The organism is Trichocoleus sp. FACHB-90 (genome assembly GCF_014695505.1).
GTDB lineage: Bacteria > Cyanobacteriota > Cyanobacteriia > Cyanobacteriales > FACHB-T130 > Funiculus > Funiculus sociatus.
In genome coordinates, this window is the sequence record NZ_JACJOK010000078.1 from 173,015 (window position 1) to 219,807 (window position 46,793).

The following is a 46,793-nucleotide window of genomic DNA, read 5'->3' on the forward strand; positions in this document are numbered from 1 at the left end:
GAGGGATTGCAGCAACTTTTTAAGTAACTTTACAAAATATAATATATGCTCCTGTAGGTTTGAGCCAAAAACGACCAAGGTATATGAAGAGAAATCCTATCAAACTAATGCCAGTTCTCCCGGCATTAAAATCGAGAAATTATCGTTTATTTTTTGGAGGTCAGGGGCTTTCTCTAATTGGAACTTGGATGACTCAAGTTGCTACGATTTGGCTAGTTTATAGCCTGACTAATTCCGCCTTATTACTCGGTGTTGTGGGATTCGCAGGTCAATTTCCTAGCTTTATTCTCACCCCTATTGGGGGTGTTTTAGTAGATAAATTCCCCCGCCACCGGATATGAGTCATTACTCAAATACTTTCTATGATTCAATCCTTAGCGCTTGCATTTATAGCGTTTACAGGAATAGTAAATATTTGGCATTTGATATTTTTGAGTATATTTCAAGGAGTTGTGAGCGCCTTTGATGCGCCAGCCCGTCAAGCTTTCGTGCCAGAAATCGTAGAAAGAAAAGACGATTTAGCGAATGCGATCGCTCTCAATTCTTCTATGTTTAATGGAGCCAGATTGATTGGCCCTGCTATTGGAGGACTGCTTGTTGCTTCAGTTGGATCTGCTTACTGTTTTCTAATTGATGGACTCAGCTACATTGCGGTGATTGCTGCTTTATTAGCAATGAAGCTAAAGCCCAAAAAACTTAACGTTACAAATACTCATCCTTTGCAGAGATTGAAAGAAGGATTTGTATATACCTTCGGGTTTCCACCCATTCGCGCCATTATCCTCTTGCTGGCTTTAGTCAGCTTTATGGGAATGCAATATACCGTTCTTGTGCCAATTTTTGCCACTAAAATCCTTGGCGGCGGCGCTGAAACTCTGGGTTTTCTAATGGCTGCTTCCGGAGTTGGCGCGTTAGTAGGTGCGGTTTATCTAACTACGCGACAAAGTGTTTTAGGACTAGGAAAATTCATTGCTTATTCACCAGCCTTAATGGGAATTGGGCTAATTGGTTTTTCTTTATCCCGCATACTGGCGCTTTCTCTAGTGATGATGTTAATCGTGGGATTGGGTTTCATTATGCAATTTACATCTAGTAACACAGTTGTTCAAACAATTGTCGAAGATGATAAACGCGGACGGGTAATGAGCATCTACACAATGGCATTTTTTGGTGTCGTTCCCTTGGGCAATTTATTTGCTGGTAGTTTAGCCAATCAAATCGGCGCGCCCAACACCTTAATTATTGCTGGCAGTTTTTGTATTTTAGGCTCATTACTTTTTGCCAAAGAATTGCCAACTTTAAGGCGATTAATCCACCCAATATATACAAAGATTGGTGTAATCAAACCTCAGCCTAATTCATAATTACATTCAGGCTGCATAGCAATCAATAGATTCGGGCAAAAGTAGGTTAGGTTGAGCGTGAGCGAAACCTAACAAAATATAATCATTCTTTTGCTAATACTAATTCCAACGCAACCTACAATTTAGCTTGTTTATAGCGTTTCTCAGTTGGGTGGAATATATTGTGATTATAACGTTGCTAGGGGCATAGCCTTACAGAAATATCGCACCCAATCAAGAATTGCTATAGCGGTTCTCGGTTGTGTGAGGTACAGTCTCAAAACTGAAAAGCCTGATAATACTGGATTTGGGTGTACCTCACTCGTATAAGAACCGCTATATCCCTCTTCTGTCACTCTCCGAAAACATTTGCCATTTTTGAACTCTAGAGCCTTTGTATACGAAGCGATCGCCAGATTTTTTTCTAACAACAAATACAGCCACCAACTTTTTCTAATAGGATAGCTTGTATTGATTGACTGATAAGGCTTCTGGAGATTGCCTGCCCGGAGAGTGACAGAAGAGGGATATATTAACTAAAACAATATGGCTTTTCAGTAGTTACTATGCTAAATTAACAATTCTGCCAAGTAAGCAAACATCTAACTCGGAAGTTTTCAAAGTTTCTAAACCCGTAAGCAGAACGTTTAATCAACTTGAGCTTATTGTTGACGCCTTCAACAACACCACTCGTAGTCTTATAATCAAAGTAAGCAATAATCTCATCTAGCCAACGAATAATCGTGTTCTGACTATCAGGAAAATATTTTTTGGCTCCTGACAGCCATCTTCCCAGTTTAAATAAACCGGTCAACCAATTATTAGTTTGCTCGAAAATCTTTCTGATTTTTTCTTTTAATTCGTGCATTATCTTGAGAGTAGGAGATACATCTTTAACTTGCACGAGTTTAGCTTTTTGCTCTTCATTTAGGTCTGATTCGTTCTTAAGCAACACATGTTTGCTTTTCTTCAACCCTTTGTCTGGAACAGGCACTCCAAGTGATTGAGTGGTATTGCTGGCGCTGGCGGATTGAGCAACTGGAAAGCCACCCTCAAGCAGGCAGAACTGAATCTCGAAGTCAGTCAACTCGAATCGATAGAAGCTATTAAGCGCTTGAGTGTCTTGGCGTTGTCGATTGCTGTGCTAACCCTGCAACTGGTAAAAGGGCGAGATAACCCAGCCTTACCTGCCTCGGTTGCTTTCACTTCCGACCAGCAGCAATGCCTGACTCAACAGGCACCTTCGTTGCAAAAACGCACTCAAAAACAGCAAAATCCTTATCTCCCCAATTCTTTAGCTTGGGCAACCTGCTTAATTGCTCGAGTGGGAGGATGGTCGGGTTATTGTTCCCAGCGTCCCCCTAGAATGCCCACTCTAGTTCATGGTCTGCGGCAGTTGGAGTTGATCTTCCTCGGATGGAAACTTACTCAGACTCCACTTGTGTGTACACGGTAGTCTTTTTAAGGGGGCTAGGGGGCATCGAGTCTTATCCGAGAAGATTGTCAAGTAAATCATATTGCCACCCTGATGCCAAGGCATTTCCCGTAGTGCCTCTGGATGTCTTTGCCATCAAAAAGGAATCTGTTACAGATGTTTTAAATCATCATGTCTTAAATGTTCCAATTTTCTTGCTTAGTCTAGTTAGGCATAAAAACATAAAATTGTCTTATAACTTCTGTTAAAGGTCTTCATATTTTTTATCATGAAGTTAAAATAAGAATTTCATGAAGTTGTAGTAAAGATTTGATAAATCGTTAGAGGCTATATTGACAGCACCTACGTAAATTCACTAATACATAATCAAAGGGGAAATGCCGTTACCCTTTTGTTAGTGTTTTTAACAAAAACCTAAAACGAACAAAGTTAAACTTTGAAAGCTAAGAGGCTAATAAATGAATCCGATGTTAGGATTGCCAGAGCATCCTCCGCCTCGGAACCTTGAGAACGCTTCCCATAGTCTTGCAAATATCCTCAACCTACTGAGGCTATCTCAATCAGATCCCAATCAGGCATCGGAATTCAACCAAGTGTTTGAAATGTGTGAGTTTCAACTTGGCGATCGCTTGGTTAACTATAATGTATCTCCTCTCCCAGGAAATTCCGTTCATGGTGAACCAGATCGAGAAAACACTGATTGGTTTTATATAATTTGCCAAGGTCGGGTACGGCTGCTTAGTTTTGATGCTACGCAGGGAAGAGAAGTTTCCGCTCTAGTACTGGAAGCAGGCGAAACTTTTGGCGCAGAAGCTTTATTCGGCAATATGGAGCTACAAAGCGCCCTAAGCGTAGAGATGCCAAAAGCGATCGCTGCCAGTGCAGGTGTAGCGGCAAGGATTCCAATTGCACAGTTGGAAACTTGGTTAGAGCGACTTCCCAATTTGAGAGACTACTTGCTGAAACTCTCTCAGGAGCGGCAATGTCTAATTTTCTTAAAAACCGCTACAGAATTGCGATCGCTTCCCAGCCTAAGTCTGCGGCAACTCTTACCCTACCTAGTAGAAATACGGATCTCTGCTGGCGAGTCGCTGGAGTATATTCCCGCAGAAACGGGTCGCTTCTGGCATAGCAATGGGCAAATTCAAGGATCGCAGCCACCAGCAGTAGGAGAAAGCTGGGGATATCCAAATCCAACGCCCACAGATTGGGTTGCACAGACAGATTTAGTGGTTTACCATCTGCCCACAGAACATTGGGAAGCAGCGATCGCGATCGCTCCGGTTTTAGCAGTTGTATCCAGCGATAGTGCTAGCAACGGACATCAAAAGCTAGCGAGTCATCAGGCGATAATGCCGATTCATCGCGTCTCTGTCAATCGTCAGCCGTCACTGAATAACGGACAAACTCCCCTTTCATCACCTTCATCAACAGGAGGGAAAGAAGAGGGAACAGACAACCAACAACCAATTGCTTTTCCTAAACCGCTAAACCCTCGGCGATTGTTAGGACAACGCTATCCATTCATTCAACAGCAGAGTACCGCCGACTGCGGTGCCACTTGCTTAGCAATGATCGGACAGTATTGGGGCAAACGGTTTAGCCTCAATTCCCTCCGCAATCTAGCTGGCGTAGGGCGTTCCGGTGCCTCCCTGACTAAAGGCTTAGCTACTGCCGCCGAAAGCGTGGGGTTTCATGCGCGTCCCGTGCGGGCTTCTTTAAGCCGCTTGGTAGATCGGACTAACCCTTGGATTGCCCACTGGCAAGGCGATCATTATGTCGTTGTCTACCAAGTCAAAGGGAGGCGCATCCTGATTGCCGATCCCGCAGTGGGCAAGCGATCGCTTTCTCACCAGGAATTTCAAGCTAATTGGACGGGATACGCCTTACTCCTCGATCCCACAGAACGACTGCAAACAGTCCAAAGTGAGAAACGCTCTCTTGGTAGCTTCTGGGGCGTATTGTTGCCTTACCGCTCCCTAATCGGGCAAATTATCTTAGCATCTTTGCTAATCCAGGTTTTTGGACTAATTACCCCCCTATTTACCCAAATCATTCTCGACCGGGTTGTTGTCAACAAAAGCTTTATCACCCTACACGTCTTCGCCATCGGATTGCTACTTTTTGGCATTTGGCGCATCGGCTTAAGTGCCATTCGCCAATACCTGCTGGATTATTTTGCCAACCGATTAGACCTCACCCTGATCGGTGGGTTTATCAGCCATACCCTGACCTTACCCCTGAAGTTTTTTGAATCCCGCCATGTGGGAGACATTATTACGCGGGTGCAGGAAAACCAGAAAATCCAGATGTTTCTAACGCGCCAAGCTGTCACCGCTTGGTTAGATGCCTCAATGGCAATTGTCTATGTGGGGTTGATGGCGTATTATAACTGGCGTTTAACGCTCTTGGTTCTGGCACTGATTCCCCCCATCGCCATTTTGACAGTTGTGGCGAGTCCATTCCTCAGAAAGGTGTCGCGGGAAGTCTTTGCTGAGGAAGCAGCGCAAAACTCCTCCCTTGTGGAAATGATGAACGGCGTTGCTACGGTAAAAGCAGCAGCAGCAGAGCGAGAGTTGCGCTGGCGTTGGGAAGATCGGTTAACTGGTACGTTAAATGCGCGATTTCGGGGGCAAAAACTGGCGAATGGCTTGCAAGCAACTGGCGGCTTAATTAATACTTTGGGTAGTACTGCATTGCTTTGGTATGGGGCGACACTCGTAATGCAGAATCAGCTCACTATCGGTCAGTTTGTCGCATTCAATATGCTGATTGGTAATGTCATCAACCCCGTGCTGGCGTTGGTGAACTTGTGGGATGAATTGCAAGAAGTGATGGTTTCTGTGGAACGGCTGAATGATGTATTTTCAGCCCAACCTGAAGAAAATCCCCAACAACCTCTACTTGTTCTGCCTCATCTGAGGGGTGAGGTGAAGTTAGAGAACGTTACGTTTCGTTACTCTCAGGAGCAGGAGCGCAACACGCTCCAGAATATTTCATTTGAGGTGGCGGCTGGGCAAACCGTGGCGATTGTGGGGCGCAGCGGTTCCGGCAAAAGTACCTTAGTTAGTCTGCTACAAGGTTTATACCACCCTACCAGCGGTCGAATCTGTATAGATGGACACGATATTCGACACGCTTCTCCCCAATCGTTGCGAAGGCAGTTGGGTGTAGTGCCGCAGGAATGTTTTCTGTTTTCGGGAACTATTATAGAAAACATCACGCTTTACGCTGACGAGTATACGCTGGAGCAAGTGGTGGAAGTTGCTAAACTGGCAGAAGCCCATGCGTTTATTCAAGATATGCCCCTGGGATACAACACGAAAGTTGGGGAACGGGGTACGAATCTCTCTGGAGGACAGCGACAACGGATTGCGATCGCTCGTGCTTTACTCGGCGACCCCCGAATTCTGATTTTAGATGAAGCAACTAGCTCTCTAGATACGGATTCTGAGCGACGATTTCAGCAGAATCTCGCTCGTATTAGCCGCGATCGCACGAGTTTTATCATTGCTCACCGACTTTCTACTGTTCGCGGAGCCGATTGCATCCTAGTGCTAGATCGAGGCATTTTGGTTGAACGCGGCACCCACGAGGAACTAATTGCGCTGCAAGGTCTTTATTACCACCTAGCGCAACAGCAGCTCGATCTTTAATCCAACATTGCATACCTCGGATAACTCTGGATGTTCTTGGGTTCTGAATCAATACATCTCGGTTAGCGATATTTAGTCCAAGGAGATCCCCCTAACCCCCTTTTTTCAGGGGGAAGTTAGCCTCCTTAAAAAGGAGGGTTAGGGGGGATCAAGCCTTAACCGAAAAGTATTGGGTTCTGAATTGGCAACCAGAAGAGGTGAGCCAAAGATTGAGCCATCAACCCGACAGAACTCAGGCAATCTATAAGGCAATCCTGGATAAATCGAGGTAATACAAGCCTATTGACGCTGAATTTCTTAATTCTGGCTGACTAATATGGAAAAACGAATCGTACCGATTCCCAACTCAGAGTCCTCCAAACCTCCAGCCACATTATCGCCTACTGTTGAGAATAGCTGGGAAGACCTACCCGTAGATTTATCCGAGAATAGAAGTAGTGAGGCTGCATCTATCTATGGAGGTACAGCTGTCTCCGTACAAAGTCCCCAATCAGAACCCGAATCTTCTGGCTTTTCACTCCGCACTAGAGCCGGAAACCAAGAGCCGAAACACTCAGCACCTGCGTCGGGCAACTGGTCTACTTCCCTACAAAATGTGCTAGAAGAGCCGCCTTCAACACTCCCCCGAAAACTGGTGTTGGGAGGGTTAGTTTTTTGTGTGGCATTTGCTGTGTGGGCTTGCTTTGGGCAAATTGACGAAGTGGGACACGCCCAAGGGCGATTAGTGCCTAAAGGGGAGGTTTATAAAATTGACCCGGTGGAAATGGGCAAGGTTGTCAATATTGCCGTCAAAGAAGGGCAAGCGGTGAAAGCAGGGCAGATGTTGGTGGAACTGGATACTCAAATTGCGACTGGTGAAGTGGAACGGTTAGAGCAAATGCTGGGAACCAACCAAATCGAGTTAAGCCAGAAGCAAACGCTTATTGAAAAAATGCGTCAAGAAAGCGGAACTCGTGCGGAAATTGGCAAGGCGGACGTTGAGGCGGCGGCTGCTGCGATCGCCCAAGCTAATGCCAAGACAGCTGCTTCCCAAAAGCTGCTGACTGAATATCTGGCGGATACAGCGGCAAATCAGGCAAGACTAGAACGGCTAAAACCGCTCTCTGGTACGGCACAAGAACTGCTGGCGCAACGGCAAGCGGATGCGGCGGCGGCGGCTGAGGAAGTGGAACGGCTTAAGCCTCTGGTGGAAGAAGGTGCGATCGCCAAAAAATATCTGTTTGATTCCCAGCAAGTTTTGCGCGATCGCCAAAGTGCTATTACCAAAAACAAGCTGGAAGAAGATACGGGTGTCAAGGAACAACTGTTTCAAGCCGAGCAAGCATTACGCGATCGCCAAAGCGCCATTACCGAAACCCAAGGCGAACTCCAGCAAACTCAAGCACAAGCCGAGCAACTGCAAGCACAGCTGCACCAGAAGCAAGCCGAAGCACGCCGAACGCAGTTAGAGGCACAGCAGCAAATTCAGCAACTGGAAGTAGAAATCACCCAGCTCAAAGCTAAAATTGCTGAAAATAAAAATCTGCTTACCAGTGCTAAGAGCAAGCTAAAACAGCGGTTTCTCTACGCTCCCGTGGATGGTGTCGTTTCATCCCTCAACATCAACAACACAGGCGTTGTTGTGCAACCCGGACAGACCGTTGCCGAACTGGCTGCTGACAAAGCACCTCTAATTTTATCGGCTAGCTTGCCCAATCAAGAAGCAGGCTTTGTCAAGACAGGAATGTCGGTGCAAATCAAATTTGACGCTTTTGCTTATCAAGACTACGGTACCGTTTCCGGGAAGGTACTATCCGTATCCCCCGATGCTAAACCCGATGAACGACTCGGCGCAGTTTATCGGGTGGAAGTGGCGCTAGACCGTAACTCTGTCACCGCCAATAATCAAACCATCCACTTTAAGGCGGGTCAGACAGCGACCGCTGATATTATCATCCGGCATCGTCGCATCGCCGACATCTTGCTAGATCCGATCCGGCAGCTGCAAAAAGGCGGCATCAATTTATAAAACGCAAAAAACAGTTTAGTAAAAAGGGCGATCGCTATGACTTATCGAATTCCCTGTTCTAATCCCAATCTTGACAAAACCATAAATCCCGAACAGTTTAATCAAGTCGTCGAAGCTATCATGGCTGGAAAATATTCCTGGGCTTGTGTTTTGCTTCTGAGGTTTTCTGGTTACAATCCTTTACACTACATCCCTTACCGTACATACAACCGATTGCTCAAAGAAAACTGCCAAATTGGCAGACCAAGCCAACGGGGAGCAGATAGTATAAATACGGTTAACCAAAGCGCTCCCATTCGCTCTGAGGATTTATCTCCGCACAATTGCTTAAGCAAAATTACGGATTTGGGTTATCTAGAGGCAGTTAGCGAACCACATCCCCACCTAACGGGTGGCAATCTAGAGCAGGGGTTGGTCTTCTCCCATCCAGAAGACAGTCCAGTTGAAGTGGTGCCTGTGAAGAAGCATTGGTTCTCTATTTTTTAAAAAGAAAGCTTCTTCAAGAGTTACAAAATCTAGATTCAATTTAATTAAATATACGCAACAGTTTTATTCTGTTGCTTAACTAATGCCTAGTTCATTCTTCTCCAGAACCAGGCGTTTTTTATTGGCTACTTCAACTGTTTTTTTTGCAAAAATAAACCTGCCAAAATGGCAACACTCTTCTACTTTCTTTGGTTACATTATTCATAACAACCAAACAGGTTAATCAAGCCAAGGACAAAATAATGAATATTTCCGATCTAGATATTCTGGAAGTCGTTTCTGAAGAAACCAGCCTTGAAGGCGGATACGCCTATGCGGATGCTTATTCTAATGCCTCTGCATATGGTACATACTTTGCCTCTACCTATACCAGCACTTATACAAGTGCTTCTAGTGGCTATAGCTATTATTCCGGTCCTTACTCTTTTGCCAACTCAGGCTCTGGATCTAGCTCATCTGCATCTTAGGCAGAAAGTTGCCAAAAATCGATAGTTAATTTGTTCAAACAACCACACAGGTTCGTCACAATCCAAACAATTTTAAACCAGGAGAAAGCGATGAATATTTCCGATCTAGATATTCTGGAAGTCGTTTCTGAAGAAACCAGCCTTGAAGGCGGATACGCCTATGCGGATGCCTATTCTAATGCATCTGCATCTGGTACATACTTTGCCTCCACCTATACCAACACTTACACAAGTGCTTCTAGTGGCTTTGACTACTACTTCTACCAACCTTACTCTTCTGCCTACTCAAGCTCTGGCTCAAGCTCAGCTGCATCCTAAGCAGACTGGCGAAAATGGGTAGTTAACTATAGAAATCGCTGAAGGCTGAAGAATTGAAGATAAAAAAAGCTTTCAGCGATTTTTATCACTAAAAGGAGGGACGTATGAGTCAATTGAAAATTGACGATCTAAGTTTCTGTGAGAATCAACTTCCTAGTAATAGCGAAGTACAAGGGGGACGAGGAATTACTGTTTCCTCCCCTAGTGGTAGAAGTAGCTGGTCAGCCAGCGCTGATTCTGATCGTAGTGCAGGCTATTTTACGGACTTTTTCTTTGACAGAAGCACCGGGAACTTTGGCTATGTAATCGGAGCTGGATACTCTGCCTCTGTCAGCGGCGCAGCAGCTGGCGCTCTGGCTGATGGTAGTACCTATGCCTCATCATTTGCCGGAGCTAGTACTTTCTAAAGCTTCTGTAATTTTGGTTTAAATCAATAAGCTGTTGATTAGAGATGCTACAAAAATGCTTGTTCTAATCAATGGCTTATAGTCGGTTTTTAAACTTTTTTATAGCCAGAAATTTCTAATTGCTTTTATTTAATCAAATTAATACACCACCGCCTCTATATCATTTAATAAGGAGATAGCGATGATTAGCTCATCACATAAAGGCGCTTTGTATCTTTGCATAGTCGGAAGCATGGTAATTACTTTTGCTTCTCCTTCCCAAGCTCGCCCTCGCCCTAGTTTTACTCCCCCTAATTTTATTCCTCCTGGTTTTACACCTCCTGGTGGCACTGGTGGCGCTGCCCCTAGTGTCAGCAGTAGCTCAAGCACCTCTAGTTCATCCTCATCTTCAGGCGGTTCTGGTAGCAGTAGTAGTGCGACAGCAACCTCGCCTACAGGAACCAGTAGTAGTAGTCAGACAACGTTCACTCCCGGAGCAACCTCCAGCAGCGCTAGCGCTACAGCAACTGCGACAACAACCGCTCCTCCTACTACTAGCGCCACAGCAACAGCACCCGCTCCCGGATCTTCGAATCCTGGCACAACTGTAACTGTACCTGCACCTGCACCTGCACCCGCACCCGCACCTGCACCCGCCGCCGTATTTACCAATCCCGGTGGCGCACCCGCACCCGCACCCGCCGCCGTATTTACCAATCGCGGTGGCGCACCCACACCCGCACCCGTCGCCGTATTTACCAATCGCGGTGGCGCACCCGCACCCGCACCCGTCGCCGTATTTAGTAATTCTGCTGCCGCCGCAAGTGTAAACGCACCCGCTGCCGTATTTAGTAATTCTGCTAGTTCTGTAAGTTTGGGAACAACACCATCCGTAAGAACATTTTCATCCGCAACAACATCCATTAGCACCTTTTCCTTACCATCGTCTCTCCCAGCTAGCAGCGGTATTAGTGCTGGCAACAAAGAAAATCGCGTTGAGGATAATCAGGATAGTAGCGTCAGCCGACAGATTCCCTACAGAGTGATAGGAGTACCCAGCCGCGTTTTTCCAGGTTTAGGTATGAGGGCAGTTCCCATTAATCCCAACTAACACTAATGTGCAGTTGCATGGAATTGCTCAGTGGTCATTGCACATTAATACTATGCACGAATGCCGCGAAATAGTATAATACAGTTTCACGATGTTTCTGCGATACCCTAACTCTAGGAAAATTGGAATGCGTAGTAATGAGTTTTGACCACTTTATGTGTATCAAATAAAACCTAAAATGAAAGATTTTTCAGGGTCATCCGTTGAAGTTAATGAAATTGTTGATTTCCTGAAAAAAGACATACAGTTAAAAGAAGTATGTCAGAAGATATTATATCAAAGAGTTATTAACCAAGCTGCTCAGGAAAGAAGTTTAACGGTAACACCAGAGGAAATCCAGGCTGAAGCGAACAAGCTGCGTTACACAAAGCGTTTGGAGAAGGCTGCTGACACCCTAGCATGGTTAGCAGATCAGATGATAACGGCGGAGGACTGGGAGGCAGGAATTTGCGATCGCCTGATTGTTAAAAAATTAGCAGAGAGTCTTTTTGCCAAAGAAGCAGAGAAGTTTTTTGCCCAAAATAAGCTGAATTTTGACCAAATCTTACTGTATCAAATTATTCTTCCTGATGAAAGACTCGCCCAAGAACTCTTCTATCAAATTGAAGAACGGGAAATTAGCTTTTATGAGGCAGCTCACCTTTATGATATTGATGAGCGGCGTAGATATCAGTGCGGTTATGAAGGCAAGCTTTACCGTTGGAGCTTTAAGCCAGATTTATCAGCGATTATCTTTAGTGCCAAACGAAAAGAGGTGTTTGGCCCAATTTCCACCGACCAAGGTTATCATCTGTTTATAGTTGAAGAGTTTATCCCAGCGCAATTAACGCCTCAAACACATCAAGAGATCGTGGATAGGATGTTTAAAGAGTGGCTAGCTAGCGAGCTAAACTATATGCTACATAGCACAACAGCTTAAAAAAGCTACCTCCCTAAATATTTCGGGTTGGGGTAAGTTAAAAGATTATTAGCCTATAAATAAACATTGATTATGATCCACTCTAGAATCTTAATCCAACGAGTAGTTTCACCAGATGGAAAGAGTGTTGCGTCAGCCAAGAGCATAGCGATCGCATCTGCCGCTGAGAGTACAATCAGTCAAACCGTCACCGTTCAAGTTTCTTCTAGCAAAGGTTGTAGCAGTAGCTCAACATCTAGTATATCTAAATATACACAAAAAAACTAAACATCAAGAAACCCGTTTTCCTAGAGAAAACGAGTTTTTAAGTCGAGGTGTAAACTTCTTGCTCCAAGTCAGGAGAAAGGTTAGAGGAGAAGAAGAAAGATTACTTGGCTCTTCCGTTTTTGCTATACTTTCCTAGCAGGGAAAGCATGAGAAGCTTTTCCCTTTTCCTTCCTATTCCAAAAGGGACTTTTGTAATAGGTTTATTGCTACGTTTATTTCTGCTTACCCTTTATCTACTTAGTGCCAAGTAATACCTCAGCAGGCAAGCCGCTGTGCCTTACCAACTATGAAATTGGGATGCAATTACTAAAATATCGATAGGCTGGAATCTCTATCGTTGCTGTACTTTACCTCAACTTCGATGCCAAGACTTTAGTTCTAGCTCTATACCCAACACCTATTAAGCAGAAGATAAGTAAAGCAAAGGTTCCGGAAGACTCAGGAGTTTTAACGACTGCTTGATTCGTTTTAACTTCTACTAAAGTTAGATAAGTTAAGCTATCGAAAGTACGCGAATACTTACCTGTAACCGAGGCTCTAGCAGATTCTTCGCTCCCTCCATAAGACTTCTTAAGAAAATCCTTCAAGGGTTTAGAGGTGGTAATGCTGTTACTCTTATTAGCTATAAAGGAATCACCGCCACCTGGAGTCTTTAATTTTCCGGATATACTGAAGAAATCTAAGAGAATCCAGTTGTCCTGATCGTTAGTGTTATACAACTGAAAAGATATCTCTCCAGCAGCACTAGCGCGTTCAAATTGGAAATTTTCAATGGAAGTTTTTAGGTTTAAATCAGCTAAGAAATCAAAAGAAAACCTTTCCTGATCTCCCACGATAAAATCGTAACCGATAATGGCAGCAATGCTTTGGGCTAAACCGAAGTAATTTTTACCTGCGCCGTTCGCTGTACTTACAGAAGAGTTTTCGGCGAATGTCGGCGGGTTTAAGGGATCGGCTGTAAAAGAGGCGTTAGCGTTAGCGTTAGTAGTAACTTGACCGTTCGTTGCAATTGTATCAGTCAAAGTATCGGTGAAAGTCTCAACCCCTAAAGGATTGTGACTAAAGTTATTAACTTTGAATGTTGCTTCAGACTTGGCTAGAGTAGCAGCCAAACTGGGTGAAGCAACAACCAGAGAGCCAGTTACTAACGGTGTAACGAATAGAAATAAGCCTACGCCCAACTTGTATTTTAGTGCCATTAAATCTTTTCCTTCGTATTTCAATAGATTTCAGAAAGTAAATTTTTCTGATTTGCCGAAATTTACTGCCCAGCCGTGTATTAAAAACAGCACTATAAATATAGGGCTGTTTGTTTCCAAGAGAAATAGTCTTAGCGTCAAATGGATGGGATTCCCAAACCACCGATGTTAGGCTAAAAATTTCGGCGATAAAAATTCCTACTGCAATAAAGCCAGAAAAAGTAGGTGTGAACTATTTCCGTAATTATACTAATGCCATATTGATAAACTTGATATAAAGCTAACGTAATTAGAGATGTTTTTTTTTAAAGATTGTGTGAACTAGGAACCGTCACTGGATGCTGGACAAGATGAGAAGATTGCCATTCTATGTATTTTTCTATATGGAATGTTATTAGGAACAAAATCACAAATAGTCGCGCAGGTGCTGCCTTCGCCCGCAAAAGGCGAGGCAAATATTGTCAATAGTGGTAGTAGTGCATAGTAATGGTCAAGAGCTTAGGGAGGCATTGTAATGATGTACAAAGTACCAAACCGCACCCATGTGATTGCCTAATTTTTTGGAGAAGGGCAAGGTTTTACGAACCCTGCGCCCAACTCGCTGGCGCAGGGTGTTGTTGAACCACAGCAGCACTCTTTGGCTGCACAAAAGCACGCCTTGGCTGCACAAAAGCGTGATGCTAATTCAACAGAGGAATTCGTGAAGTCCGCAGGGGAACACGCGAAAGCTGTAGAGTATCACTCGGAAGCAATCAAGGAGTACCTAAAGGTAGTAGAGGAACACCTGGAAAAAAACAAAAAAACCTTGGACAAATCAACTGACATCTAACAATTAATTGTCAGATGTCAGTTGAAAAATTTTTCGGTGCGCCTCAATTATTCCAAGTGAAGCGAAACGTTGCTCCTGCGCCCGGTTCAGACTCTACCCACACTCGTCCCCCCCGACTCTCAACGATTTTCTTAACCACTGAAAGACCGATACCAGTTCCTTCAACTTTGTCCCTGGACTCCAGCCTCTGGAAAATGCCCCAGATTCTCTGATGGTATTCTGGTGCAATTCCTTGACCGTTGTCAGTTACTGAGAACTCGTAAGATTTTCCCATCCGAAAACCTACATCGATACGCACATCAGGACGCTGGGAATACTTGATAGCATTGTTGATCAAGTTCATAAAAATCTGTTGCAACGGCACCCGCTGAGTTTTTAGCGTCGGCATATCCGACTGTAAAATAATTGAAACTTCGGCGGGAGGGTCGAGCAGTTCGATTACTTCATCTAGTAAGGTGGAGACATTCACTGTCTCGATTGTTGTTGGCACGCGACCTGCGCGAGAATATTGCAGAATGCCGTCAATCAGGGCTTCCATGCGGTGTACCCGTCCGCGCAGCAAGTTCATATGCTGGCGGGATTCATCGCTGAGTTGATCTGCAACGTCTTCCTCGATCCATTCCGAAAGATTAGCGATCGCCCGCAGAGGTGCTTTCAAGTCGTGGGATGCAATGTAGGCAAATTGGTCTAACTCGCGATTGCTGCGCTCTAACGCTTCGGTAAGTTGTGTGAGTGCTTCGGCTTTTTTCTCCTGTTCCTGACGCGATCGCACCTGTTCAGTCACCTCTACCGCGTGGGTCATTATCCCATAAACCTTGCCATCCACATCTAATAACGGTTGGTAAACAAAATTCCAGAAACTTTCCTCTAAAATGCCATCGTTGTTGCGGTCGAACATCGCCTGCATCTCTTTGCCGACGAAGGGTTCGCCACTGGCATAAACCCGATCTAACAACTCGAAAAAACCTTGCCCTTGCAAGTCCCAGAACGCCTCCCGTGCGGGTTTACCAAGGATATCCCGCTTTTCAACAATCTGCATATACAGTTGGTTAGCTGTTTCGGTGACATGGTTCGAGCCACGGGTGATGGCAATTGCCGCGGGTGCCTGCATAAAGACTCGGTGTAGTTCGGCACGCGCCGCTTGGGCCTCAGCTAAAGCGCGATCGCGTGCCTCCTCTACTTGTTTGCGCTTGGTAATATCGGTGTGTACTCCCACCCATTCCCGAATGCTGCCATCTGCTTCCAGCACTGGCACCCCCCGAACACTCATATATCTATATTCCCCATCCTTTTGCCGCAGACGATGCTCAACTTGGTAAAGAGTTCGGTTAGCAAGGGCAGTTTCCCACGCCTGCGCTGTGTGAGGTTGGTCGTCTGGATGGATAGCATTGAGCCACCCCCAGCCTTTATATTCCTCGTAGGTTTGTCCTGTGAACGCACTCCATCCAGGCTGAGGAGTGACAAGTTCCCCCTGCGCCTTGGTGTCCCAAATAATCTGAGCAGTAGCTTCAATCAGGGAACGGTAGCGCTGTTCGCTTTTGCGGAGTGCTGACTGCACCGTTTCCACCTCCATACCTGCTGCTCGTTCGCAGGAAAGTTGCCAAGATTTTTCCGTAGAGACGCCATATATCGAGTCTTTACAATTGGTGATGTCCACCATTAAGCCGCGCAACAGCTTAGGGCGATCGCATTCATCTTTAACGACGCGCACTACATCTTTGATCAATACGATGCGACCATCAGAGGCGATCGCCCGATACTGAAATTCGCCTTCTCGCCCCTCGTTGATCGCGATCGCGCAGAAGTTTACGCACCAGTTGCGATCCTCTGGATGGAGAATTCGATCCTGCCAGAAGTTCGGCTCATTTAACCACTGACTGACAGGATAGCCGAGAATATCAAAAGCGCGATCGCTGACAAAAGTAAACCTCCACGTCACCGCGTCCATTTCCCAGACAATGGCATCAATTCCCTGCACCAGCTCAACAAAGCGAGTCAATTGCGTTTCTGCTGTACTTGGTGCCGTTTGTAACTGGGTTTCACTCATTGCTTAAGTCTTGTTTTCAATATGACTGGGTGATAGTAATGCTTCTCAAAACGAGGATTCATCACAAAAAAAAATTCGGTGACAAAACCCTTTTATTAGTTATGTGAATACTAAATAAACCTCAGAAAAAATCTACTTCCTGCCTCCTTCCCGCTTCGGGAAGGGGGAGGTGAGCCACTATTTCTTTTAAGTAAATTCGGCGGCAATTCCGTCCGTTTTTGCCGCCATAATAAAATCGTTGCGGTGCAGCCCACAAATGGCGTGAGTCCACCAACTCACCGTCACCTTGCCCCACTCTGTAAGCAATGCGGGGTGATGTCCTTCTTCTTCGGCTGCTTCGCCCACTTTATTTGTCAACGCTAGTGCTGTCTGAAAATCTGGAAACTCATAAGTGCGTTCCAGCCTTGGTATTCCATCCACTTCTACAATGTTCCAGTCTGGAATCTGCGGCTTGAGTTCTGCGATTTCCTCATCGGTAACGCGAGGTGCATCCTTATTGCAAGCGCTGCACTTTTGTTGTGTCAGATTTGCCATACTTCCCTGCTTGTGACAGTAAATTGCTCAAATTTACTAAAGTGAGCTTTTTAGCACATCGTCCCTAAAGCGGATTTTGCCAGGATGGGAAAGGTGAGCGCTGCGGCGATACCCGTATGTCCAATAAGTGGAACACGGGTTGCTCTCCTACTAAAACTCATGACCAAAAATTGAATTGATTTAGGTTTGCCTTGCCAAGCTAAGCTAATGCCTATCCTTGGATTGCTATAGTTCTATTGCGTTAAAAGTTAATCTTCTACTTTTAAGTTCATACCTTGGTATAGACTCGAACTCAAAAACGTGTTAATAGAAATGCCCCAATTATTGCCTAAATTCGGACTCAGAGGTGGACAAGAACCGAAGTCATAGCTATTCTCCTTGTCTTGTCCTGGCTTACCATGAATAGCTATAACTCGACTCTTGTCGTCAAACACAGGAGCGCCGCTCATCCCTCTAATAGTTGGATTCGTGTACTTAACGTTATAACCTTCTTGATAATCCTTTTGTTTATAATCTTCTCCATCATTTTTGTCTTTGTTTGCCTTATTTCTATTAAGATTTTTAATGTATTCAACTGCCTCCTCTTTTGATTCAACTATATTTAATGTTTTTCCCTTGTTAAATTCATAAATTTTTTCTGAACAATCTCTCCATCCAGAAATATGAACAGATTGATTCTCCAATAAACTTTTGGTTAATTTAGCAACCGGATACTTTTTACCCTGATTATCAAACTCTATAATTGCTAAATCTAGCTTCGGATCTTTTCGTATATTTTTGATTAGATGATTTACCTTATCATGTGTTATAGCCTGGTATAGATCATCTATTTTTCCGGGTTGGATACCTACAACATGCTTAGCAGTCAGGACAGAATAGGTATCATTATCTTTGTGAATGATTACACCAGAGCCAGTTCCGCTTCTTCCACTAATAAGAACAGTTGTCTTCCTAGCGGTATCCTGTTCACAACTCACTAAAACTAAATTAATAAAAATAAAAAATAAAAAATAAAATTTATTTATCTTACTTAGCATATTTTAATTATTCCTAGCTTAATACCTACCTAATTATCAAACTTTATCACAACTAAATCCTCTTTAGATGCCTTCTTTTTATATAAAATCCAACTATTAATATTTCGGTTATCTGCTTCTATAAGTTTAAAACTTTCCTTAAAAGATGTTAGTCTAGGCTCTAGTTTATTCTTTTCCCAAGACATTTCCTTACTATCAATTAATATTTTTGTTTCTCCAATATCATATTCTCTTAATCTATTCAATGTATTATCTTCTTGTTTATTACTAATTAATACAGTTTTATTATTGTTATTTACTATGAATTCAATTTTTTTATTCCAATTATCAATAATTATTGAGCCAATAAATTTAAATTTATTGTTTTTATACTTTTTCCACTTTTTCCACACAAATATTAATACAATTACTAATATTAAAATACCTACTATTATAGCAACTATTCTAAAAATAGAATTATTATGTTTCTGTTCTGGAAGATATAGTATTTGTGTAGTTCCTATAGCTTCAGGTTTTATTTTAGCAAATGGCTGCTTTGGAACTATTTTTAAATAGGTTTCTATGGGAATTCCTAAAGCTAAGTGTCTCATTAGCTTCTGAACTTCTGGGGAGGAGCCAGAACCATCCTCAAAGGTGTATTGGCGGTTTCCTAGTGGATATTTACCTCTGCCATTGATACCCACTAGCCGTCCAGCAACGTCCATGACGGAGCCGCCACTCATCCCTTCTTTGGTTTCATTAGTGTAGCCGAGCTGATAACCGTTAACTAAAGGCTTGTTGATTAAAAATACTGCACCAGATGTAAAGGTGAACTCCGCTGGACACGTTATAGTAGGCGATGTTAATTCACAAGGGAACCCAGCGACAAAGACCTTACCGTCATTTGTTAAGTCTGATGATTTACCTATTAAAGCCTTTTCATAACGATAACCGCTGGAGAACCATAATAATCCGATATCGTTGTCACCAAACTTTTGTTTTGCTTCTGGATGTGGCAATGCTTTGTGAAGCCAACCGTCAGGAGTTTGGACATAATACTCATTGGCGGATGACGTTACATGGGCATTGCTCAGCACTAAGTATAAGTATGATTGTTGGTCGGGTTTTGGATCTTGTCGGTCGATCAAAATTCCTGAACCACTAATGTTTACCCCATTCTGAGGATCTCCTGAAAAGACTCTAACTGTAATCATTCGGGATCTATCCCGTATTTGATCCTCTGTTAGTTTGATTAGTGTAGCTGACTGGCTAGGCTGAGCATTTGTTTGAGATTTTTGGGCAGGACTAGCCAAAGTAAGAGCCTGCATAGACGGTTCCAAGAAGAACAACCCCACACAGGCTATATTCAGAAATAGGGGAAAAGTCCGGTTCATAAAAGTATGTGCTATGGAGCGCTGCAAACCTGTCTGGCATATGCACCACGCCCCTGCGTTTGAACCCAAGCTTTGATATTAATGTATGAAGTGCAGGAGCTTTCCCTCAAAACTGTACCTGCGAAGTTCCTGTCGGTCAATGCGAATATATCTTCTAAGACAATCGCGGGATCTTGGTTAGGCTTAAGCGTGTAAATTAGGTTGTTGCAGCCATTGCCGAAGCGATTCGTAGTGCAGATCACGGGCTGTTTATTCATTACCCCATGAGTAATGAATTGATCTTTTTGACTAAAATAGCGGTTTAGTCTCGCAGTAACCTCTTTGGCACGTCTTTCGGGTGTATATCCATCCTTGCTGAAGTAAGGATCAACCCAGCGAATAAACTGCCTCTCCCACTGAGGTGTAATGAGTACGGTAGTTGGTGCGTCTTGGATCATTCGACTCTCAAATCTCACGCTTGGTGTGTCAGCGCTAGCAGGAATACCAAATGTAGCTGTTGATACTGCTGCCGCAGCAGATGCGAAAAAAATACATACACTACGTTTAAGTTTCATGCGTTAGGCTTCCTCTTTTACGACTGGGCTTTAGCGAAATTAATTTCTTTAACCATCAATCATAATACAAAAGTATTTCATGCAGCAACATTTTATACCCGATATTTATTTCTAGGCTAAGGACTGATGTTCTCCTCAGGGAGGCGTAGGATTTTCACTGGGAGACACTGAGTTAGATGTTGCTGGAGATGACTCAGGGCGCAAGAAGATACTTCTTGGCTCTGAATTGCTTGTCGTCGGACTAGATGTTGGGGATGGTCGATTATTAATTGGTGAGGGGGAGGACGTTGGCTGAGGCGACTCAGGACGCAAGAAGATACTTCTTGGCTCTGAATCGCTTGTCGTCGGACTAGGTGTTGGAGACGACTGATTATTATCTGGTGACGGGGAGGAAGTTGGCTGAGGAGGTAAGGGAGGAGCCGGAGATTTGAAAATTATAAATCCCACGCCCAGAGCTGCGATCGCTACTATAGAAGCTAATATTAAAAATGCCAGCCATAGCGGAATTAAGGGTTTTGGATTGGGATTAGGTAGCGGCTGGGTTTTTTGCAACTTTTGCAATTCATTGATAACTTCTTCTGAAGATTTGTATCTATCTATATGGTTAGGCCGCACCATCTTGTCCAAAATTTTTGCAAATCCATTGCTCACCTGTGCCTTGTCTCGCCATATGACTTCAGCAGTACGGGGATCTGTTGGTAAATTATAAGGATGCTCTCCCGTCAGTCCTTGAATTGCAGTCATCCCCAGTGCGTAAATGTCACTACTAAATTCTGGGTTACCCTGAATTTGCTCTCTAGGAGCATAGCCAGGTGTACCAATGATTGTCGGTTTAGTAGGGTTTGCTGAACGCGCCCAAGCTGTTTTTACTGCTACTGCACCAAAATCAATCAGGATTAATTTACTGTCATCTTTTCTCCTAATGAGATTCTCAGGTTTAATATCACGGTGGATCACTTCTCTACCGTGTACAAATTTCATAATTTTTAGTACATCTTCTAAAAAACAGAGAACTTTATTTTCATCAAGCTTTGTTCCTGCTGGTAGTTCCTTAATAAGGGGATCACCTTTTATTAACTCTTGTACAAGGTAAAACTCTTGATTTTCATCAAAGTAATCGAAGAACAGGGCAATCTGGTCATTTCTAGGTGGTTCATTTAATTTCAATAGAGTTTCTGCTTCACGCTCAAATAATTCTTGAGCTTTTGAGAAATATGCTGGATCGTCAGGATTGAGGTGTTTAAGAGCATACTGCCTGCCAAGTCGCCCGGTGTCTTCGGCTAGGTAAGTCGTACCAAAGGCCCCTTTTCCTAGCTCTTTAAGAATTTTGTAACGTTTATTTATGATTGTTCCTGGGATTATAGTCATAGAACGCTACGCTACTATAGAGACTGCTTTCCTAATGATTTATATATTAGCCAATTGTTGTAACTGGGTGAGTTGCAAAGTTAGTTTACAAAACTCCGCAACACCAAAAATGCGATCGCATCTCCTCCAGCCAGGTCTTGTAAAATGAGGAAATCTGATAACCATTACAGGTTAAAGCCGTGACACCAAGTTCACAAGACACGGACGTTGAGATCAGAGAATTTCCGATTCGTCTGCGGGAAGGAGGGGAAATTACCGTTCCTCAGATGGTGCAAGATAATCTCAACTTAAGGGAAGGAGATATGCTGACGCTGCTGCAAGTAGGCGATATAGTCTTGCTTACCCCCAAACAGCCCCAAGTTCCCCAACTAGCCGATAAATTCATAGCCATCATGGAAGATGAAGGCGTAGGCTTGGCTGAATTGCTAGAAGGAATACAAGCAGAACGCGAAGCAATCTGGCAAGAGCAACAGCAAGATGCGTAGAGTCTTTGCTGACTCAAGTATTTTAATTGCTGGAGCAGGATCTCGCACTGGAGCCAGCCGAGCTGTGCTGACAATGGCTGAAATAGGATTATTTAAGCTAGTCATCTCCCAGCAAGTATTAGACGAGTGCTATCGCAACGTCCGCAAAAAATTACCCGCTGCCCAGCCAATTTTTGCACAACTTCTGGCTGCTATCGATCCTGAAATTCGACCAAACCCGCCGTTAGAAGAATCGGCTCGATGGACAGCTATCATCGAAGCTAAAGATGCACCCATTTTGGCTGCTGCTGTACTGGCAAATGTCGATCGTCTGTTGAGTTTAAACACCAAAGATTTTACCCAGGAAGTCGCTGTACACAGTGGGCTGATTATTCAGACTCCCGCCGATTTCATCAGAGAAATTCGCGCAATTGTAGAAAGGGGTTTGCAGTAGACTTTCTATTAACCCGGATGAAAGGACGGGATCGCATCCTTCCCAACACAAGAAACGCGATCGCATCTCTCAGCCTCGCCTCCAATTAACAAAGCTCATCGCTAGCTATAATCGAACCATCAAAGTGTTTTTGAATCCAAATGACAATACCTCTTCCTCCGCAACTTCGTAGCCTACCTAATAGCCTGCCAGTAGAAGGTGCTGTCCGAATCGAACTGGAAGAAGGAGTACCTATTTTTCGGGCTTCGAGTTTTGTGCAAACTCGAATAGAAGAGTTACTGTCCAAACAACAAGATTCCCCTCTTAGTACAGCAGAAGAACAAGAACTTGATAGCTACGAAGAAATTGATGATTATCTGAGTTTTCTTAATCGCACTGTTCGGAATCTTTTCGTAGCTAAAAATCAAGGAAATCTATAAAGTTGCCTCCTCATCGTAAAATAAGCGAAGTTGTTCGGCAGCAGGTACGTCAGCGAGCCAGTAGTTTGTGCGAATATTGTCACGCATCAGAACAATGGCAATACGTGCAATTCACAGTAGATCATGTAATTCCAATTGCTCAAGGCGGAGCCGATACTATCGAAAACTTGGCTTTAGCTTGTTTTCATTGCAATCGAAGAAAAGCCGATAAAATAACAGCGATAGATCCTCAGTTTAATGCACAGGTTCTGCTGTTTAACCCCAGACAAGATATTTGGAAGGATCATTTCATTTGGTCTACTGATGTACTCTCAATCGTCGGTATAACACCCACTGGTAGGGCTACAGTCGTTGCATTAGGATTAAATCGCCAATGGGTTGTAAATATTCGTGCCGCCGATCGAGCAATTGGGCGGCATCCACCAATAGGCGATCCAATTCAGCAAGCCGAGTAAATGATAAACGCGATCGCATTCTTCCCAATACCAAAGCGCGAACTGACAAGTCAGCGCAAGCTATCGCTCACATTCGCCACTGGTTCAGCCAACGTACTTGTCCGATCCACTCAGATGCTTGTGTCTCAGACAGCAGGCGATCCAAAGCAGCAATCAAATCCGATAGTGTCCAACTACTTTGAGCCGCCAGGATAATGCCACTATGTTGGGGGTATTCTGCTAAAACCAAAAAATCGCGGATGTTAAAGGTAAAGATACACCGCCCTTGAGCCGTAGCCCCTAATAACTGAGCCTCATCACTTGCATCTAAGGGCATCCAATCAGTCGGTGTTCGGGTGACATCGTGACCGCGAGAAATTAAGGCTTGATGTAGGGCTTTAATAGATGTATCAGCATCAAGGTGCAACAGCGGTTTAGACATTTGCCGCTTCAAGAGTTTGTTCAGATGCGATCGCCATCTCTATTTCCGCCTTATGCGCTCCAAAGAAAGCTAGAGCCTGCTTCACCTGAGCCTCACTCAAGCTATACTCAGCAGAAATCTCCTTCGGGGATAAACCCCATTGTTTAGCAGCAACTACCACTGTCTGCACGCGCAAGCCAGTCCCGCGCAGAACAGGCATTGGTTGACCGCTAGCGCCGCGACGGTATGTAATTTCAGGAAATGCCGGATCGTCGAGTTGCTGGCTTAGCGCCCCTACCTTCTCCGCCACAGCCCACAAAATGAATTGATTCAGTGAAACACCTTGGGAAGCTGCATATTTTTCGGCATCTTGCTTTAACTGAGTCGGTAAATTCAAGGAGTAACGTGCCATTGATTCTTCCTCAGCGTGCCAATGTTACACACATCATATATTACATCGTATGATACGTCATTCAATCTACAAGCGTCGTTAAGACAACTGTTTGGCAATCCTAATTTGTATCGGTACGCGATCGCATATTCCCAACACAACAAGCGCGATCGCATCATCAAAGGTAATTGGTAAGGTAGCGATCGCCGATGGTCGGTTAACCGGACTAGGTGAATCGCTAATTCTATGAGCAAAGTAATAGTAGGCACGAGTATATGAGGTAATAATGCAATCTACAGTTGAAAAACTAGCTACGCAACTACCCCCATTAATTCCCCGCGAGATTCTTTTTGGCAACCCAGAAAGAACCAGTCCGCGACTCTCACCCGATGGCAAATATCTAGCGTACATTGCTCCGGACACTCAGAATGTCTTACAGGTATGGCTGCGGACGATTGGAGAAGAAGGCGATCGCCAGCTGACAGCTGACAAAAAACGCGGTATCCGGATCTTCTTCTGGACTTACAACGCCGACCAGCTGATTTATATGCAAGACTCGGACGGCGACGAGAACTTCCACCTCTACTTGGTAAATATTCACTCCAATATTGTCCGCGACCTAACGCCATTTCAAGGTGTGAAAGCGCAACCTGTGGATTTTGACCACAACTTCCCGGATCAGATTTTGGTGGGGATGAATCTGAAAGACCCCCAAAAGTTTGACGTTTATCGCGTCAACCTGAACAACGGTGCAGTTGAGTTGGATTCGGAGAACCCTGGTAACATAGTCAGCTGGACAGCTGATGCCGAGTTCCAGATCCGTGCAGCTACAGCCGCAACTCCCGATGGTGGTTCTGACCTGTTATTCCGGGAAACCACACAAGGCAACTGGGACACTCTGCGTCACTGGGGGCCAGATGATGAGGGCGGCGCAGTCAGCTTTTCTGCTGATAACAAAACCCTTTATATTGAAGGCAGTCACGATGCCAATGCTGCGCGTTTGCTTGCTTTGGATTTGGCTACCCGCGAAGAAAAGGTGATTGCGGAAGATTCTGAATACGATGTTGGCGGGATAGTTATACAGCCAACTACACGAGTTATTCAGGCGGTTTCCTTCTATAAAGATAAACAAGAGTGGCGAGTGCTTGACGAAAGCATCGCTGCTGATTTTAAAGCGATCGCGCAAGTGCGTCCAGGTGAGTTCAGCATTTCCTCCCGCGACCTTGCAGACAAAAACTGGCTAGTCGCTTACCTCACCGACGATGGCCCCGTCTACTACTACGTCTACAACCGCGAAACCAAAACCAGCACATTCCTATTCAGCAACAAACCCAAACTCGAAGGATTGCAACTTGCATCAATGCAACCTGTCTCCTTCGAGGCGCGGGACGGCTTGACTATCCACAGCTACCTGACGACGCCTGTGGGGATATCTGCCAAAAACCTACCAACAGTCTTGCTTGTCCACGGTGGCCCTTGGGCGCGGGATACTTGGGGTTACGATCCGCAAGCGCAATGGTTAGCTAACCGGGGTTATGCGGTACTGCAAGTCAACTTTCGCGGTTCGACTGGCTACGGCAAAGCTTTTGTCAATGCTGGTAATCGCGAATGGGCTGGTAAAATGCACGATGACTTGATTGATGCCGTTAACTGGCTGGTGCAACAAGGCATCTCCGACCCCCAAAAGATTGCCATTATGGGGGGTTCCTACGGCGGTTATGCAACTCTGGTAGGATTGACTTTCACGCCGGATGTATTTGCCTGCGGTGTGGATATTGTTGGGCCGAGTAACCTAATTACGCTGATGCAAAGTATCCCGCCTTACTGGGAACCGCTGAAAGCCAATTTCTACCATCGCGTGGGTAACTTGGAAACGGAAGAGGAGTTTCTGAAGACGCGATCGCCTTTATTTTTCGTTGACCGCATCGAGAAGCCTTTACTAATTGGACAAGGTGCTAACGATCCGCGAGTTAAAGAAGCAGAAAGCGAACAAATTGTCAAGGCGATGCAACAAGCTGGTAAACCAGTAGAATACGCCCTCTACCCCGACGAAGGACACGGTTTCGCCCGTCCAGAAAATCGGTTACATTTTTATGCGATCGCTGAGGAATTCTTAGCCAAATACTTAGGCGGTCGTTGCGAACCCTTGGGAGACATTCCCGGTCATTCAGGTGTGCTAAATCCAAGTCAAAATTAAACGCAAAGGTTCGCTAAGGTAAACGCAAAGGAACGCTGAGAATTACTTAGCGTTCCTTTGCGTTTAAAAATAACTACGCTCCTTCTCGGAGTTTGTCTGACACTCCACGCTCCTGTAATGTGGATGTGTCGCCGGATACTTCTTGACCAGAGGAAAGATTTCGCAACAGTCGCCGCAGAATATTACCGGAGGGAGTTCTGGATAAGGCGTTGGTGAAGGAAAGTTCTCGCCTGACGAGCGATCGCGCTTAAATATAAAGTTTTATTTATTACCAAATTTCTTGAGGTTAAAATATTGCATAAACAAACAAACACGCGATCGCGCTTTCCCCTGTGCTGGCATTTTTATAGAGGAATCAGCTATGAACACCCAACGCTACACCCAGAAAAAAGCTTCTGCAAATTCCTCCACCACGCCAGCACCAACAGGACAGTTCGCGCCGCGTCCCTTTCCGGTTCAGACCAAAGCCGTCGAAGTAGCACCCCCAGAGCAAAATACACTAAATTCTCAAACCAAAACTGACCAAGACAAACCCATAGGCTTCGATTTCGCCAAGATATCAATATCTGCTCCAGGCAAATCAACACCGTCAGTCATTCAACCGAAATTTGCCTTTGGCCGCACGAAACCGGATGTGCAACGTCACTCTGAGGAAGACGAACTTCAGATGAAACCGGATGTGCAACGCCACTCTGAGGAAGACGAACTTCAAATGAAACCGGATGTGCAACGCCAGTCTGAGGAAGAAGACGAACTTCAAATGAAACCGGATGTGCAACGCCAGTCTGAGGAAGAAGACGAACTTCAAATGAAACCGGATGTGCAACGCCAGTCTGAGGAAGAAGACGAACTTCAGATGAAACCCCAGGTGCAACGCCACTCTGAGGAAGAAGAGGAACTTCAAATGAAACCCCAGGTGCAACGCCAATCTGAGGAAGAAGACGAACTTCAGATGAAACCGGATGTGCAACGTCACTCTGAGGAAGAAGAGGAACTTCAGATGAAACCCCAGGTGCAACGATCTGGCAAAGGTGCCAGCTTCGATGCCAGCAACGACCTGGAAAGTCGGATAAATAGTAATAAGGGAGGCGGTAGCCCGTTACCCGATGCAGTGCGATCATTCATGGAACCTCGCTTTGGTCATAGTTTTGCCCATGTGCGGGTGCATACAGACAATGCGGCAGTGCAAATGAATCGGGAGTTGCACGCCCAAGCTTTTACTAACGGCAACCATATTTTCTATGGGCCCGACAAATCCCCCAGCCATCTAGAATTGACAGCCCATGAACTAACCCACACAATTCAGCAGACGGGTGGGAGCAAACTGCAACGCCAAAGTGCCGACTGTCAATGTCAGTCTTGCAGTTCAATTAGCCCAACAATCCAGCGTCAAATCGCTTTCAAACAGTCGGGCGGTACGCAGGATTTCTGGGGTTCTAAATTGACCAGTCTAGTGCAGCGTCAGGGAGAAACAACCACTTGTAGCACAGGTTGTCAATGCTCTACGTGTAATAACGTTGCTCCAATTCAGCGTCAGGTAGAGGCGGGTTCTCATAGTTCTGGTTGCCAATGCTCTAGTTGCAATACCGCTATGCAGATTCAAACCAAGCTCACTGTGGGGGCTGTGGGAGATCAATACGAGCAGGAAGCGGATCGGGTAGCGGCTGAAGTGATGAAAATGCCAGAACCCAAGCCTTCTGAGTCTATTCAACGCCACGAAGAAGAGGAATTGACTCAAACTAAACCAGCCATCCAACGTCAAGTTGCCGTCCAACAATCTGCCCCTAACGTAATTCAACGCCACGCCGCTTACGAACACTATCTATTAGGACAAGTTGCACCCGATAAGTTGGCAGACCTATCCTATGTCCGCGATGTCCGCAAACAACAACAGGAAATAGAGCTTGAGTTGGCATTTATCCAACAAGGAATGAATTATGTCAGCCAAGAGGAAATACAACAACGATATGATCGCCTCAAGAGTCTAGAAGCTGAAAAGACTGACGCGAAGCACACAATAACGTGGGAAATGCAACGCCTCGTCGCCTACAAAGACAATCCCGAAGCAATGCCAGTAGGTGCGCCGGAGCCAGGAAAGGTGAAAAAGGCGGTAGACGGCAAATGGCAAGTTCCATATGTCATCCTGCCCGTCAAAGGTGATGATTCGCAATCAAAACCAGGCGACTCCTCAATTGTTGTTTCTTACAGTGAAATTAACACTTTCCCAGACTTCTTCGGCAATCCAGAAACCATTGCCAACACGTATAAATCGAAAGTTCTCGCCTTGCTTCAGGGTGTGCGTCAGCAAAGCTATATTGAATTAGCTAACTTATACAAAGAGCTTTTTGGCGAAGAAAAATCTGTATTGCATAATACGATCCTCCCTGATGGAGATTTTGAAGGTGCCGTCGGGCCAAGAGGTCAAGCCGTAATTGGTAAGGCTTACGAAATCCGCACCGAAATGGAAGTTGACAAGGCAACTAAGAAGGAAAAAGGACAAGAAAGCCAAGGTTACTTCCCTGCCTTAGAGCGTAATGCCTGTCACTTTGCACCTTATAGCTGGGATAGTTGGCAAAAATATCATGAAACAGCCCTAGATTTGGCACAACAGTCCAATAAGTTCCAAATGTTGGCTGATGTTGACAAAATGAACTTAGATACACTTGGGCCTAAACCAGCAGATGATGCAAAGGCAAAGATCAAGCTGTATGAGCAGGGCGTTAAAGAGAATCAAGCGAAGGCCGACGACCTTTCTAACAAAGCTTTACTGCAAAATGCTTTTGGCGAACACTACCTGCAAGACTCATTCGCAGGCGGACACTTGATCGACAAAACTAAGATCATGCAGTGGTTTGTGGAATGGGTAAATAAAGATGGTAAGAATCTTGGCACAACGGATAATGCCAAAGCAGAATGGGCAATGGTTAGCACTATCGCTCAACAGGATCTAAAATCTAATCCGCAAGCACTCGATGACAAGATGCACAGAGGAGAACTTGGCAAAGTAGAAGATGCAACGGGTGAAGTAGGACTGGAAGCCAAGCCGGAAATTGTATTCATGATGTGGTGGCGAAATGCAGCGTTGAACAACCAACAGTTAAAACATCTAATACCTGATGAAGCCGCGAAACAATGCAGCCTTAATGATGTCCAGAATCAGCCTGATAAAGCTAAGGAATTGATGGAGAAGCTGGTTCAACAGAATTTCGCCAAGATCAAAGTTGAAAAATCTATTGGCAATACACTTTCATTGGGTTTAGCTGGCACCCAGAAAACAGTTTATTCGTTAAACGAGTCGATGATCAATGTGCTGAAATCTGATAAAGAAGGTAAGGGCAAAGGAGCTTACGAGGCACATCTAGCGAAGAGCATGATGCAAAGTGGAGAGAAGCGCGACTTTACTAAAGAAGCCCATGAATTCAACCTTGCTGCTTACAATAGCTTCTTGAGTAACGCCTACGTTGGTGGTGCTACGAAGTATTTCCACGACCACTACTGTAAGGAAGGGCTGGAAGTTATCACAGGTAAAGGCGACTCCATCGGTAGAATTTATGGTGACAGCAATATGCTTAACGCAGGCGCTCAAAAAGGCGTGCAGTATTCAGCCGAAACTTCCCAGCTGTCTAGAGAGGCGATCTTTAAAGCGATAAGTGGTGAAAGGGTTGAGGGAGAGTATGAAACTAAATCGATTAGAGAGCGTTTCCCAACGACAGTGATCGATCCTGAGAAGAAAACAGAAATGAAGTTGGACAAATGGAACGAGTCTCTTAAAGATGTGTTCGAGAAAGATTTGTTGAATCCAGCTTCAGATAATGGTGCCAGATTAGTCTACAAGGTTAAGGAAGGTGGTGGTATCTCCAAGGGTAATGCTTTGGATCTCAAGAAGCTGACTAAGGAAGTAGAAGAACAAAATAAAGTTCCGCAGCATGGCGGGCAATTTTAGTTAACTGATGTCCCAAATTTTTGAGGCGGTAATCAACTTTTTTAAAGAAAATAACTGGCTCTTTTTTCAAATGGAACAAGAGCCAGCTTTGCAGATGAGTTTTCAGGGGGAAAATGGGCAATGGATGTGCCTTGTTAAAGTGCGCGAACAACAGGAGCAATTAATTTTTTACTCAATAAGTCCGGTGAAGGCGCCAGAAAATAAACGATTGGTGATGGCAGAATTTCTGAGCAGAGCGAACTTTGGTTTAAGTATTGGCAACTTTGAAATAGACTTTGCTGATGGGCAAATTCGCTACAAAACTAGCATTGCTGCTAAGGGAAACGGTGTAAATTCAGTCTTAATCGGACATTTGATTTTTGCCAATTTGCTGACAATGGATGAATATCTACCTGGGATTATGTCCATTATTTACACTGAGTTGTCGGCAGTGGAGGCGATCGCGCAAATCGAAAGTTAGCTGTAAGCGATCGCTTCCTATGGATTACGCTTCTTCTCGAAGTTTATCCAATACGCCACGATCCTCTAGCGTAAAGGTGTCACCGGAGACTTCTTGACCAGAAGCGAGATTTCGCAATAATCGCCGCATAATCTTACCCGAACGAGTTTTGGATAAGGAGTCGGTGAAGCGAATTTCTCGCCTGACGCGCGATCGCGCTCCTTACCTTAAATTCTAATTCAGCGTTGCGCTACTCTACTATCCACTCATCCGCTGCAAAAGCGAATCGACTTGGTTAACATCGTAAGGCTGACGCTGTTGTGTATATAGTTTTTTGGCTTTTTCTAGGGAAGCGATCGCATCTTCCCGCTTACCTTGTTGCCACAGCGCTTGTCCCAGATTTTTCAGCGCATCAGCATAGTCCGGATTAATTGAAAGCGCCTGCTGATACTCTGCAATGGCTTCTTCCCATCGACCTTGGGTTGCTCTGACAACTCCAATAGCGTTATGAGCTACAGCATGACGAGGATTGAGGCGAATCGCTTGCTGATATATAATTATCGCTGCTTCGGCTTTGCCTTGACCATACAGTTCTTTCCCTGACTGGTAATACTGACGAGCGTCATTTGGGTGCATTTCTATGAGCTTGCTAAAGACTACCTCTGCCTCAGACAATTTGTGGGCACTGTAGAGGTTACTCCATTGCTGCATGAGCTGCCGCACTTCTTCTGCCCGTTTTCGTGCTTGTTCCTCTCGCTGTCTTTGTCTCGCCTCTTCTCTCGCCTCTTGTTCCTGCCGCAATCTCTCACAATCTTGCTCTTCTAGATCCGTGCGCGGTCTGTATCGGCGCTCTCGCTCTCCCCCTCCTCCTATCTTTATAACTAGCTTGATGTCGTCACCAGTTCGGCAGGGTCTTGGAGGACGGTTATCAATAGTCCCGTCCTTGAAGACAGGAGGGTGAGGGTTAGAGAAAACTGATTGATCTATTGTTGTATCGCCTGGTAATATCGGTTCAGCCAACACTATAGGGGATATGCCGATTCCCGCAAGGACGCCTAGACTAATGCAGGTAAGCTGTTGAATAAATGCTGGCTTCAAGTGGCTTTTTAGCTTCATAAAAATCTATGCCAAAATAGTCCACCTTAAAGATAGTTTAATTCTAAAGTAGGCAATGTCTACCAACACTTTTTTTAACGCAAAGGTACGCAGTCAGGGCGGGTTTAAAACCCGCCCTTACCCCAAAGGTTCGCCAAGGAAATTCTCGGCAAAACTCTGCGTTTAGCTTGACGTACCTTTGCGTTAAAAAATTACCCTTCTTCTCGGAGTTTATCCAACACGCCACGATCCTCTAGCGTAGAGGTGTCGCCGGAGACTTCTTGACCAGAAGCGAGATTTCGCAACAAGCGCCGCATAATCTTACCCGAACGAGTTTTGGGTAAGGAGTCGGTGAAGCGAATTTCACCGGGACGCGCGATCGCGCCTATCTCCGCTACAACGTGTTTCTTGAGTTCTTTGCTCAGTTCTTCACTGGGACTATACGTACCTTCTAAAGTAACAAAGGCTACTACCTCTTCCCCTTTGAGTTCATCCGGCTTACCCACTACCGCAGCTTCAGCAACGGCAGGGTGAGAAACTAAAGCGGATTCCACTTCCATCGTACCTAAGCGGTGTCCTGACACATTTAGTACATCGTCCACCCGTCCCATCACCCAGAAGTAACCATCCTCATCGCGTCTGGCACCATCTCCAGCAAAGTAGACATACTGCCCATCTTTGGGGGGGATGTGTTCCCAGTAGGTGCGGCGGAAGCGATCGGGGTCGCCGTAGACGGTTCGCATCATCCCAGGCCAAGGATGCTTAATTACTAGATAGCCGCCTTCGCTGTTGGGGACTGTGTTGCCTTCCAAATCCACAATATCAGCAAGGATTCCAGGGAAGGGAAGGGTAGCAGAACCGGGTTTGGTGGGAATTGCCCCCGGTAGCGGCGTAATCATAATGCCAGCCGTCTCAGTTTGCCACCAGGTATCGACAATCGGACACTTTTCGCCACCAATAACGCGGTGATACCACATCCACGCTTCCGGGTTAATTGGTTCGCCTACGGTTCCCAACAATCGCAGAGAAGAGAGATTTCTGGCGTTGGGTAACTCTTCGCCCATCTTGATGAAAGCGCGAATTGCAGTTGGTGCGGTATAAAAAACGTTGACACCGTGCTTTTCAATGACATCCCAAAAACAGCCGGGGTTTGAGGCACGCGGCGCACCTTCATACATTACGGTGGTGGCACCGTTGGATAAGGGGCCATAGACAATGTAGCTGTGTCCGGTAATCCAGCCTACGTCAGCGGTACACCAATAGACATCGGTATCTTGAAGGTCGAAGATCCACTTGGTGGTCATGTGGGTGTAAAGATTGTAACCAGCAGTGGTATGCACAACGCCTTTCGGTTTCCCCGTGCTGCCGCTGGTGTATAAAATGAACAGCAAATCTTCGCTATCCATCGGTTCGGCGGGACAATCTGCTGAGACAGTTGGCTGCATCTCATGCCACCAATGGTCGCGTCCCCCGATCTGCATATAAATTTCTTGTCCGGTGCGCTTGACAACCAGAACATTTTGCACACTGGGGACAGCGCCATCAGCTAAAGCTTTATCAACTTGCTCCTTGAGGGGAACGATTGCATCCTTGCGCCAACCGCCGTCAGCAGTAATCACCACCTTGGCTTGTCCGTCGATTAAGCGATCGCGCAACGCTTCGGCACTGAAACCGCCAAAAACGACGCTGTGGGCTGCGCCAATTCTGGCACAAGCTAACATCGCGATCGCGGCTTCCGGAATCATCGGCATATAAATCCCGACGCGATCGCCTTTTTCCACCCCTAACTGTTTCAAAGCATTGGCAAATTGACAAACTTCCCGGTGCAACTGAGCATAAGTTAAAGTGCGCGAGTCTCCCGGTTCCCCTTCCCAAATTAAAGCGGCTTTGTTCTTGCGCCAAGTAGTTAAATGCCTATCCAAGCAGTTGTAGGAAATATTTGTTTTTCCCCCAACAAACCACTTAGCAAAAGGTGGTTGCCAATCTAACACAGTGTCCCATTTCCGGAACCAGTGCAACTCTTGATCTGCTAATTCTGCCCAAAACTTCTGCGGATCAGCTTTAGCACGGTCATAAAGTTGCTGATATTCCTCCAGGCTTTTAATATGTGCCTTTTGTGAAAATTCAGCAGGCGGTTGGAATAAGCGTTTTTCTTGCAGGATTGATTCTATCGTTGGCTGTGACATAGTTTTCGCAATTACTTCTCCAAACCATTCTGAACGCAGATTCGCCCAAAAGTGTTTTTAGTTTCGTTAAGCCCGACGACTAAAGTCAAGGGCGAACAAACGAAGCTTGCTTCGGCGGACTACAATAAAGCCTTGCGGCTTTAGCTATAGGTTGGGTTTTCTTCCTCCGCAGGTTTGGATTGTTAGTTATAAGTAAACTGTATTGCGCCTGCGCGGACTACACTTATGAGATATTACCAGAAGTGAACCTGATTGATTTTGAGCTTGCAATTCAGTTTGTACAAGTTCTGAAAGCTATTTGCAAATTACAGAATGTTCAGTTGCAAACAGCATAGATAATATTTGGAAGTGATTCCTTCGCCTCAAACTTCTTTCTAAACACTCTTTTTCACCAGCTATTTCAAGATATCGGCATTACCCATTCTTGAGTTGTACCATCAGGCATAGTTGCCCCTTGAAGCTGTGTTCTCAACATATCTGACGGGTGAAGTTTTGCTCCTTTTAAGTTTGCCCCACTAAAGGAAGCATCACACAAGTTTGCTCCACACAAATCTGCTTGGGCTAAGTTAGCTCCCCGAAGACAAGCATCACACAAATTTGCTTTGCGGAGATCGGCTTGAGTTAAGTTTGCACCTTCAAGGGATGCTTGATAGAAGTTTGCACCACGCAGATCCGCAGCAATTAAGTCGGCTGCATCTAATTTAGCACTATGCAGTCTTGCTCCTCTGAGGTTAACTCTACTCAGATTTGCATATTTCAAGTTAACTCCTTCTAAGCATAGATCGCTTAAATTTGCGTCCGCTAAGTTAAGCCCCGTAAAATCCCTTTCTCCGGCTTCATATCGCCTCACAAATTCTTCAGCGTCTATAGCTGTAACTCTATTTTTTTTTGAAGAAGGGTTGTCAGTTTCCGGATTTATATCGGATCTACCATTCGGGGTATTTTCCCGACTAATTACTTGCGTTTCTATCAATTCCGGCGATTGATGTTCTATTGCTTCTTGACTTAATTCGGGGAAATTTTCAGTTTCCTGATTTATAGGGAAATTTTCAGTTTCCAGGTTTTTTATGTCAGATGCACCATCCGAGGTATTTCCCCGATTAATCAATCGCGTTTCTATCAATTCCGGCGATTTATGTTCTATCTCTGGTTGGCTTAATTCGGTGGTATTTTGAGTTTCTGTATTTATATCAGATGCGCCATTGCGAATATTTTTCCAATTAATTAGTTGCGTTTCTATCAACTCCGGTGGTAGATTTTCACTAGCTGTAACTGGACTGTTTTCTGGTAAAGAGTTGGAATCCGAATTAATTACTAGCGTTTGTGGGGAAGGCGGTAGTTGATTGAGTCTCTGATGCAGCTTTGCGATTCTTTGGGATAGTTGCACGTTAGCGTTGCTTAACGACGTTATTGCATCCCGCAAACTTTCCTGCTGTTGTACCTGATTCTGCTCGTTAAACTGCTGAGTTAAAGTTTCCAATTGCTCTTTCATCGGTGCAATGGATTGCTCTAGAAAATCGAGCTGCGGTTGCAGATTCTGCATTGCCAAAACTAAATGCTCTATACCCTCAATTTGCTGCGGATTTTGGGCATTTTGATTCAGATTTTGCATCGCAGTTTTTAATTCCTCAACCTGCTTCTCTATAAAGTCTTTTATTTTTGAAACTCTGGCGAGACTTTGGCGAGTCAGCCGATCTAACCGATAACGGTTATATATATTCAGCCCCATTAATGGAATCAGCGGTATAGCAGCCCAGATAATTTCATCAAAAATTAACGCTATAAATGAGACAATTACAAAAACTACCAACAATCCTAATTCGACATTCTCTAGTAGATTGCGTTTGTGCCTTTTCTGGCTAGGAGCCGATAATAAGAAGTCCCTGATATTCATGTTCAGCTTAGTTGAGGGTATCTATCGGAAAGCAGCGCCAAAGATGCTAAAAAACGAAAAAGCGATTTGTATAATATGAAATTCTACCTCAATATTGATGGCGGCACCTCTGACACACCGACTGTATTAATTAATTCATATGGTACTATTCAATTCGAGACGCAGTATCACTTTGAAGCGTCGCCGTCAGATTTTAATGCCAGCTTAGGGCAAATTTACCAAAATTACGGCGGGAAGTACAAGCGATCGCATCCCCCGCAACATCAGCCAAAACTTGCCAAACGCGATCGCTTTGCACAGTATTTCCGCTTGTTTAACCGATGAACAGCTCAGGAGCAACATTAAGGAAATCTCCTAGAACCTCAGCCTGTCTTCGGCTAATACTTCGTTTGCCGTTGATAACTCCTGAAGTAACATCTGAAGATACAAAAATACTTACTAAATCGAATTCTTTGAGGTTACGCGCTTGCATTAAATGTTTGAGAGCCGATTGAGGAGTTGAGTAGATAAGGAGGATGCGATCGCTAAGTCGTACTCGCAAACGTGAAGATGCGATCGCGCTCCACAACATTAACCAAGATCGTCCAAGTCAATATTTAACTCGCGCAGTTTCGCCGCCAGCCGTTCAGCACGCTCCTCGGCTAACCTAGCTCGTTCTTGGGCGGTGGCGGCTTCTTGTTGAGCGGCGGCGGCTTCTTGTTGAGCGGCGGCGGCTTCTTGTTGAGCGGTGGCGGCTTCTTGTTGAGCGGCGGCGGCTTCTTGTTGAGCGGCGGCATTTTCCTCTTCGGGAGTGGGAATCATCTCTCCCGACTGTGTAAACCACCGTAACCAAATCCGGTTAACGCCTTTATAAGTACCTTGCCACAAGCCAAAACTTAGCCCCAGTTCTGGAACCGGATACAGTCCCTCCTCATGGGGTGTCATAGGTTCGTAATGACCGCCAACCAAGTGAAACGGTTGCAACTCATTCGTGTAGCGACTGAAAATAATGTAATAAGGAACGCGCAGAATTTGCTCGTAAACTTGCCATTTAGTCGGCGGTTTCCCTGGTTGCTGCACAGTCCGACCTAAATCTTCGTTTTCTGTACTGGGGGATAATAACTCTACTATTACAAATGGGCTAACCAGTTCTTGCCATAATACATAACTCATTCGCAGGTCAAAACCTTCGTAGAGTCGGGAAACTCCTACAACGGCAAACCAATCTGGGCGTTTGTACCAGTTGGTGTGGTTAAGATTGTAGTAAATGTGTAAGTCAGTAGCAGTTAATATCTCGTCAAAGTCATAGTTAGATGGCTTGAAGGTATCATCTAAAATATCTGGCTGATAACCATGATACTGATCTGGCAAACGCTCTTCCTCTGGATCTTCGCTTGGTAGATCGTACATCGTCGGCAATGTTTGCCGAGGCGAAAGGGGTGGATCTATTTGAGGGATTTGACGAGTGGTGTTAGTCACGACCAATATTTAATGCGTATATAGTACAGGATATCAAGCAGGATTAGAGCGGGTTATGAATCTCTACCTCGGCTTAGACTTCGGCACTTCTGGCGCACGGGCTATAGTAATTGACGCGGATGGTGATATCCATGCTGAGGCGCAATATCCTTTTGCAGCGGCGGCTGATTTAGCTGCAAGTTGGGAGAAGGCTTTGTTTTCCCTGATTTCGCAAATTCCTGTAGAACTACGAAGGGAAATAAAAGCGATCGCGCTCAACGGAACGTCTTCTACTGTAATGTTATGCGATCGCGCTGGCAATCCTGTTGTTGAACCTATCCTCTACAACGATGCGCGGGGGGTGGAAATGATGGATAATTTGAAGAAAATTGCCCCACCTAATCACACAGTATTAAGCGCTACTTCCAGCCTGGCAAAACTTCTTTGGTATCTAAAGGCGCTCCCACCGGGCAAAGAGGAAAACAGGAAAAATTATTTCCTGCATCAGGCGGATTGGTTGGCGTTTTTGTTGCATGGAAAAATAGGAATAAGCGATTATCACAATGCTTTGAAATTGGGTTACGATGTCGAAAATTTGTGCTATTCTGAATGGCTGGAAAATCTGCAATTACCAGTTTATCTTCCTAAAGTTATTGCCCCTGGTACACCTGTTGCTGAATTAACACCTGAGATTGCTGCTAACTTTGAATTTCCGAAAGATTGCGTTGTATGTGCTGGCACAACTGATAGTATTGCGGCGTTTCTCGCCAGTGGTGCTAAGTCTCCCGGTGAAGCTAGTACCTCGCTAGGTTCTACTCTGGTGCTGAAGTTGTTGAGTAACACTCGTGTTGATGATGCGCGATATGGAATTTACAGTCATCGACTAGGGGATTTGTGGTTAGTTGGCGGTGCGTCTAATACTGGTGGTGCGGTGCTGCGAAAATTTTTTACTGATAGGGAGTTGGAAAGTCTTAGCTGTCAGATTGATGCAGAGAAAGAAAGTTTACTTGATTATTATCCGTTATTAAAAGAGGGCGATCGCTTCCCTATTAATGACCCCCATTTACCACCAAAACTAGAACCGCGTCCAGATAATTCAGTAGAATTCCTGCATGGTTTGTTGGAAAGCATTGCCCGAATTGAAGCACGGGGTTATCAATTATTACAACAGCTAGGTAGCACGCAGTTGAGTGGAGTTTATACCGCTGGGGGTGGTGCGAAAAATTCTGTTTGGACTGCAATTCGTGCGCGTTATCTTCAGGTGCCGATTGTTACACCGATTCATGCTGAAGCTGCTTATGGTAGTGCGCTTTTGGCTAGGGGTATAAATATGAACCACCCAGGCGCGGAGGAATGAACCGCGTTGGCGGATGTATATTTATAGCGTTTCTCGGTTGGGTGAAATATATCGCGGTTGTTTTATTTTCGCCACGTTGCTAGGGACATGGCAATGCCATGTTCTTACAGATTTATTGTACCCAACCCTTGAATTGCTATAGCTACTCAACTCTTTGCAGTTTGGCAATTTTAGGATCGATGATTTTTTGCCCGACGCTTGGGAATTTGATCGCTACAGAGATTTTGTTTCCTTGCCCGAAAATGTGGGTGATATTACCAACGCCAAAGGCTGAGTGAAGAACGCGATCGCCTACTTTCCAGTTATGATTACCATTGGTTGTCGCCGTTTGGGATTTTGCCGGGGCGGTGGTGCGATTAACTTTTGTTATTCCACTGAGTAATTCTTTGGGCAACTCTTTGAGAAATTGCGAACTAACAGCAGGTTCGCGGGAACCCCATAGGCGACGTTCGCTGGCATGGGTGAGATACAATCTTTCTTGAGCGCGGGTGATGCCGACATAACACAAACGCCGTTCTTCTTCTAGTTGCGCTGGGTCGTTTAAGGTGCGCGTATGGGGTAGTAATCCCTGTTCCATTCCTACTAAAAAGACTACAGGGAATTCTAGCCCTTTGGCAGAGTGCAATGTCATCATAGAAAGGCGCGATTCTCCTTCTTTCAAATCATCTAAGTCAGAAGATAAGGAAGCATTTTGGAGGAAACTTTCTAATTTTATGTCTTCATTTTCTTGTTCAAATTGTTGCACCGCGTTGAAAAGTTCTTGGACGTTTTCTAGTCGGTTTTGCGCTTCATCGGTGCCTTGGGTTTTCAAATCCTGAATATAACCAGAATCTTCCATTATTCCCTGAACAATTTCGGAGGCTGGTAGGATTTCCAGTTGGTTCTGCCAGTGGCAAATCATTTCGACAAAACGCGCGATCGCTTTGGCAGCACGTCCAGCTAATGTGTTAACTGAAGTCTCATCCTTGAGGATTTCCCACATCGATACGCCTAACTCTTGGGAAACGCCCGCGATCGCATCTAATGTAGCTTTGCCTATCCCGCGTCGTGGTGTATTAATCACTCGCTGCAAACTAACTGTATCCGCCGGATTGACAATTAGCCGCAAATATGCCACCGCATCTTTAATTTCTTTCCGGTCGTAGAACTTCAAACCACCAACTATTGTATAAGGTACACCACCGCGCACCAGGCATTCTTCAAAAGCGCGAGATTGAGCGTTAGTGCGATAAAGTATGGCAAAGCTACCCCAATTTAATTCGGGATTTTGGTGTTCTAGATGGCGAATTTGAGTGACGACAAATTCGGCTTCGGCAATTTCATTGTCGCCTTTGTAACAAAAAATAAGTTCACCAGCGCCGCGTGTCGCTTTCAACACTTTGTCAATGCGCTGAGTATTATTTTCAATCAGCTGATTAGCTGCTTGCAGAATATTTTCTCTGGAACGATAGTTTTCTTCCAGTTTTACCATTGTGCGGGTATCGTCATCTGGCAAGCCGTCGCCAAAATTCTCCTGAAATTCCAGTAGAATTGTGAAATCTGCCATGCGGAAACTATAAATAGATTGATCCGCATCACCAACTACAAAAACTGAGCGATCGCGCCAACTCCATTCGCTTTTTTCTGTCTTCCCATCTGTCACTAACAAGCGAATCAAATCGTACTGAATTCGGTTAGTATCTTGATATTCATCTACTAGAATATGATGAAACTTGCGGTGCCAGTAACCCAAAACTTGCTCGTTTTGCTGAAACAATTTGACTGGCACCATAATCAAATCGTCAAAATCTAGGGCGTTATTTTCTGCCAGCTTATCTTGGTAGATGCTGTAAACTTGAGCAATCGTCCGTCCGCGAAAATTTGGTTGTTCGGTGGCAAACTCTTGAGGGGAAAATCCCTGATTTTTGGCGTTGCTGATGGTATAACGCACCGAACGGGGTTCAAACTTTTTCTCATCCAAGTTTAACTGTTTGGTGACAATCTCTTTTACCAAACTTTGAGAATCGGAATCGTCAAAAATGGAAAAGTTTCGCGTCCACTTGCGTCCTTTCTCATCCTGATATTTCTCAATATCAAAGCGGAGAATTCGGGAAAAAAGACTGTGAAAGGTGCCAATCCACAAATCTTTGATGTAAAGTTTGTAAACACGCGATCGCAACCGGGTTTGTTCATCCGCAGCTAAGGCTGACAACGGCTTGCCATATTGCTTTTCGGCTAACTGCGCGGCGAACAGCTTTTCCATCCGTTCCTTCATTTCCCGTGCGGCTTTGTTGGTAAAAGTCACCGCCAGGATATTTTCCGGATCTACCCCGTGCTGCAAAATTAAATTAGCAATTCGATAAGTTAGCGCCCGTGTTTTGCCGCTACCTGCGCCAGCAACGACAAGCAAGGGGCCTTCGTAATGTTCGACGGCGAGGCGTTGACTGGGGTTGAGGTGGCTAAGGAAGTTAGTAGTGGTAGTCATAGTTAGACTGGAGGGATGCGATCGCAAGTGCGCCTTTTCAGCAGACGGGTAGAGTCGCTATTGGCAAGGCTACACTATCGTATCTAAACTCGGTTAAGAACGATTTACTTTTCTAGTTTGTCGGGGTGCAATAGGCTCTACACACCAAAATAGCAATCTTGTCGGCACTAAACTTGTAGCAGTGGAGGAAGGAAGTGTAATGGTCGAAAATTTTAATCAGCCTAGACCCCATGATTCAGGCATAGCTCCCAAAAAGATTCTTGTGGTTGATGACGATCCTGCTATTCGGAATTTAGTTTATCGCTTTTTAGGTCAGCAAAATTATTTAATGGAGTCCGCCGGAGACGGTAAGACTGCTTTGGCAAGGTTTGAACAATTCCAACCCGATTTGGTGATTCTAGATGTAATTTTGCCTGACATTATCGGCTATGAGGTTTGTCAGCAAATGAAAAAAAGCCGCACGGGTACTCTTGTCATGCTGCTGACCGGACTAGCGGATGTAGAACACCAAGTTACAGGATTAGAGTGGGCTGATGCCTATGTTACCAAGCCTTTCCATCTGCGACTATTGGAAAAACAAGTGCAGGCTCTTTTGCGTTTCCTCCAGCCTCCAGTCCATCCTGAGGAACGGAAGCGTTTCGTGTTTGAGAACTTGGTGATTGACCCGGTGAGCCGTGAGGTAATATTTGACAATGAAATTGTATCGTTAACTGCCTTGGAATTTGACCTGCTGCATTTTTTAGCGAAGCATTCCAAGCAGGCTTTGAGTCGCAAGGATCTGATTAGAGACGTTTGGGGTCATGAATTTGTCGCAGATGAACGGGTTGTTGACGTTCACATCGGTCAAATTCGCCGGAAGCTGGAACCGAATATTAGTAAGCCGATATTTATTCATACCGTCCGGGGTTTTGGCTACAAGTTTGAGCCGCCTAGCCCCACTCAGAATAAAAATGTTCAATTAATGGGATAAGCAGGCGCGATCGCTTCTCACTGATATTGTGGTGACAGAGAGTGCGATCGCTCAAGAGAAAAACTTCTCAGCTTTTCAGATTATCCTTCTGGTGGCATCACTACTCGTTGTGCCAAACCCAGCTTTTTCAGGATTGTAATCGCCCACCAAGTCATGTCGATTTCCCACCACTGCCATCCTGCCTTCGCCACATTCGGATAAGCATGGTGATTATTGTGCCATCCTTCGCCGTAGGTAAGCAATGCTGCCCACCAAAGATTACGGGAATTGTCCTCAGAGGTGAATGTGCGGTAGCCTGTCATGTGGGTTGCCGAATTAATCAACCAAGTGCTGTGCCACAGTAAAACTGCTCGCACAAATATGCCATAAATTACAAACGACCAACCGCCAAGCACGTAAAGTAAAAGTCCCAAGGGCAGCTGAAGCAGCAAAAAGTTCTTATTCAGCCAACGGTAAAAGGGATCGCGATCTAAATCTGGAGCTAAGCGCTTGTAAGATTCATAGTCGAAAGTTTCTCCTTGCGGGTAAAACAACCACAGCATATGACTCCACCAAAATCCTCGTCGCGCAGAGTAAGGATCTTTGTCCACATCCTCGGTGTGTAGGTGGTGCATCCGGTGTCCAGCTACCCAAAAGATCGGCCCGCCTTGCAGTGCTAACGATCCGATGAAAGTGATTGCATACTCCAGAGGCTTTGGCACCTGCAAGCTGCGGTGCGTTAGCAATCGGTGATAACCCAAACAAATGCCAATGCTACCGAACAGCCAGTGTAAAAAAATTGCTACGCCCAGCGCCGACCAGGAAAAGAACCAAGGTGCTAATAATGCCAGTGCATGAAATGCACCGAAGAAGGCCACATTTATCCAAGACAGGGTGCCATATTCACCCCTGTTGGGAGCCGTTTCCGTATTAGAAGTCATGAAAATCCTCAAAGGTGACTAAAATCCATCAGCACCATTGAGTACAGCGCTGATTTCTGATTTGCTCTCTTCACTGCCTGTACACTTGCCGGGTTAGCAAGGTACAGTGGAAAGAAGAGATGCAAGTGCTACTTACATTACTTTAACAACTTTTTGCAGTTTGTGCAAGTAACGCTTGCATTGTATTTATGTCAACTCCGCGAAATCCCACCCGGCAACGTTTAATCGATGCCGCATTAAAGCTTTTTGCCGCCCAAGGCGTGACCGAAACGACTACCAAACAGATTGCAGAATTAGCAGATGTCAATGAAGTAACCCTGTTTCGTCACTTTGGCAATAAACACGGATTGCTGTTAGCTGTAATTCAGGAAGCTGCGGTATTTGCCCAGTTAGGTCAAACCCTAGTGCAGCAGGCGAATCAAGCCAGTAGCCTAGAACAAGCGCTCAAAGAGTATGCGGATGCTTGCTTGCAGGCGCTAGAACGAGTGCCAGAAATGGTGCGTTCGGTCGTGGGCGAAGCCGGACAGTACCCAGCCGAGAACCGCGAGGCATTAGGACGCGGCTTTACCCAAGCTAATCGCTATGTGGCGGAATACCTCGAAGCCGTTATTGATGGCGGGCAATTGCAGGCGCACCTGCCCGCCGAAAAACTTGCCAGTTTGCTCAATGGTATGTTGTTAGGATATGCCGTCATTGAGTTCACCAGCGAATTTCACGACCTTTGGCAAGACAGGGAGGATTTTTTAAAAAATCTTGTGACTCTGTTTCTTCAGGGTGCAGTTGCGCCGAACCCGGTGACTCTTTCTCATGCAATTCAACTGGCATCTTTAGCAACCAATAAGATTGCAGATTTGCCTGCCCAACTGGTTCATAGTATTCTGCAAAAGGCTAAAAAGCAGGGTTTGCAGGAGTATGCTTTAGTTTACGTGCTATTTGGTGCCGGATTGACTCCAGCAGAGATTGCTCAGTTAGAGCGATCGCATTATATTAGCGATCGCGATCAACAGTTTTTACAAATTACTAAAGGGTTGATTCGCCAAGTTCCCGTCAATCAGTGGATTATGGGGAAGCGCTATGGAACGTATCAGAAAAATCCGCTAACCCAATGGTTGAGAAGTTGCAAAGATACACACTCTGCCTTGTTTATCAATGCCGCCCACGAGCCTTTAACTGAAGCAGAAGTTCGCCAACTGTGGCAGGAATTAACAACTGACTTGATTGCACCAGAAGGGCGATCGCCTACCATTGAGCAAGTCCAACAAACCTGGTGCGTCGAAATGTTAATGCGGGGAATGAATTTAGAAGATATGGAAATTCTGACAGGTTGGGAAAATCGCCAACTTGAGCCTTATATCCAAAAAGCTAAAGAGAAAAAAGCTTTAGAACAAGCAATTCGCTTAGATCAAAAAACTTAATTAGCAATAGGCGGTTGAAACCGCAACTACATAAAAGAAGGTGTAGCGGTTGTTGTCTGGACAGAAAGACAAGGAAATCTTATCCGAATTATCTCAGCAAGAAGGGCAAATTGATATGAGCGGCAACGATTTGAACAATACCTCACGTACTAATTGGGAAGCGTTGGAATCAATGTCAGATGATGATATAAACTATTGTGATATCCCACCATTGACTGATGAGTTTTTTGAAAAGGCAATGCTGCGAGTTCCGGCGGCTGAGGCAAAAAATTTGGTTCAGTTAGACAAAGACGTGATGGCTTGGTTTCAATCCCAAGGTTCAGAGTATAAAACGCTGATTAACGCAGTTTTGCGCCGCCACATTGAGAGCAGTGGCAATCAACAACTTGTCTGACGCATTACTATTTATGGTGGTTCTGCACACACTTTCAGATTTCATCGATGGCAACTATGCGATCGCTAACTCATCTCCTAGTTATTGGTATGAAGGGCATTCTCCTCATGGCGAGTTGCTGAGACTACCGCGCACCCCAATGTCGGAAGCGATCGCCAGAAGTTTAATGCAACACCTTACCAGGGATGAGAGTTATTCTCGTGAAGGCAAGATGTACGGGATATTACTAATTGAACTACCGAATGGCGAACAACGGATACTGAAAGCATTCTCCGGACTGCTGAATGGTTGCAGTGCAGTTGAAGGTTGGGTACCGCCGATTCCCGGACGAGACGAGTGTGCATTAGCCGAAGCCCGCACATTGGCTCAATTAGACGCTATGAAGCAGGAACTGATTACCCTCAAGCAACTCAAAGAACGGCAAGAGTACGAAACCCTGTATCGCCAGCAGGAGCAGCAGTTGCAAATCTTAAGCGATCGCCATCGAGATTGCAAACACCAACGACAGGAAAAGCGTCAGATACTCTGCCAAACGCTGACAGGAGTTGCCCTTACTGTTGCTCTTGAACAACTCGATGAAGAAAGCCGTCGGGAGGGGATTGAGAGGCGAATACTCAAACGCCAGCAAAGCCAAGCATTGCAGCCGCTGAAGCAGTTAATTGAAACAGCCGATGCGCGTCTAAGGGAACTGAAACAACAGCGTAAACAACTGTCCCGCCAACTCCAGGCGCAGATGCACGCTGCTTACAGCCTGACTAATTTTTCTGGGCAATCTTTATCGTTGCAGCAATTGATGCCAGGAGGCTCTATGCCCACCGGGACAGGAGACTGCTGCGCCCCCAAGCTACTGCATTATGCGGCAACGCATGGGCTTAAACCGCTGGCAATGGCGGAATTTTGGTGGGGATCGTCCACTCAAGAGAAAATCCAGGGAGAGTTCTACGGAGCTTGTTTAGAACGTTGTCAGCCATTGATGGGGTTTCTACTGTCAGGATTGCCTCAGATGCCTACAGGCTGTAAGCCTGGGACTATACAAACTAAGCCTGGGTCGGCAGATTTAGTCTGTGTAGCCGCACCCTTGAGGGTATCAGCGATTGACACAACGCTGACGCGATCGCTACCCATTATTTATGAAGACGAATGGCTGATTGCGGTGAACAAACCCGCAGGGTTACTATCCGTACCGGGACGTTATAGCGATCGCCAAGACAGCGTTTTAGCCCGCTTGCGTAATCTGTTACCTGATGGCATGGAGATTACTGCCGTGCATCGGTTGGATCAAGAAACATCTGGTATTCTCCTACTGGCACGCGATCGCCAAACCCATCGCCAACTAAGTTGTCAGTTTCAGCAGCGACAGGTTCACAAAGTTTATGAAGCGGTACTTTCCGGTTTAGTTACGACTGACTCTGGCGCGATCGCACTACCCTTAAGGGGAGATCCCAATCGTCGTCCCTATCAGAAAGTTGATGAACAAGGGAAACCCAGCTTGACTCATTTCCGGGTGATGGCGAGGCAAGGATGCACCAGGGTAGAGTTTATACCACTAACAGGACGCACCCATCAGATCCGAGTTCATGCTGCTGATGCCAGAGGACTTGGGATGCCTATTTTGGGCGATCGCCTCTATGGATGCCGTGCAGAGGCGAATCGGCTACATCTGCACGCCAGGGAACTTCACTTTGAGCATCCGCAGTTAAGAGAAACTTTCCACCTACAGGCAAAAACGCCATTTTGACGATGAAACCCTTGAGAAAAGAGCCTTACCTGGAGAAAATATCTCGATTAATCCACGATGACGAAGCCTTTTTAACAGCTTATCTCATCGATTTAAAAGCTTTTATGCAGGGCAACGGTCATTCTACAAAATCAATATAGCAATCCTAAATAATTCGTGAAACCCTGTAGAGACACGGCACTGCCGTGTCCCTACACCAGGGCGAATACTCTTTCACAACTTAAATAGGATTGCTATAGTAGTTTTATCCCACATTCCGCACCCACAACTGTCACATAGACAGTGGCTTTAAGTGTAGAAGTGAATCATAGTTCAAATATTGAGTATAAATACTCAGTATTTATATATTAATGAGAATCAAGCTCATAATTTGCATCCAATGGCGACTCCTTATGGCAGTTTTCCCTAAATACTGGCGACCCAA

At 45.2% G+C, this 46,793-nt stretch carries 42 protein-coding genes and 5 pseudogenes; 27 read left to right on the forward strand and 20 right to left on the reverse strand.

The genetic code is table 11. The annotated features are described in order from the left end of the window. The first annotated feature begins 83 nt into the window (after positions 1 to 83). Positions 84 to 1,364, forward strand: a pseudogene (locus H6F74_RS23295) (MFS transporter). Between the two features lie 553 nt (positions 1,365 to 1,917). On the opposite strand, the pseudogene H6F74_RS23300 reads toward H6F74_RS23295, so the two are convergent. Then, a pseudogene (locus tag H6F74_RS23300) lies at positions 1,918 to 2,322 on the reverse strand (transposase); the annotation flags it as partial. Here H6F74_RS23300 and H6F74_RS23305 point away from each other — a divergent pair. From H6F74_RS23305 to H6F74_RS23335, 7 genes and pseudogenes are all read left to right on the forward strand, one after another. Beyond that, positions 2,319 to 2,799: pseudogene (locus H6F74_RS23305) on the forward strand (IS4 family transposase); the annotation flags it as partial. The pseudogenes H6F74_RS23300 and H6F74_RS23305 sit on opposite strands and share 4 nt — an antisense overlap. A gap of 437 nt (positions 2,800 to 3,236) precedes the next feature. Beyond that, entirely contained in the window at positions 3,237 to 6,434 is a 3,198-nt protein-coding gene (locus H6F74_RS23310) for an ABC transporter transmembrane domain-containing protein (RefSeq protein WP_242022331.1), read from the forward strand. Positions 6,435 to 6,750: 316 nt separating this feature from the next. After that, positions 6,751 to 8,442, forward strand: coding sequence for an HlyD family efflux transporter periplasmic adaptor subunit (locus tag H6F74_RS23315; RefSeq protein WP_190444520.1), 1,692 nt, complete (start codon positions 6,751 to 6,753; stop codon positions 8,440 to 8,442). A 36-nt stretch (positions 8,443 to 8,478) separates the two neighbouring features. Then, on the forward strand, positions 8,479 to 8,928 hold the full coding sequence (locus tag H6F74_RS23320) for a HetP family heterocyst commitment protein (RefSeq protein ID WP_190444521.1): 450 nt from the start codon (positions 8,479 to 8,481) through the stop codon (positions 8,926 to 8,928). A gap of 242 nt (positions 8,929 to 9,170) precedes the next feature. After that, entirely contained in the window at positions 9,171 to 9,395 is a 225-nt protein-coding gene (locus H6F74_RS23325; protein WP_190444522.1) for a hypothetical protein, read from the forward strand. Positions 9,396 to 9,485: 90 nt separating this feature from the next. Next, positions 9,486 to 9,713, forward strand: coding sequence for a hypothetical protein (locus H6F74_RS23330; protein WP_190444523.1), 228 nt, complete (start codon positions 9,486 to 9,488; stop codon positions 9,711 to 9,713). Positions 9,714 to 9,817: 104 nt separating this feature from the next. Further along, positions 9,818 to 10,120, forward strand: coding sequence for a hypothetical protein (locus H6F74_RS23335; protein ID WP_190444524.1), 303 nt, complete (start codon positions 9,818 to 9,820; stop codon positions 10,118 to 10,120). A 138-nt stretch (positions 10,121 to 10,258) separates the two neighbouring features. Here the strand turns inward: H6F74_RS23335 and H6F74_RS23340 are convergent, their stop codons facing one another. Together H6F74_RS23340 and H6F74_RS23345 are read right to left on the reverse strand one after the other, a co-directional pair. Continuing rightward, positions 10,259 to 10,489 carry a hypothetical protein gene (locus H6F74_RS23340; protein WP_190444525.1) on the reverse strand — a complete coding sequence of 77 codons (231 nt, stop codon included), beginning with the start codon at positions 10,487 to 10,489 and terminating at the stop codon, positions 10,259 to 10,261. Positions 10,490 to 10,573: 84 nt separating this feature from the next. Further along, entirely contained in the window at positions 10,574 to 11,080 is a 507-nt protein-coding gene (locus H6F74_RS23345; RefSeq protein WP_206756345.1) for a hypothetical protein, read from the reverse strand. 308 nt (positions 11,081 to 11,388) lie between these two features. Between H6F74_RS23345 and H6F74_RS23350 the strand changes: the two genes are divergently transcribed. Together H6F74_RS23350 and H6F74_RS23355 are read left to right on the forward strand one after the other, a co-directional pair. Continuing rightward, complete coding sequence (locus H6F74_RS23350) at positions 11,389 to 12,129, forward strand: peptidylprolyl isomerase (protein WP_190444527.1); 741 nt, start codon at positions 11,389 to 11,391, stop codon at positions 12,127 to 12,129. Between the two features lie 72 nt (positions 12,130 to 12,201). Further along, positions 12,202 to 12,396: a hypothetical protein gene (locus H6F74_RS23355; RefSeq protein ID WP_190444528.1), complete on the forward strand. Its 195-nt coding sequence runs from the start codon at positions 12,202 to 12,204 to the stop codon at positions 12,394 to 12,396. Between the two features lie 347 nt (positions 12,397 to 12,743). On the opposite strand, the gene H6F74_RS23360 is transcribed toward H6F74_RS23355, so the two are convergent. After that, on the reverse strand, positions 12,744 to 13,595 hold the full coding sequence (locus tag H6F74_RS23360) for a PEP-CTERM sorting domain-containing protein (RefSeq protein ID WP_190444529.1): 852 nt from the start codon (positions 13,593 to 13,595) through the stop codon (positions 12,744 to 12,746). A 490-nt stretch (positions 13,596 to 14,085) separates the two neighbouring features. Beyond that, positions 14,086 to 14,214: pseudogene (locus tag H6F74_RS23365) on the reverse strand (IS1 family transposase); the annotation flags it as partial. Between the two features lie 18 nt (positions 14,215 to 14,232). On the opposite strand from H6F74_RS23365, the gene H6F74_RS23370 reads away from it, so the two are divergent. Next, positions 14,233 to 14,424, forward strand: a complete 192-nt coding sequence (locus H6F74_RS23370; protein ID WP_190444530.1) for a hypothetical protein — start codon at positions 14,233 to 14,235, stop codon at positions 14,422 to 14,424. Positions 14,425 to 14,467: 43 nt separating this feature from the next. Here H6F74_RS23370 and H6F74_RS23375 read toward each other — a convergent pair whose 3' ends face one another. The 6 genes from H6F74_RS23375 to H6F74_RS23400 form a co-directional block, all read right to left on the reverse strand. Beyond that, a complete protein-coding gene (locus H6F74_RS23375; protein ID WP_190444531.1) occupies positions 14,468 to 16,471 on the reverse strand; it encodes a PAS domain-containing protein in 2,004 nt (667 codons plus the stop codon). A gap of 186 nt (positions 16,472 to 16,657) precedes the next feature. Next, on the reverse strand, positions 16,658 to 17,005 hold the full coding sequence (locus H6F74_RS23380) for a 4a-hydroxytetrahydrobiopterin dehydratase (RefSeq protein ID WP_190444532.1): 348 nt from the start codon (positions 17,003 to 17,005) through the stop codon (positions 16,658 to 16,660). A gap of 248 nt (positions 17,006 to 17,253) precedes the next feature. Continuing rightward, the gene (locus H6F74_RS23385) at positions 17,254 to 18,042 is read right to left on the reverse strand and encodes a serine protease (RefSeq protein WP_190444533.1); all 789 of its coding nucleotides are present in this window, start codon (positions 18,040 to 18,042) and stop codon (positions 17,254 to 17,256) included. Positions 18,043 to 18,071: 29 nt separating this feature from the next. Further along, positions 18,072 to 19,349, reverse strand: a complete 1,278-nt coding sequence (locus H6F74_RS23390; RefSeq protein WP_190444534.1) for a serine protease — start codon at positions 19,347 to 19,349, stop codon at positions 18,072 to 18,074. 77 nt (positions 19,350 to 19,426) lie between these two features. Beyond that, positions 19,427 to 19,969 carry a COP23 domain-containing protein gene (locus tag H6F74_RS23395; RefSeq protein WP_190444535.1) on the reverse strand — a complete coding sequence of 181 codons (543 nt, stop codon included), beginning with the start codon at positions 19,967 to 19,969 and terminating at the stop codon, positions 19,427 to 19,429. Between the two features lie 135 nt (positions 19,970 to 20,104). Continuing rightward, complete coding sequence (locus H6F74_RS23400) at positions 20,105 to 21,337, reverse strand: serine/threonine-protein kinase (RefSeq protein WP_190444536.1); 1,233 nt, start codon at positions 21,335 to 21,337, stop codon at positions 20,105 to 20,107. A 179-nt stretch (positions 21,338 to 21,516) separates the two neighbouring features. On the opposite strand from H6F74_RS23400, the gene H6F74_RS23405 reads away from it, so the two are divergent. From H6F74_RS23405 to H6F74_RS23420, 4 genes are all read left to right on the forward strand, one after another. Then, positions 21,517 to 21,822: an AbrB/MazE/SpoVT family DNA-binding domain-containing protein gene (locus H6F74_RS23405; protein WP_199301548.1), complete on the forward strand. Its 306-nt coding sequence runs from the start codon at positions 21,517 to 21,519 to the stop codon at positions 21,820 to 21,822. Next, entirely contained in the window at positions 21,815 to 22,255 is a 441-nt protein-coding gene (locus tag H6F74_RS23410) for a PIN domain-containing protein (protein WP_190444537.1), read from the forward strand. Before H6F74_RS23405 ends, H6F74_RS23410 begins: the two co-directional genes overlap by 8 nt. A 140-nt stretch (positions 22,256 to 22,395) precedes the next feature. Continuing rightward, positions 22,396 to 22,674 carry a hypothetical protein gene (locus tag H6F74_RS23415; RefSeq protein WP_190444538.1) on the forward strand — a complete coding sequence of 93 codons (279 nt, stop codon included), beginning with the start codon at positions 22,396 to 22,398 and terminating at the stop codon, positions 22,672 to 22,674. Between the two features lie 2 nt (positions 22,675 to 22,676). After that, entirely contained in the window at positions 22,677 to 23,129 is a 453-nt protein-coding gene (locus tag H6F74_RS23420; protein WP_190444539.1) for an HNH endonuclease signature motif containing protein, read from the forward strand. 67 nt (positions 23,130 to 23,196) lie between these two features. Here H6F74_RS23420 and H6F74_RS23425 read toward each other — a convergent pair whose 3' ends face one another. Together H6F74_RS23425 and H6F74_RS23430 are read right to left on the reverse strand one after the other, a co-directional pair. Continuing rightward, positions 23,197 to 23,550: a DUF5615 family PIN-like protein gene (locus tag H6F74_RS23425; RefSeq protein WP_190444540.1), complete on the reverse strand. Its 354-nt coding sequence runs from the start codon at positions 23,548 to 23,550 to the stop codon at positions 23,197 to 23,199. After that, on the reverse strand, positions 23,543 to 23,941 hold the full coding sequence (locus H6F74_RS23430) for a DUF433 domain-containing protein (protein WP_190444541.1): 399 nt from the start codon (positions 23,939 to 23,941) through the stop codon (positions 23,543 to 23,545). Before H6F74_RS23430 ends, H6F74_RS23425 begins: the two co-directional genes overlap by 8 nt. Positions 23,942 to 24,032: 91 nt before the next feature. Between H6F74_RS23430 and H6F74_RS23435 the strand changes: the two genes are divergently transcribed. The 4 genes from H6F74_RS23435 (at position 24,033) to H6F74_RS23450 (ending at position 30,520) form a co-directional block, all read left to right on the forward strand. Next, a complete protein-coding gene (locus tag H6F74_RS23435) occupies positions 24,033 to 24,170 on the forward strand; it encodes a hypothetical protein (protein WP_190444542.1) in 138 nt (45 codons plus the stop codon). Positions 24,171 to 24,206: 36 nt separating this feature from the next. Continuing rightward, positions 24,207 to 26,117 (forward strand): S9 family peptidase, encoded by a 1,911-nt coding sequence (locus tag H6F74_RS23440; protein ID WP_190444543.1) that lies wholly within the window; start codon positions 24,207 to 24,209, stop codon positions 26,115 to 26,117. A 361-nt stretch (positions 26,118 to 26,478) separates the two neighbouring features. Next, positions 26,479 to 30,060, forward strand: coding sequence for a DUF4157 domain-containing protein (locus tag H6F74_RS23445; RefSeq protein WP_190444544.1), 3,582 nt, complete (start codon positions 26,479 to 26,481; stop codon positions 30,058 to 30,060). Between the two features lie 7 nt (positions 30,061 to 30,067). After that, entirely contained in the window at positions 30,068 to 30,520 is a 453-nt protein-coding gene (locus H6F74_RS23450; RefSeq protein ID WP_190444545.1) for a YbjN domain-containing protein, read from the forward strand. Positions 30,521 to 30,757: 237 nt separating this feature from the next. On the opposite strand, the gene H6F74_RS23455 is transcribed toward H6F74_RS23450, so the two are convergent. The 3 genes from H6F74_RS23455 to H6F74_RS23465 form a co-directional block, all read right to left on the reverse strand. Beyond that, complete coding sequence (locus H6F74_RS23455) at positions 30,758 to 31,615, reverse strand: tetratricopeptide repeat protein (RefSeq protein WP_190444546.1); 858 nt, start codon at positions 31,613 to 31,615, stop codon at positions 30,758 to 30,760. Positions 31,616 to 31,806: 191 nt separating this feature from the next. Next, entirely contained in the window at positions 31,807 to 33,780 is a 1,974-nt protein-coding gene (gene acs, locus H6F74_RS23460; RefSeq protein ID WP_190444547.1) for an acetate--CoA ligase, read from the reverse strand. 400 nt (positions 33,781 to 34,180) lie between these two features. Continuing rightward, the gene (locus H6F74_RS23465) at positions 34,181 to 35,674 is read right to left on the reverse strand and encodes a pentapeptide repeat-containing protein (protein WP_199301550.1); all 1,494 of its coding nucleotides are present in this window, start codon (positions 35,672 to 35,674) and stop codon (positions 34,181 to 34,183) included. A gap of 75 nt (positions 35,675 to 35,749) precedes the next feature. On the opposite strand from H6F74_RS23465, the gene H6F74_RS23470 reads away from it, so the two are divergent. Beyond that, positions 35,750 to 35,998 carry a hypothetical protein gene (locus H6F74_RS23470; RefSeq protein ID WP_190444548.1) on the forward strand — a complete coding sequence of 83 codons (249 nt, stop codon included), beginning with the start codon at positions 35,750 to 35,752 and terminating at the stop codon, positions 35,996 to 35,998. Here H6F74_RS23470 and H6F74_RS23475 read toward each other — a convergent pair. Together H6F74_RS23475 and H6F74_RS23480 are read right to left on the reverse strand one after the other, a co-directional pair. Then, a complete protein-coding gene (locus H6F74_RS23475; protein ID WP_190444549.1) occupies positions 35,988 to 36,245 on the reverse strand; it encodes a hypothetical protein in 258 nt (85 codons plus the stop codon). The two genes, H6F74_RS23470 and H6F74_RS23475, sit on opposite strands and share 11 nt — an antisense overlap. Beyond that, positions 36,245 to 37,063, reverse strand: coding sequence for a Uma2 family endonuclease (locus H6F74_RS23480; RefSeq protein WP_190444571.1), 819 nt, complete (start codon positions 37,061 to 37,063; stop codon positions 36,245 to 36,247). Before H6F74_RS23480 ends, H6F74_RS23475 begins: the two co-directional genes overlap by 1 nt. 124 nt (positions 37,064 to 37,187) lie before the next feature. Here H6F74_RS23480 and H6F74_RS23485 point away from each other — a divergent pair, with 124 nt between their 5' ends. Then, positions 37,188 to 38,468 carry an FGGY-family carbohydrate kinase gene (locus tag H6F74_RS23485; RefSeq protein WP_190444550.1) on the forward strand — a complete coding sequence of 427 codons (1,281 nt, stop codon included), beginning with the start codon at positions 37,188 to 37,190 and terminating at the stop codon, positions 38,466 to 38,468. A 142-nt stretch (positions 38,469 to 38,610) separates the two neighbouring features. Here H6F74_RS23485 and pcrA read toward each other — a convergent pair whose 3' ends face one another. Next, positions 38,611 to 40,932: a DNA helicase PcrA gene (gene pcrA / locus H6F74_RS23490; protein WP_190444551.1), complete on the reverse strand. Its 2,322-nt coding sequence runs from the start codon at positions 40,930 to 40,932 to the stop codon at positions 38,611 to 38,613. A 241-nt stretch (positions 40,933 to 41,173) separates the two neighbouring features. Between pcrA and H6F74_RS23495 the strand changes: the two genes are divergently transcribed. Further along, complete coding sequence (locus tag H6F74_RS23495; protein WP_190444572.1) at positions 41,174 to 41,902, forward strand: winged helix-turn-helix domain-containing protein; 729 nt, start codon at positions 41,174 to 41,176, stop codon at positions 41,900 to 41,902. A gap of 80 nt (positions 41,903 to 41,982) precedes the next feature. Here the strand turns inward: H6F74_RS23495 and H6F74_RS23500 are convergent, their stop codons facing one another. Beyond that, complete coding sequence (locus H6F74_RS23500) at positions 41,983 to 42,822, reverse strand: fatty acid desaturase (protein WP_190444552.1); 840 nt, start codon at positions 42,820 to 42,822, stop codon at positions 41,983 to 41,985. A gap of 188 nt (positions 42,823 to 43,010) precedes the next feature. Between H6F74_RS23500 and H6F74_RS23505 the strand changes: the two genes are divergently transcribed. The 5 genes and pseudogenes from H6F74_RS23505 (at position 43,011) to H6F74_RS23525 (ending at position 46,509) form a co-directional block, all read left to right on the forward strand. Next, positions 43,011 to 44,237 (forward strand): TetR/AcrR family transcriptional regulator, encoded by a 1,227-nt coding sequence (locus H6F74_RS23505; RefSeq protein ID WP_190444553.1) that lies wholly within the window; start codon positions 43,011 to 43,013, stop codon positions 44,235 to 44,237. A gap of 27 nt (positions 44,238 to 44,264) precedes the next feature. Beyond that, positions 44,265 to 44,351, forward strand: a pseudogene (locus H6F74_RS31170) (BrnT family toxin); the annotation flags it as partial. Position 44,352: 1 nt separating this feature from the next. Then, complete coding sequence (locus tag H6F74_RS23515; protein ID WP_190444574.1) at positions 44,353 to 44,631, forward strand: BrnA antitoxin family protein; 279 nt, start codon at positions 44,353 to 44,355, stop codon at positions 44,629 to 44,631. A 13-nt stretch (positions 44,632 to 44,644) separates the two neighbouring features. After that, positions 44,645 to 46,369 (forward strand): pseudouridine synthase, encoded by a 1,725-nt coding sequence (locus H6F74_RS23520; RefSeq protein ID WP_190444575.1) that lies wholly within the window; start codon positions 44,645 to 44,647, stop codon positions 46,367 to 46,369. Positions 46,370 to 46,371: 2 nt separating this feature from the next. Beyond that, entirely contained in the window at positions 46,372 to 46,509 is a 138-nt protein-coding gene (locus tag H6F74_RS23525) for a hypothetical protein (protein WP_190444554.1), read from the forward strand. The last annotated feature ends 284 nt before the right edge of the window (positions 46,510 to 46,793 follow it).

Excerpts from the sequence above, each read along its gene's own strand:
- H6F74_RS23375 (WP_190444531.1), bottom strand. The coding sequence starts at position 16,471 with ATGAGTGAAACCCAGTTACAAACGGCACCAAGTACAGCAGAAACGCAA.
- H6F74_RS23440 (WP_190444543.1), top strand. The coding sequence starts at position 24,207 with ATGCAATCTACAGTTGAAAAACTAGCTACGCAACTACCCCCATTAATT.
- H6F74_RS23335 (WP_190444524.1), top strand. The coding sequence starts at position 9,818 with ATGAGTCAATTGAAAATTGACGATCTAAGTTTCTGTGAGAATCAACTT.
- H6F74_RS23425 (WP_190444540.1), bottom strand. The coding sequence starts at position 23,550 with ATGTCTAAACCGCTGTTGCACCTTGATGCTGATACATCTATTAAAGCC.
- H6F74_RS23360 (WP_190444529.1), bottom strand. The coding sequence starts at position 13,595 with ATGGCACTAAAATACAAGTTGGGCGTAGGCTTATTTCTATTCGTTACA.
- H6F74_RS23400 (WP_190444536.1), bottom strand. The coding sequence starts at position 21,337 with ATGACTATAATCCCAGGAACAATCATAAATAAACGTTACAAAATTCTT.
- H6F74_RS23320 (WP_190444521.1), top strand. The coding sequence starts at position 8,479 with ATGACTTATCGAATTCCCTGTTCTAATCCCAATCTTGACAAAACCATA.
- H6F74_RS23395 (WP_190444535.1), bottom strand. The coding sequence starts at position 19,969 with ATGAAACTTAAACGTAGTGTATGTATTTTTTTCGCATCTGCTGCGGCA.
- H6F74_RS23515 (WP_190444574.1), top strand. The coding sequence starts at position 44,353 with ATGAGCGGCAACGATTTGAACAATACCTCACGTACTAATTGGGAAGCG.
- H6F74_RS23410 (WP_190444537.1), top strand. The coding sequence starts at position 21,815 with ATGCGTAGAGTCTTTGCTGACTCAAGTATTTTAATTGCTGGAGCAGGA.
- H6F74_RS23475 (WP_190444549.1), bottom strand. The coding sequence starts at position 36,245 with ATGTTGTGGAGCGCGATCGCATCTTCACGTTTGCGAGTACGACTTAGC.
- H6F74_RS23505 (WP_190444553.1), top strand. The coding sequence starts at position 43,011 with ATGTCAACTCCGCGAAATCCCACCCGGCAACGTTTAATCGATGCCGCA.
- H6F74_RS23500 (WP_190444552.1), bottom strand. The coding sequence starts at position 42,822 with ATGACTTCTAATACGGAAACGGCTCCCAACAGGGGTGAATATGGCACC.
- H6F74_RS23350 (WP_190444527.1), top strand. The coding sequence starts at position 11,389 with ATGAAAGATTTTTCAGGGTCATCCGTTGAAGTTAATGAAATTGTTGAT.
- H6F74_RS23385 (WP_190444533.1), bottom strand. The coding sequence starts at position 18,042 with ATGCTAAGTAAGATAAATAAATTTTATTTTTTATTTTTTATTTTTATT.
- H6F74_RS23445 (WP_190444544.1), top strand. The coding sequence starts at position 26,479 with ATGAACACCCAACGCTACACCCAGAAAAAAGCTTCTGCAAATTCCTCC.
- H6F74_RS23415 (WP_190444538.1), top strand. The coding sequence starts at position 22,396 with ATGACAATACCTCTTCCTCCGCAACTTCGTAGCCTACCTAATAGCCTG.
- H6F74_RS23470 (WP_190444548.1), top strand. The coding sequence starts at position 35,750 with ATGAAATTCTACCTCAATATTGATGGCGGCACCTCTGACACACCGACT.
- H6F74_RS23525 (WP_190444554.1), top strand. The coding sequence starts at position 46,372 with ATGAAACCCTTGAGAAAAGAGCCTTACCTGGAGAAAATATCTCGATTA.
- pcrA (WP_190444551.1), bottom strand. The coding sequence starts at position 40,932 with ATGACTACCACTACTAACTTCCTTAGCCACCTCAACCCCAGTCAACGC.
- H6F74_RS23465 (WP_199301550.1), bottom strand. The coding sequence starts at position 35,674 with ATGAATATCAGGGACTTCTTATTATCGGCTCCTAGCCAGAAAAGGCAC.
- H6F74_RS23455 (WP_190444546.1), bottom strand. The coding sequence starts at position 31,615 with ATGAAGCTAAAAAGCCACTTGAAGCCAGCATTTATTCAACAGCTTACC.
- H6F74_RS23480 (WP_190444571.1), bottom strand. The coding sequence starts at position 37,063 with ATGTACGATCTACCAAGCGAAGATCCAGAGGAAGAGCGTTTGCCAGAT.
- H6F74_RS23380 (WP_190444532.1), bottom strand. The coding sequence starts at position 17,005 with ATGGCAAATCTGACACAACAAAAGTGCAGCGCTTGCAATAAGGATGCA.
- H6F74_RS23325 (WP_190444522.1), top strand. The coding sequence starts at position 9,171 with ATGAATATTTCCGATCTAGATATTCTGGAAGTCGTTTCTGAAGAAACC.
- H6F74_RS23330 (WP_190444523.1), top strand. The coding sequence starts at position 9,486 with ATGAATATTTCCGATCTAGATATTCTGGAAGTCGTTTCTGAAGAAACC.
- H6F74_RS23310 (WP_242022331.1), top strand. The coding sequence starts at position 3,237 with ATGAATCCGATGTTAGGATTGCCAGAGCATCCTCCGCCTCGGAACCTT.
- H6F74_RS23355 (WP_190444528.1), top strand. The coding sequence starts at position 12,202 with ATGATCCACTCTAGAATCTTAATCCAACGAGTAGTTTCACCAGATGGA.
- H6F74_RS23390 (WP_190444534.1), bottom strand. The coding sequence starts at position 19,349 with ATGCAGGCTCTTACTTTGGCTAGTCCTGCCCAAAAATCTCAAACAAAT.
- H6F74_RS23450 (WP_190444545.1), top strand. The coding sequence starts at position 30,068 with ATGTCCCAAATTTTTGAGGCGGTAATCAACTTTTTTAAAGAAAATAAC.
- H6F74_RS23520 (WP_190444575.1), top strand. The coding sequence starts at position 44,645 with ATGGTGGTTCTGCACACACTTTCAGATTTCATCGATGGCAACTATGCG.
- H6F74_RS23485 (WP_190444550.1), top strand. The coding sequence starts at position 37,188 with ATGAATCTCTACCTCGGCTTAGACTTCGGCACTTCTGGCGCACGGGCT.
- H6F74_RS23430 (WP_190444541.1), bottom strand. The coding sequence starts at position 23,941 with ATGGCACGTTACTCCTTGAATTTACCGACTCAGTTAAAGCAAGATGCC.
- H6F74_RS23315 (WP_190444520.1), top strand. The coding sequence starts at position 6,751 with ATGGAAAAACGAATCGTACCGATTCCCAACTCAGAGTCCTCCAAACCT.
- acs (WP_190444547.1), bottom strand. The coding sequence starts at position 33,780 with ATGTCACAGCCAACGATAGAATCAATCCTGCAAGAAAAACGCTTATTC.